General features: G+C 58.4%; 38 protein-coding genes and 1 tRNA gene (1 of these 39 running past the window's edge). 18 read left to right on the plus strand and 21 right to left on the minus strand.

Translation table 11 applies throughout. From position 1 onward, the window contains the following. The 3 genes from gshB to HEQ60_RS08365 all read left to right on the plus strand — a co-directional run. On the plus strand, positions 1-836 hold the 3' portion of the coding sequence (gene gshB / locus HEQ60_RS08355) for a glutathione synthase (RefSeq protein ID WP_168071267.1). It extends 115 nt beyond the left edge of the window; the window shows 836 of its 951 coding nt (coding positions 116-951); its start codon lies off the left edge, out of view; it ends in the stop codon at positions 834-836. Between the two features lie 66 nt (positions 837-902). Beyond that, positions 903-1,586: a LysE family translocator gene (locus tag HEQ60_RS08360; RefSeq protein WP_245183854.1), complete on the plus strand. Its 684-nt coding sequence runs from the start codon at positions 903-905 to the stop codon at positions 1,584-1,586. A gap of 141 nt (positions 1,587-1,727) precedes the next feature. Beyond that, positions 1,728-1,988, plus strand: a complete 261-nt coding sequence (locus tag HEQ60_RS08365) for an usg protein (RefSeq protein WP_167805532.1) — start codon at positions 1,728-1,730, stop codon at positions 1,986-1,988. Positions 1,989-1,994: 6 nt separating this feature from the next. On the opposite strand, the gene HEQ60_RS08370 is transcribed toward HEQ60_RS08365, so the two are convergent. The 15 genes from HEQ60_RS08370 to lepA all read right to left on the minus strand — a co-directional run bounded on the left by HEQ60_RS08370 (position 1,995) and on the right by lepA (position 22,347). Then, positions 1,995-3,023, minus strand: coding sequence for an NAD(P)/FAD-dependent oxidoreductase (locus tag HEQ60_RS08370; RefSeq protein WP_168071268.1), 1,029 nt, complete (start codon positions 3,021-3,023; stop codon positions 1,995-1,997). Between the two features lie 67 nt (positions 3,024-3,090). Next, positions 3,091-6,591, minus strand: coding sequence for a double-strand break repair helicase AddA (addA, locus tag HEQ60_RS08375; RefSeq protein ID WP_168071269.1), 3,501 nt, complete (start codon positions 6,589-6,591; stop codon positions 3,091-3,093). Then, positions 6,588-9,581, minus strand: coding sequence for a double-strand break repair protein AddB (addB, locus tag HEQ60_RS08380; protein WP_209315480.1), 2,994 nt, complete (start codon positions 9,579-9,581; stop codon positions 6,588-6,590). Before addB ends, addA begins: the two co-directional genes overlap by 4 nt. Before the next feature lie 12 nt (positions 9,582-9,593). Next, positions 9,594-10,364, minus strand: a complete 771-nt coding sequence (locus HEQ60_RS08385; RefSeq protein WP_168071270.1) for a nucleotidyltransferase family protein — start codon at positions 10,362-10,364, stop codon at positions 9,594-9,596. Beyond that, positions 10,361-11,386 carry an aminoglycoside phosphotransferase family protein gene (locus HEQ60_RS08390; protein WP_168071271.1) on the minus strand — a complete coding sequence of 342 codons (1,026 nt, stop codon included), beginning with the start codon at positions 11,384-11,386 and terminating at the stop codon, positions 10,361-10,363. The genes HEQ60_RS08385 and HEQ60_RS08390 overlap by 4 nt, the downstream gene beginning before the upstream one ends. Continuing rightward, the gene (gene tsaE / locus HEQ60_RS08395) at positions 11,383-11,856 is read right to left on the minus strand and encodes a tRNA (adenosine(37)-N6)-threonylcarbamoyltransferase complex ATPase subunit type 1 TsaE (protein ID WP_168071294.1); all 474 of its coding nucleotides are present in this window, start codon (positions 11,854-11,856) and stop codon (positions 11,383-11,385) included. Before tsaE ends, HEQ60_RS08390 begins: the two co-directional genes overlap by 4 nt. A gap of 78 nt (positions 11,857-11,934) precedes the next feature. Beyond that, complete coding sequence (trmB, locus tag HEQ60_RS08400) at positions 11,935-12,687, minus strand: tRNA (guanine(46)-N(7))-methyltransferase TrmB (protein WP_245183855.1); 753 nt, start codon at positions 12,685-12,687, stop codon at positions 11,935-11,937. Between the two features lie 13 nt (positions 12,688-12,700). Beyond that, a complete protein-coding gene (gene metK / locus HEQ60_RS08405) occupies positions 12,701-13,870 on the minus strand; it encodes a methionine adenosyltransferase (protein WP_168071272.1) in 1,170 nt (389 codons plus the stop codon). Positions 13,871-14,100: 230 nt separating this feature from the next. Continuing rightward, positions 14,101-14,628 (minus strand): helix-turn-helix domain-containing protein, encoded by a 528-nt coding sequence (locus HEQ60_RS08410; protein ID WP_245183856.1) that lies wholly within the window; start codon positions 14,626-14,628, stop codon positions 14,101-14,103. Between the two features lie 343 nt (positions 14,629-14,971). After that, complete coding sequence (gene lnt, locus HEQ60_RS08415; RefSeq protein ID WP_168071273.1) at positions 14,972-16,579, minus strand: apolipoprotein N-acyltransferase; 1,608 nt, start codon at positions 16,577-16,579, stop codon at positions 14,972-14,974. Between the two features lie 6 nt (positions 16,580-16,585). Continuing rightward, on the minus strand, positions 16,586-17,485 hold the full coding sequence (locus HEQ60_RS08420; protein ID WP_066133849.1) for a hemolysin family protein: 900 nt from the start codon (positions 17,483-17,485) through the stop codon (positions 16,586-16,588). Continuing rightward, a complete protein-coding gene (gene ybeY, locus HEQ60_RS08425; RefSeq protein WP_245183857.1) occupies positions 17,482-18,039 on the minus strand; it encodes an rRNA maturation RNase YbeY in 558 nt (185 codons plus the stop codon). Before ybeY ends, HEQ60_RS08420 begins: the two co-directional genes overlap by 4 nt. Beyond that, on the minus strand, positions 18,020-19,063 hold the full coding sequence (locus HEQ60_RS08430) for a PhoH family protein (protein ID WP_168071274.1): 1,044 nt from the start codon (positions 19,061-19,063) through the stop codon (positions 18,020-18,022). The genes ybeY and HEQ60_RS08430 overlap by 20 nt, the downstream gene beginning before the upstream one ends. Before the next feature lie 8 nt (positions 19,064-19,071). After that, on the minus strand, positions 19,072-20,511 hold the full coding sequence (gene miaB / locus HEQ60_RS08435; RefSeq protein ID WP_168071275.1) for a tRNA (N6-isopentenyl adenosine(37)-C2)-methylthiotransferase MiaB: 1,440 nt from the start codon (positions 20,509-20,511) through the stop codon (positions 19,072-19,074). Between the two features lie 30 nt (positions 20,512-20,541). After that, positions 20,542-22,347 (minus strand): translation elongation factor 4, encoded by a 1,806-nt coding sequence (gene lepA / locus HEQ60_RS08440; RefSeq protein ID WP_168071298.1) that lies wholly within the window; start codon positions 22,345-22,347, stop codon positions 20,542-20,544. Between the two features lie 160 nt (positions 22,348-22,507). On the opposite strand from lepA, the gene ddpX reads away from it, so the two are divergent. From ddpX to rimI, 3 genes are read left to right on the plus strand one after another with little or no spacing between them, the layout of a single operon-like run. Beyond that, positions 22,508-23,080 carry a D-alanyl-D-alanine dipeptidase gene (ddpX, locus tag HEQ60_RS08445; protein WP_168071276.1) on the plus strand — a complete coding sequence of 191 codons (573 nt, stop codon included), beginning with the start codon at positions 22,508-22,510 and terminating at the stop codon, positions 23,078-23,080. Next, positions 23,061-23,777, plus strand: a complete 717-nt coding sequence (gene tsaB, locus HEQ60_RS08450; RefSeq protein ID WP_168071277.1) for a tRNA (adenosine(37)-N6)-threonylcarbamoyltransferase complex dimerization subunit type 1 TsaB — start codon at positions 23,061-23,063, stop codon at positions 23,775-23,777. The genes ddpX and tsaB overlap by 20 nt, the downstream gene beginning before the upstream one ends. Next, positions 23,774-24,298: a ribosomal protein S18-alanine N-acetyltransferase gene (rimI, locus tag HEQ60_RS08455; RefSeq protein ID WP_209315481.1), complete on the plus strand. Its 525-nt coding sequence runs from the start codon at positions 23,774-23,776 to the stop codon at positions 24,296-24,298. Before tsaB ends, rimI begins: the two co-directional genes overlap by 4 nt. On the opposite strand, the gene mutS is transcribed toward rimI, so the two are convergent. Beyond that, entirely contained in the window at positions 24,222-26,852 is a 2,631-nt protein-coding gene (gene mutS / locus HEQ60_RS08460; protein WP_168071300.1) for a DNA mismatch repair protein MutS, read from the minus strand. The genes rimI and mutS overlap by 77 nt on opposite strands. A gap of 182 nt (positions 26,853-27,034) precedes the next feature. On the opposite strand from mutS, the gene HEQ60_RS08465 reads away from it, so the two are divergent. The 4 genes from HEQ60_RS08465 to phoU all read left to right on the plus strand — a co-directional run bounded on the left by HEQ60_RS08465 (position 27,035) and on the right by phoU (position 32,353). Further along, positions 27,035-27,685 carry a hypothetical protein gene (locus HEQ60_RS08465; protein WP_322099320.1) on the plus strand — a complete coding sequence of 217 codons (651 nt, stop codon included), beginning with the start codon at positions 27,035-27,037 and terminating at the stop codon, positions 27,683-27,685. A gap of 31 nt (positions 27,686-27,716) precedes the next feature. Then, positions 27,717-30,002: an NADP-dependent malic enzyme gene (locus HEQ60_RS08470; protein WP_168071278.1), complete on the plus strand. Its 2,286-nt coding sequence runs from the start codon at positions 27,717-27,719 to the stop codon at positions 30,000-30,002. A 7-nt stretch (positions 30,003-30,009) separates the two neighbouring features. After that, the gene (locus tag HEQ60_RS10900) at positions 30,010-31,563 is read left to right on the plus strand and encodes a sensor histidine kinase (RefSeq protein WP_168071279.1); all 1,554 of its coding nucleotides are present in this window, start codon (positions 30,010-30,012) and stop codon (positions 31,561-31,563) included. Positions 31,564-31,648: 85 nt separating this feature from the next. Continuing rightward, positions 31,649-32,353 carry a phosphate signaling complex protein PhoU gene (gene phoU, locus HEQ60_RS08480; protein ID WP_168022851.1) on the plus strand — a complete coding sequence of 235 codons (705 nt, stop codon included), beginning with the start codon at positions 31,649-31,651 and terminating at the stop codon, positions 32,351-32,353. A gap of 86 nt (positions 32,354-32,439) precedes the next feature. On the opposite strand, the gene ppa is transcribed toward phoU, so the two are convergent. The 5 genes from ppa to HEQ60_RS08505 all read right to left on the minus strand — a co-directional run bounded on the left by ppa (position 32,440) and on the right by HEQ60_RS08505 (position 36,306). Then, on the minus strand, positions 32,440-32,973 hold the full coding sequence (gene ppa / locus HEQ60_RS08485) for an inorganic diphosphatase (protein WP_168020593.1): 534 nt from the start codon (positions 32,971-32,973) through the stop codon (positions 32,440-32,442). A gap of 140 nt (positions 32,974-33,113) precedes the next feature. Then, positions 33,114-33,839: an ABC transporter permease gene (locus HEQ60_RS08490; RefSeq protein WP_168071280.1), complete on the minus strand. Its 726-nt coding sequence runs from the start codon at positions 33,837-33,839 to the stop codon at positions 33,114-33,116. A 12-nt stretch (positions 33,840-33,851) separates the two neighbouring features. Continuing rightward, the gene (locus HEQ60_RS08495; RefSeq protein ID WP_168071281.1) at positions 33,852-34,523 is read right to left on the minus strand and encodes an ABC transporter permease; all 672 of its coding nucleotides are present in this window, start codon (positions 34,521-34,523) and stop codon (positions 33,852-33,854) included. Between the two features lie 66 nt (positions 34,524-34,589). After that, complete coding sequence (locus tag HEQ60_RS08500; protein WP_322099321.1) at positions 34,590-35,339, minus strand: transporter substrate-binding domain-containing protein; 750 nt, start codon at positions 35,337-35,339, stop codon at positions 34,590-34,592. Between the two features lie 55 nt (positions 35,340-35,394). Then, the gene (locus tag HEQ60_RS08505) at positions 35,395-36,306 is read right to left on the minus strand and encodes an ABC transporter ATP-binding protein (RefSeq protein ID WP_168071282.1); all 912 of its coding nucleotides are present in this window, start codon (positions 36,304-36,306) and stop codon (positions 35,395-35,397) included. Between the two features lie 327 nt (positions 36,307-36,633). Between HEQ60_RS08505 and HEQ60_RS08510 the strand changes: the two genes are divergently transcribed. From HEQ60_RS08510 to HEQ60_RS08545, 8 genes are all read left to right on the plus strand, one after another. Further along, positions 36,634-37,698 (plus strand): threonine aldolase family protein, encoded by a 1,065-nt coding sequence (locus tag HEQ60_RS08510; protein WP_209315482.1) that lies wholly within the window; start codon positions 36,634-36,636, stop codon positions 37,696-37,698. Between the two features lie 90 nt (positions 37,699-37,788). Next, positions 37,789-40,422 carry an alanine--tRNA ligase gene (gene alaS, locus HEQ60_RS08515; protein WP_168071283.1) on the plus strand — a complete coding sequence of 878 codons (2,634 nt, stop codon included), beginning with the start codon at positions 37,789-37,791 and terminating at the stop codon, positions 40,420-40,422. Positions 40,423-40,614: 192 nt separating this feature from the next. Beyond that, positions 40,615-40,956, plus strand: coding sequence for a phasin family protein (locus tag HEQ60_RS08520; protein ID WP_168020600.1), 342 nt, complete (start codon positions 40,615-40,617; stop codon positions 40,954-40,956). Positions 40,957-41,146: 190 nt separating this feature from the next. Continuing rightward, positions 41,147-41,231, plus strand: a tRNA-Leu gene (locus HEQ60_RS08525). Between the two features lie 213 nt (positions 41,232-41,444). After that, complete coding sequence (locus tag HEQ60_RS08530) at positions 41,445-43,151, plus strand: peptidase domain-containing ABC transporter (protein ID WP_168071284.1); 1,707 nt, start codon at positions 41,445-41,447, stop codon at positions 43,149-43,151. Next, complete coding sequence (locus tag HEQ60_RS08535) at positions 43,148-45,430, plus strand: peptidase domain-containing ABC transporter (RefSeq protein ID WP_168071285.1); 2,283 nt, start codon at positions 43,148-43,150, stop codon at positions 45,428-45,430. Before HEQ60_RS08530 ends, HEQ60_RS08535 begins: the two co-directional genes overlap by 4 nt. Continuing rightward, the gene (locus tag HEQ60_RS08540; RefSeq protein ID WP_168071286.1) at positions 45,420-46,775 is read left to right on the plus strand and encodes an HlyD family type I secretion periplasmic adaptor subunit; all 1,356 of its coding nucleotides are present in this window, start codon (positions 45,420-45,422) and stop codon (positions 46,773-46,775) included. Before HEQ60_RS08535 ends, HEQ60_RS08540 begins: the two co-directional genes overlap by 11 nt. Positions 46,776-46,885: 110 nt before the next feature. Next, on the plus strand, positions 46,886-47,701 hold an 816-nt coding region (locus HEQ60_RS08545; protein ID WP_168071287.1), incomplete at its 3' end, for a hypothetical protein.

A 47,701-nucleotide genomic window follows, 5' to 3' on the forward strand; every position in this document is an offset into this window, starting at 1 on the left:
ATCAGCCGCGTGATCTCAGCTTCCGTGATGGGGTGGTTACGGCCCGCGCCCGTGCCTTGACCGTGCGCCGCGAGCGGGGGAACCACTTTACCCTGGGGCCTGCCGAGACCCTGGACCTGTCTGCTGTGGATGTGGTTCTGCTGCGTCAGGATCCACCGTTTGACATGAGTTACATTACCAACACTCACTTACTGGAGAAAATTCATCCCCGCACCTTGGTCGTCAATGATCCGGTAGAGGTGCGCAATGCCCCGGAGAAACTGTTCCTGACCCGTTTCCCGGGGCTGATGCCGCCGACCCTTGTTTCTGCTGATCCAGATGCTATCCGGGCCTTCCGGGCCGAGCACCGGGACATTATTCTCAAGCCGCTGTATGGCAATGGCGGTGCAGGTGTCTTTCATCTGAAGCCTGATGACGAAAATCTGGGATCACTTCTGGACATGTTCTTCCAGCAATCCCGCGAGCCTTTGATGATCCAGCGCTACCTGCCCGAGGTACGAAAGGGCGACAAGCGTATTATTTTGGTGGATGGAAAGCCTGTTGGTGCCTTGAACCGTATCCCGGCTGATGGTGATGCCCGGTCCAACATGCATGCGGGAGGCAAGCCTGTTCCGGCTGAACTGACCCCGCGTGAAGAGTACATTTGTGCAACCATTGGACCAGAATTGAAATCACGGGGCCTGATTCTGGCCGGTATTGATGTGATCGGAGATTGGCTGACAGAGATCAACGTGACCAGCCCGACCGGTATCCAGGAGATTCGGCGTTTTGACGGGACAGATATCGCCTCTCTTGTCTGGGATGCCATTGAATCGCGCCGGATCCGGCCTGCTTGAGGTTCTGGCTGGTATTTCTTTTGACAACGTTCTGATTTTGCCTGTTTCCTGCAGGATGGGGCTGCTATGGTCCCGTTTCTTTTCGATTTGGGCAACAGCCCGTGTCTTTTACAGGAAGAATGGCGATCCCTGATGCTGTTTCTGGAAGGTATGATTGTTGGTTTCCTGATCGCAGCTCCGGTTGGACCCGTGGGGATCCTGTGCATCCGTCTGGCTTTGAATGACGGTCGCGCTGCCGCTTTTGTGGCTGGTCTCGGGGCTGCTGTGGCTGATACCTTCTATGGTGCCGTTGCTGGTTTCGGCTTGTCACTGGTTTCCGGCTTCCTGATGGAATACCGAGAGCCATTGTCTCTCGTCGGGGGGTCTGTTCTTCTGGCTCTGGGCATCAGGACATGGCGTCAGCCACCGCCGGAGTTGCGGGCTGAGTCCGGACTTCACCCCGGTCTCTGGCGTGACTTTACAGCCACATTGTTGCTGACCCTGACAAATCCAGCCACAATTCTGGCTTTTATGGCTGTTTTTGCCTCTCTTGGTTCGGTTCGGGCCGGTGAGAGCCCCGCCCGGGCCTTTACCCTTGTTGCAGGGGTTTTTGCCGGTTCTACCTTGTGGTGGTTTACGCTTTCGGCGCTGGCCGGGGCCGTTCGCCACCGCTTCAGTCCTGTATGGCTGACGCGGCTTAACCTTTGTGCCGGCGGGCTTTTGTTCCTGTCCGGTGTGGCAGCCCTGCTCAGTCTTTTCTATCTTGGCTAGTCCTTGCTGCCTGTCTTTTGGCAGCCAAGCTGGCTGAGTGCTGACAGATCAGACCATTGACTTTGCCGTTCTATCCGGAACAATGAATCCTGCGGCAGCGCGGGCCGCATGTGTGTCTTCCCACAGTACGGGAGGTTCTTCATGTCCCTGCGTCTTCAGCTTCAGGACTACCGGCTGACCACGGCGTTCATTTTGTATCACCTGCCAGACCATCCCTCTGTCCTGCAGGAGTTTGTCTGGCAGTTCTACGATGTTGCACCCCGCTACCCCGAACTCCACCGTTTCCTTCATTTTTGGGAGCGGGAGATCGAGGGGCGCCTCCATTCTGTCCGGGTTGCCGGCTGCGAGCTCATTACCCCGGGAGAATGGCGCGGCGTTGATGCGGAGTTGCGGCTGAACTGACCGCCCTCAGCTTCCTGCCAGTGCGGGGATTCCGCCGGATGTGGAATGCTGGAAGTGCAGTGCCTCACCGGGGAAGACCAGCGGATAAGCTGCATGCGCGGCTTGCGCGGCCTCGGCAAATCCGGTCAGGATCAGCTTCAGCTTGTGCGGATAACTGCAGACGTCGCCGACGGCGAAAATCCCCTCGATATTTGTTGCTGCTGTGGTCGGATCAATACGAACTGTATTGCGGTCCATGCCCAAGCCCCACTGAGCAATCGGGCCCAGCTCGGTTGCTAGGCCAAAGAACGGCAGCAACGCATCGGCTTCTAGGCTTCGGGTCTGTCCATCCATATCAACAACATCAACACGGTTGAGAACGCCGTTCTCTCCATGCAGGGCAGATAGTTGGCAGGGTACAACCAGATCAATGGCTCCGGTCTCTGCCAAAGCTTGCAGTCTGGCGGCGCTTTCCGGGGCGCAGCGGAATTTGGGCCGTCTGTGGACAACGTGGACGCGGGCGGCAATCTCTGACAGCGAGATAGCCCAGTCCACGGCAGAATCTCCTCCGCCGGCGATAACCACGCGCTTGTTCCGGAAGTGTTCCCGTTTAGCTACAAAGTAGAAAACGGAATGCCCCTCGTACTGCTCAATCCCTTCCAGGGGCGGACGATTGGGGCCAAAGGCCCCGGCACCGGCGGCTATAATCACCACGGCAGCACTGATCCGTGTCCCTTTGCTTGTGGTCGCCAGCCAGCGCCCGTTTTCCCCACGGGTCAGGCCGGTGACCTGTTGCCCCAGATGAAAGACAGGATTGAAGGGCGCGGCCTGCTGTTGCAGGTGATCAACAAGATCCCCGGCCATGACAGACGGGAAACCCGGGATGTCATAGATAGGCTTTTCCGGGTACAGCGCAGTGCACTGCCCGCCCACGGTATCCAGAACGTCCACAACATGACAGCGAATGCGGACCATACCGCACTGGAAGACGGTGAACAGACCAACAGGTCCGGCTCCTACGATCAGGGCATCTGTATGGTGTATGGTTTCGGTCATGAACAAGCCTGTCCTGGTGACATGCGGGAAAACGGGGGCGACAGAGTGAACTGTTCGTGCCCGGCAATCAAGTTGTTTGGTTCATTGCCGGGTCGGCTGGCAGGGCTGCATCCAGAAGATCGCAGGGCAGGGGCATAAGCCATGGGCCCTCTGTCCACAACAGCGCGCACTGTATGTCACGCTCTGGCCAGATCCTGCGCAGGACAGCCCGGTAGGCAGCCATCTGGAACAGATAGGCCTCCGGTACGTCATGAACATGCTGTGGCGGATGGTGGCCGGATTTGAAATCTACCGCTGTCACAGCATCGTTCTCGACCAGGAGGCGGTCAATTACCCCGGATATGCTGGTTTTCCCGATGACACCCGAAACAGGAACCTCGGCTAGGGACCCCGGGCCAAAGAGGGGGATAAACGAGGGTGTGTTCAGGACGGTCATGACCTGTTGCAGGATAATATCCTGCTCAGCCGGATCCAGGCCCCAGACCGGACGGGACAGGAAGGTTCTGGCCGCGTGTTCCCTGACAGCCTGTTCCCGTTCCGGCAGGTATTGCAGGAGGGTATGGATGATCTTGCCCCGCTGTCGACGGTTTTCGTCTTGTGGTCCATGCATCAGGGGAGAGGTGGCCGGTGGATCGGTAACCGGTGGCCGGGATGGCATCAGGGGGCGTGAGGGAACCGGCTCTGCAGCAGGCAGGATGCGCAGCAGGGACGGAACTTTGGAAACCGTGGCCGGGGCTTCGGCCCTGTGTTCCCGTGTTCGTGGGGGAACAACCTGTGGGCAGGACAACCGCAGCACGGTTGGTGTCTCAAGGGTTCCATCCGCTTCCAGGAACAGGTCCCGGACTGTTTCGGCCAGCGGTGCCAAGGCACCCTGTATCAGGTTGTACCAACTGTCTTCGGGGGATTCGCGTCGGGTGTCCCAGCCGCAGATGTAAAGCCTGTCCTCAGCCCGTGTCATGGCCACGTAAAGCAGGCGACGGTATTCCCGGGCGGCAGCTGTTCGTTCCGTTGTAACCAGGGCCTCGGTCACAGGTTCGCGGAAGGCTGCGGATGGTGGCCAGAACATGGCAGGGTGTTCGTCGTTGCTTGACTCGTCCCACAGAAGAGCCGGTACCCGGGTCGGTACTTGACGGGTATCCGGCAGAAAAACAACGGGGGCCTGTAAGCCTTTGGAGCCGTGTACGGTCATAATACGTACCGCACCCGGGCCATTGCTGTCATTTTCCTCCAGGTCGCGGCGGATATCCTGGGAACCGGTTTCCAGCCAGTGCAGGAAGGCTTGCAGATTAGGAGGGTGGCCGCGGTCATAGGTCAGGGCAAGGTTCAGGAATTCGTCGATCGGGTCGGCGGCATCGGGTCCCAACCGCGCCAAAAGTCTGCTGCGACCGCCCAAAGGTCCCACAATGTGGCTGAACAGTTCGAAAGGCGGCAGAAAGTCCGCTTTCTCCATCAATCCACGCAGGGTTGCCCAGGCCGAGGCAAAGGCCGGATCCCGGTCACGGTGTTCGCGCAGGGATCGCCACAGGCTGACACCGCGTTGGCGCCCGTGGGAAACCGTGAACAACTGCTCTTCTGTCAGGCCCAGAATGGGGCCTTTCAGTACACAGGCCAGGGTCAGGTCATCTTCGGGCAACAGCAGGCTGTATCCCAGTGCAATCAGGTCCATGACCGCCATCTGTTCGGTCAGGACCATTCGGTCGACGCCCGCCACCGGGACATCCAGATCTTTCAGGCAACGGACCAGATCATCAACAAAGCCGCTGCGCCGCCGCACCAGAACCAGGATATCACCGGGGCGAACCGATCGTCCCTGGCTCTCCAGTCTGTCGCTGCCGTTGGTCATACGCTGGATACGCCGTGCCAGCAACCGGGCCAACCGGGATGGTGCGCTCTCGCCCCGGATGCGTTCGACGGGCGGTTTCCATGGGGGAGGTTCTTCCAGGGCTGTTGCAGGGACAGGTGGCCAAAGCTCCACCAATCCTCCCTGTCCGGTCCGGAACGGATGGTGGCTGACTGGTTCCCCGGCTGCAGCAACACCATCGACCGCATGGCCTTGCCGGAAGACAGCATCAACAGCCTGAAGAATGGCTGCTGTGGACCGGAAGGAAACATCCAGGGTTATATCCTCGAACGGATAACCGGATTGCGGGACCATGTGGGCAAAAAGGGCGCGGCTGCGGTCGAACTCATCCGGGTCCGCCCCTTGGAAAGAGTAGATGGACTGCTTGCGGTCCCCCACCGCGAAAAGGGTGCGGGTCCCCTGTGGGCGGTTCCGCCCATGTCCGTCGAAGAAGTCAGATACCAGAGCCTTGATGACAGCCCATTGGTCCGGGTTGGTGTCTTGCGCTTCATCGATCAGGACATGGTCCAGGCCACCGTCAAGCTTGTAGAGAACCCAGGCGGCCGTATCGGTGTGCTGTAGAAGCCGGCGTGTCGTGAGAATCAGGTCATCAAAGTCCATCTTCCCCGCCCGCTCCTTGCGGATCTGGTACTCTGCCGTCATGGATCGGGCCAGTGTCAGCAAGGCCAGAGTCGCCCTGAACGTGACAGCGGCTTTCAGGCGGGTGTTGGTGCGGACAATCCGCTCTGTTTCGGCATCCAGTGTTTCCAGGATGTCAGGGTTGTTCTCCCGCACGGCTTTTGAGGGGAAACGGGACCGTGACCGTGGTTCTCCATCCGCCGTCAGGAAGGCACGGCCATAGTCCGACCACGTTGCGCAACGTTCCGGGGTGTCGGCAGCAAGCCAGCCGGTTATCCGCTCTGCTGCCTCAAGGTCGGTCTTTCCCCCCTGTGCCAAGGCCATGGCAAGGTTCTTCAGCTGCGCAACAGATATGTAGTCATCCCGGGCGGCCTGCTCCAGGATACGGTCCGGCGTGTCGTTGATATCCAGGCCCAGGCGCTGGGCAAGACGGAAGGAAACGGGCTCCAGCCCCTGTACCAGAAGTCGCGACAGCCGCCCCCGGTGGGTTGCGATATCGGCCATCAGGGCATTGAACGCATCTTCATGAACATGGCTGGTCACAAGAGCCAAGGCAGAGTGAAGGTCCGATGTTTCGTCTTGTCGGGCTGCCAGAAGAATGTGTTCCCGGGCTTCAAGCATCAGTGTGGCGGCATCACGGTCTTCCATGACGGCAAAGTGGGGTGCGATCCCTGCCTCCAGGGGGAAGCGCCGCAGAAGCGCCTGGCAGAAGGCATGGATCGTCTGGATTTTCATGCCTCCCGGCACATCCAGCATCCGGGCAAACAGGCGCCGCGCCGTGTCGCAGGTTTTCTGATCCGGCGCATTTCCTAGAAGGGCTGTCAGGGCGTGTTCGAGATGCTCGTCTGTTGCAATGGCCCATTCAGAAAGGGTTCGGGCCAGACGTGTGGACATTTCCGCAGCGGCGGCCCGGGTGAAGGTCAGGCACAGAATACGCTCCGGTGCACTGCCCGACAGCATCAGGTTCAGGACCCGGTCTGTCAGCACCTTTGTCTTTCCGGTTCCGGCGTTTGCCCCTACCCATGCCGAGACAGCCGGGTTGGCTGCTTTTTTCTGTGCCTCGCCGGCACGGACCCCCATGGTTTTCATGCCCCATCTCCATCGGCATCGCCGGCAGCAGCCCACTCCCTGACCCGAGCCAGGTGCAGCCAGTCTGACCAGGCCGGCGCTTTTCCGGGGTGGGGGCGTGCCTCGTAGGGCGTATCGGGTTGGGAGAAGGCGTCGATCAACCCTCTCAACCCTTCCAGAGCTTGTTTGGCCAGGGTATCCGGTGACAGCCCATGGCCACAGGCGTTTCGTTCTTCTCCTCCGTTGGCAGATCCCTTCAGGTGCCAATACAAGAGGGATGTGATCGTCCGTCCGGCAGGAATGCCGGGGAAACCGCCGTGATGTGCAATCAAGGCCTCCAGTGGCAGTTGGGGTGAGAAACCGGCTGCCACTTCACGGGCAGAGGGCGGGGCCCCGGTCTTGTAGTCCACGATGACCAGGCTGCCATCCTCCAACAGGTCAATCCGGTCAGCCTTGGCGGTCAGAACGAAGTCGCCCAGATCCAGGCTTCCGGATATCTCCACGAATGTTTCCCGTATCATATTCCGCCGCCCTTGCTCCTGGATGGCAAACCAGCGGGCCAGCCGCTCAAACCGGGGCCACCAGAAGGCCTGGACGGATGGCCGGGCGATGGTATCGGCAAATACCTTCTGCCCACTGGCCAGCAGTTCGGCTTCCGGATCAGCAGGCAGCATGTGCGGGAACCGTCGTATGAAATCTTCCAGTGCCCTGTGCACCAAAGTTCCGTAGTCAGCCGGGCCAGGTTGGGCATCCAGAGGATCAAGGGGGCGCAGCCCCAGAATATGGCTGGCATAGATGGCATAGGGATCGCGCATCCATGTTTCGATCCGGGTTGCGGACAGGGCACGTGGCCTTGATTCGACCGGAGGGCGGGGGGCCGGGCGTCGTACAGGTATCATCTGTTCAGGGCGGTCAAACAGTTCGGCCCATTTCAGCCATGGATGCTCCGGTTCCGGAAGGGCAAGGCCGATAGCGGACAGGACCGTTTCAAGACGCAAGAGCCAGCGTGAAGGAACAGTTGGTGTGCCTTCTACCTTCAGCGAGCGGGTCAGGACGACATGGGGGGAGCCAAGCACCGTTACCAGGTCATGCGCGGTATGCCCGACCTTTTGCTCCGGCAGGGGAAGTCCGAACGCTGTCCGCATCGGGCGGCTCATCCATGGATCGGCACCGGGACGGGGGGGCCAGACCTCTTCATTCAGGCTTCCCACAATCATGATGTCCGCCTGATGCAGGCGGGCTTCCATGGGGCCAAGAATATCCAGGCGGGGGTGACTGCCAAAACGGGTGCGTACGGTACGGCCGCGCATCAGGGCATCCAGCAGGCCAGGATAGGCCTGCGGACGGATCTGCCCCAGCACAGCAGCGTGCTCTGCCAGATCAGCGGCAAAGGATGCGGCGGCCATACCGGCATCGGCATCCCACAGCCACAGGGGGCCGGGTCTGTCCGGTGTTGTGGCCAGGGCTTCGGCCATCCGCATGTGCGATTCCAGCAGGATATGCAGTGGTACATCCTGTTCGGCCATCAGGGCGATAAAATCCGCACAGCAGCGCTCCAGTGCATCCAGGAGAGCAGACAGGCTTTCATCCATGGCCCCGGATGCCAGAGCCGCAGCCCGCAGGCCCGCAATCCCCGGGGCCGGCCGGACACCGCGCAGAACGCCCAGCTCCAGACGCCTGACGCTATCCCGGAACACGGCGGCATCCAGTCCGGCACTACACAGCGGGTGCTTCAGAAGGGCGAGCAGAGGGACAGGGGCAAAGCGCTGGGCGACCATGTCGGCCCCCAGACGGAGGAACGCTCCCGGGGGGGTGACGGCCAAGGGGCGACCGGCTGAGTCATCAACCGTAATGCCCCAGCGGGTTAGATCTGCTGCTACCCGTCGGGCAAGGTCCCTGTCCGGTGTCACCAAGGCACAGGTACGCTCCGGTATCGACAGGGTATGGCGCATCAACAGGGCAATTGCAAAAGCCTCTTCCCGCGGGGAAGGGCAGTCAAGGCGGGTTATGCCTTGTACGGTCTCTTCTGCGAGGGGTTTGATATGCCGCCACGTGTGGGTTGTCGAGGCCGGGCGCATCACTTCGCTGCACAGGCGTTCCCGGTCGGGGTGTGCCGTGCGTATGCTCTCTACGCAGGGCCAGTCATGCACAGCATCACGGGTTTTCCCAAGCCGGTCCAGCAGGCGCTTGAGCGCATGTTGGGGATGGCTTTCGTCGATGGCTTCCCAGCTGTCTGCATCCAGGTTGCGGTCCAGTCCGGGGAGAACAACGCGTCCCTGTGGCAGCGTCGTTATGGTGGCAAGGAGGCTGGCCACGGCCGGTATGGATCCGGTAATGCCTGCAGCAAGGATCGGACCGGACGGTGGCGTTGTCTGCCAGGCGCGGGCGCGGGCCAACAAAAGGCGGTTCCGGTGTTCCGCAGGGTCCAGGCAGCCCATGCTCTCCAGGATGACGGGCCAATGCCGTGTCAGAATGCTCAGGAAATCGAGCGTAATTTGCCAGTGTCGGGCATAGTCTTCCGGCACCAGTTTTTCCAGGGCATCAAAGCCCAGTCCCTCGGTCTGGACCTGGTCAAGGAGTTGCGCCAGTTCGGATGCCAACAGGGCAGCCCGGTCCGGGGTGCAAGCCTGGCCGGTTGCCGGTGCCGCCAGGATCAAACGGGTCAGCAGCAGCTGGCGATGCAGGGGAGAAATGGGGGGGCGAATGTCCATTGTGCTGTCATCTGTTGCAGACGTATCGGACAGCAGGGGCAACAGTGTGATCTCATCCGGGTCGGCAACCGGCAGCAGGCGGGGGAGGAGAAGGGCCTTGCCGTTCGACTGGCGCAGAAAGGCCTCGCGCAGGGTTCGCACAGCCCTGCGTGTGGGAAGCAGAAGGGTGTAGGCAGCCAGCTGCATGGGGTCGCTGCCCGTTTCCTCCAGCAACCCGCGAGCCAGGGTATCTGCGAACGGAAACCGTGCGGGGATATTGAGAAGGGATTCCCGCACGGTCACGCCAGTATTCTGGTGCATGGGAGGCAGCAGTCAGCGCACGACCGCTGCGGCATTATCCGTCGTTGCCGTTGCGGGGTGTTCCAGGTGTTGCAGGATCTGTTCCGTTCTTCCAATGGCTTCGGGCGTTCCGACGTGGAACCAGGGGCCATCATGAACAAGACCGTGCAGGCGGTTTGTTGCCAGTAGCTTGTCAAACACCATGTTCAGCGAGAACGGGCCGGATGGCGTATCCATGAAAGCGGCGGGGCCGATCATCATGATGCCGGTATAGACCAGTGGTGCTTCGGTTTCATGGTCCTGAATACGGTGCAGGACACCATGTTCGTTGCGAAAGAAATCACCTCGCCCTTCGTATCCGATGGCCTGGGGTTTGTTTTGCAGCAGAAGCAGGGCATCCATCCGGGCCGGATCCCAGTACCGGGCCAGACGGGGCAGCGTCGCCTCGCTTCCATTCAGCCAGACAATGTCGGCATTCAGGATCAGGAACGGTGCATTTCCCAAGAGGGGGAGGGCATTGCGTACCCCACCACCACTGTCCAGAAGCTGATTGCTTTCGTCAGACAGAAAGATGTTCGGTGCCCCCGTTCGTGTGGCCAGGTGTGCCCTCATCTGATCCGGATGGTGATGGATGTTGACAACAGCTCCGGCAACACCAGCATCTGCCAAGTGATCCAGTGTGCGGTCCAGCATCGTTTTGCCCAGAACACGGATCAATGGCTTCGGGGTATGATTGGTCAGGGGACGCATCCGTGTGCCCGTACCGGCTGCCAGAACCATAGCCATGCGGGGAAGAATGCTCATGCCGGTATCCTTTGCCTTGTCTCATGGGGAACATGGCAATTCAGCCATGCGTTCAGGGGGCCAAGCAGCGGGTTCTGGCAGGCTTGTTCCATCAAGCGCCAGACCCGTGGCAGATGTGGCAGGTAGACAGGCTTTCCGTCCCGTTTCCACAGCCGGACAAACAGCCCGATCACCTTTGCATGGCGCTGGGCGGCCATGACAGACCACGATGCCTGGAAAGCTTCCCGGTCCAGCCCGGGATTGCAGTCCAGATAGTAGTCCTGCATGGTCTGAACCAGACCCGGGTCGATATCGCGCCGGGCATCTTCCATCAAGCTCATCAGGTCGTAGGTCAGGGGGCCACGCACGGCTCCCTGGAAGTCCAGAAGTCCGCACGCTTTCAGGCCCTGTCGGCCGGGGAGCAGCATCAGATTTTCGGCATGGTAGTCACGCAGGACAATGCGTTCAGGTACGGCACGGGCTATGGAAAACAAGGTGCTCCACAGAGCATCATATTCGGCTCGTGCATCGTCTGGAACGGGGGTTGCACAATGCAGGCAGAACCAGTCGGGCAGATATCCAACCTCAGTCAACAGGAACGCATCATCGTAGGCGGGCAGGAAATCCGGTGCCGGTGCCTGGTGCAGAGCGGTTTGCACATCCATTGCCAGGGAATACAAGTCGCTTTCCCGCGAGCCGGATCCCAGCAGACGGGCATAGAGATCATCACCGAAATCCTCCAGCAGCAGGAAGCCTTGCTCGGCATCTTCAGCCCGTATGGACGGGGTTGATAACCCCAGGCCAGCCAGGTGGCGCCCGATCCTGACAAACGGACGTACATCCTCCGTGGGGGGCGGGGCGTCCATCAACACACACGTTTCCCCGGTTCCTGTGTCCCGAAGGCGATAGTACGTTCTGAACGAGGCATCCCCGGCCAGAAGGGAGCATGTGGCATTCCCCCATCCATGGGCCTTGCGGAATGCATGCATGGCTGTAAGGCGGTTCGGATCGGGACGGCGGGGGATAAGAACCTGATGTGTCATGTGCTCAACCCTGCCAGGCGAGGGGCCCACATCACCGGACCCGAGAAGTGTGCATGGCGCTGCCCACCATCGCCAATAGACAGGGCAAGGCGCAGCGCATGCCGTGGAAGCCAGTGGCCAAGCTTGTCGGGCCATTCGATCACACTGATTCCTCCCGCAAACGCATCTTCTATCCCCAGCTCCAGGGCATCATCGGCTTGCTCCAGCCGGTACAGGTCAAAGTGCCAATAGCTTGCCTGTGGGGCATTATAAACCTGAAGAAGGGTAAAGGTAGGGCTTGGAACGTCTTCATCCGGGGAGTCGAGGGCAGCCCGGATCAGGGCCCGGCTGAGCGCTGTTTTCCCGGCCCCGAGATCGCCTTCCAGAGCCAGGACATCGCCGGGGCGGAGAATAGCGGCCAAGGCATGGCCCAGACGTACGGTGGATGCCTCGTCGGACAGGGTCAGGGATGGGAGTACAGCATCAGTCATCCCGGGGTTATACCCCATACAGTTGTCCTGCAACAGGGGGGAGAATGCGGGCAGTACCAGCACAGGCTGTGTCCGGGGTTATCCCCTTGGGATACGGTGGAATGTAAAGTAGTGGGGCATGCGCCCTTCACGGTGGGCCTTGGCTTCATAACGACTTTCTACAGCATCAGTCCAGCGGTCACGCCAATCCGCCGGTCTTTTTGGATTCCAGCGGAAAAGGGGGTGGGCCGGGGCTACCGCAAGGGTGTGTCGTACGTAGGTTGGATCATCGGATGCAACCCGCAAAACAGCGTTGTCCTTCATGACCCGGGCCAGGAGATCCAGATTCCACGGGTTGATGAAGCGTCGTTCCCGGTGCCGGGTTTTGGGCCAGGGATCGGGGAACAGAAGAAAGACACGGTCCAGGCAGGCATCTGGCAGAGTATCCAGCCATGGGCGGACGTCATCCCCATAAATCCGGATGTTGCCCAGATTACGGGACTGGATATGCGACAGAAGTTTGCCGATTCCGTTCACAAAGGGCTCGGCACCGATGAACCCGACATCCGGCCTGGATTCAGCTTGGGCAGCAAGGTGCTCGCCGCCCCCAAACCCGATTTCGAGCCAGACCTCCTTGACCGGATGCCGGAACAGGGTTTGCAGGGTCGTCTGCTCCCCTGTTCCGGGCCGGGTGATTTCCAGCTCCGGGAAAAGCGTGTCCATCAGCCCCCGTTGGACAGAGCGCAGGGTTTTGCCATGACGGCGACCATAAAAGCGACGGCGCTTGCAATCACGCATGTGCTTTTTGTTTTCGGTATCCCCGGGGTGCATAATGGTAACGCTTTTCTGCATCAGATCTGGATTCTCAGGCGCCGAACTCAGCCTTCAGGGTATCGGCGAGATCGGTTTTCTCCCACGAGAAGCCACCATCAGCTTCCGGTGTCCGGCCAAAGTGGCCATAGGCCGCAGTCCGGGCATAGATCGGACGGTTCAGGCCCAGATGCTCGCGGATTCCGCGCGGGCTCAGATTCATCATGTCCGGCAGGACTTTGGCAATCTTTGCCTCGTCAACCTTGGCTGTTCCAAAGGTGTTGACGTAAAGGGACAGGGGCTTTGACACCCCGATGGCATAGGAAACCTGGATCAGGCATTTTTCCGCCAATCCGGCAGCAACAACGTTCTTTGCCAGATAGCGTGTGGCATAGGCTGCCGAGCGATCCACTTTTGTCGGGTCCTTGCCAGAGAAGGCTCCGCCGCCGTGGGGTGCGGCCCCGCCGTAGGTATCAACGATAATCTTGCGACCGGTCAGACCGCAGTCCCCGTCGGGGCCACCGATGACAAAACGCCCGGTCGGGTTGACATAGAACTCGCTTTCCGGGCACATCCAGCCATCCGGCAGGACCGATACGACATGGCGACGGACCAGCTCGCGGATTTCTTCGGAAGACGCGTTGAAGTGGTGCTGGGTCGATACAACAACGGATGTGGCGCCCACGGGCCTTCCGTCAACATACCGCAGCGTAACCTGCGACTTTGAGTCCGGGCCCAGCAGGGTGTTGCCGCCATGACGTTCTTCGGCCAAGGACTTCAGGATCCGGTGGGAAAACTGGATCGGGGCGGGCATAAGTTCTGGCGTTTCGGTGCAGGCATAGCCGAACATGATCCCCTGGTCGCCTGCGCCTTCGTCCTTGTTGCCCGCAGCATCCACGCCTTGGGCAATATCGGAAGACTGGCTGTGGATATGCGAAATAATCTCGCAATCCTTCCAGTGGAAGCCATGCTGCTCGTAGCCAATATCTTTTATGGCTTCGCGGGCGGCTTTACGGAAATGCTCATGGGTCAGGTGATCCGGCCCACGCACTTCCCCGGCCAGGACAACGAAATTCGTGGTGGCAAGGGTTTCCACGGCAACCCGTGCATAGGGATCCGAGGTCAGAAACAAATCGACAATGCTGTCCGAAATACGGTCGCAAACCTTGTCCGGGTGTCCTTCAGACACAGACTCACTGGTGAAAAGATATTCGTTCCGGGCCACGGGCCTTACTCCACTCAAGGGGTTACACCACATACTCCCCACTGCACCCCATTCCTGACGGAACAGCTCGCAAAAGGGTGACCGCACAAGCACGGTCCGGCAATCCGGCACCTTATGGCCAGATCATTCCTGTTGGGCAGGAAGTATCGGAAAGGCACCTGATATGCAAGCAACCTGTGTTGACACACGTGCCTTGTGCGGGTTTCCCTTGTGTTCAGGCGGTACCCTGCTCAGTCATCGTCTGTTTCTATTTTGTCTTCCTCTTCCGACAGCAGGGTAGAGTTTGACAGGGCAGACAGGGTTCGTGTCAGTTCGTAAATACGCCGCCGTACGGGTGCTTCGTTGATACGGCCGTAGGCACGGACCAGTTCAAGAGTTTCCCGGCTTTGCATGGGGGCCGGTGATGCGTTCTCTTCAGGATACGGTCCGTCTTCCTCTGCTTTCTTGATTGTATTGACGTAGCGTGGGGACTGACTGGCCGTATCATTGGCCATGTCCTCGAAAAAGTGACTGACCGGGACCCCCAGGACCCGGCTCAGATCCCACAGGCGCGACGCACTGATGCGGTTGGCGCCGCGTTCGTATTTCTGGACCTGCTGGAATGTCAGCCCAAGCTCTTCAGCCAGAGTACTCTGACTCATGCCAAGCATGGTCCGGCAAAAACGGACGCGGGCACCCACGTGAACGTCAACCGGGTTGGGTTGGCCGGACGGCATGCGCCCCCGGGCAGCCCGCAATGATTTGTTGGAAGTGTGCATGATGTATACTCTTTTGTGTCTCTCACTGATGTTTGGTGACAGTGGCCCCAGGATCCGGATCCCGACCGGATCATGTACGTGTCTTTGCATTATGTTTTGCTTTCTGGACCGTGTACTCTGAGGCCATGCATTCCCCGGGTTGATAGCGGCAAGGCAATTCAAGGACTGTCATTCCGCAGGATCAAGCGTAGAAAGTTTGTCACCATTTTGCTGGTATAGGTTGCGTATCTTGCCGCGTCAATCACTTGTATACGTCACAATAGCTGTCATTTCAGCCTGTTGGCCACGTGATGCTCCGAAGGTGATCTCGCCCTACGGTGCTATTTTCTGCTTTGGGCTGTGCTCAGGGGGAGATGTGCTGGTCACTGAAACGTGTGCGCAGGGCAAGTGCTGCAAACAGTAAAAGAGTTGCGATCCACAAGGGAATCCTGTGGTGCCAGCGCCCATAAACGGTTTCTGGCAGGGCATGAGGAAGGTTACTGTCTACAAAGCCGGCTGTCTCAAGGCCGAGGGATTTGACGACCCGACCCCACGGATCAATAACAGCCGATATTCCGGTGTTGGCAGCCCGAACGACGGGAAGTCCTTCTTCCACGGCCCGTCCAATGGCTGTTGCCAAGTGCTGATAGGGTCCTGTGGATACGCCGTACCATCCATCATTCGTCAGATTGAGAATCCACTCCGGTCGCTTGTCCTGTTCTGTAACCGCACCGGGGAAGATGATCTCATAGCAGATCAAGGGTGATACAGGCGGCAGCCCTGGCAGTGACAGGGTCCGTGGCCCTGCCCCGGCAGAATAGTCCATGTGTCCCGGGGTAACCTTGTCGATTGGAAGGATGGAGCGCAGGGGCACATATTCCCCGAATGGAACCAGGTGCGCCTTGTCAAAGTGTTCTTGCAGGGATCCGCTGGCATCAACGGCAATCATGGAATTCCAGATCCGGGCAGGTTTCTGTCCCGGAGGGGTCCGCCGTATCGCGCCGGTTACAAGAAGCGGCGTGTGGGCACCGTTGTGTGCGGCTTGTTTCGGGACGGCAGACAGGGCAGAGCGGAGTTCAGTATCGGTTACGCCATCTATAGCCCATGGGAGGGCTGTCTCGCCCCAGATAACGTGTGTTGGTGCCGGATCATCTGGATCTGGCGGTACCATGGACAGCGTCATGTACTGCCCAAGGTTTGCCATGCGCGTTCCCTCCTGCCATTTCAGGGTTTGTGGTATGGCGGGTTGAACAAGGCGCAAGCGAACCCCGGAAACGGACGGTGCGGGTTCCTCCGGTATGCGTGCTGTTCCGGCTCCGACCATAACGGCAAAAAGGATCCCTACGATACCCACGGTGTATCGGCCACCGGGATAGAGCAGCATGACGGGCAGCGAGGCCATGACAACGGTGACCAGTGAAAGGCCGGTGATGCCAATCCAAGCCGCAGTTTGCAGGACGGGGAGAGTGTCAGTCCACACACTGCCCAGAGGATTCCAAGGGAAACCTGTCAGCAGCCAGCCGCGCAGAAGCTCCATGACAGTCCACAGGGATGCCAGACCCAGAATGCAGGACAGCCCTTTCAGGCGCAGGGCATGGACGAGGGCTGTTGCTGCGCCTATGTAGGTTGCCATAAGTGCGGAGAGGCCGCCAACAGCAAGGGGGACCATCCAGCCAAACCGTACCGGATCCAGAAGCAGGGCATGGGAGATCCAGTAAAGCCCGGCGCAGAAATGCCCGAAGCCAAAACTCCATCCCATGAGAAAGGCATGTCTGCGGCTATGTGCATGCTCCAGAACCTGTATCAGGACCGGGAACGAGACAAACAGCACCGGAAGAAAGAAAACAGGTGGCAAGGCCAGGGCCGACGCAAGGCCTGCCGCAAAAACAAGCACCAGCTGCCGCATTACGGAAAGACGAGCTGGGTAGAGGGCTATTCTGGCAAGATGTTCCCGGAAAGATTCAGGTGCCAAGAGTGATCATGCCTCTTCCGCAGGGATCGGGGCGGGCAGATTCCGAATTCGCAGGCGACGAATACGGCGCGGGTCTGCATCGAGAACTTCGAATTCCAGACCACTCTCGTGGGCAATCAGTTCCCCGCGCAGCGGAATGCGCCCGGCCAGACGGAAGACAAGCCCTCCCAAGGTATCGGTATCTTCCCTGTCATCTTCAGAAAACAGATGACCGAAGCGTTCCTCGAACATTTCAAGCGTGACACGGGCATCGGCGGTCAGACTCCCGTCCCCGGCCAGCATCATTTCCGGCTCACTGCCGTTGTCGTGTTCATCCTCGATCTCGCCGACAATCTGCTCCACCAGATCCTCGATTGTCACCAGGCCGTCGATTCCGCCGTATTCATCAACCACCATTGCCATGTGGGTCCGCTTCAGGCGCATGTCCACCAGAAGGTCCAGAACCCGTGTTGCCGGCGATATGCACATAACCTTGCGGACCAGGTGACGTAACTCCGGTTCCTGCCCACGTGCAACGACAGGCAGGATATCCTTGATATGGATCATGCCGACAACATCATCGAGTGTTTCCCTGTATACCGGAATGCGGGAATGTCCCCATCGCCCGGCAAGGTCTGCAACTTCCCGCAGGGGAGTATCCACTTCGATGGCGGTAATATCAGCTCTGGGCACCATGATGTCATAGGCTGTGACATCGCGCAGGTGCAGAATGTTTCCAAGGAGGAGGCGTTCATGACCGTTGATGGAATCGGCATCATCATCTTCGATCAGCTCCTCGAGAGCTTCTCTTACGGCCTCGTCCTTGCGCTTGGCACCGGGAAGGAGCCGCCTTAACAGGCGGATCAGGGAGCCGGCTTCATCTGCCCCGTTCTCACGGGGCTTCCTACTGGAAGAATCGTCGTTCATCTTTCGTCTACTGGGCCTGTTGGTCCATCTCTCCACGGATCCTGCAGGCCAAGGCCGGTCAGGATCTCTGTCTCCAGGCTTTCCATTTCTTCTGCTTCGTCATCCTGTATATGGTCATACCCCAGAAGATGCAGCATGCCGTGGACAAGAAGATGGCAGAAATGGTCTTCCGTGGTCTTGCTCTGCTCTTCAGCCTCGCGGGCTGTGGTCTCAAAGGCAAGAATTATATCACCCAAGGGTTCGGGCATGTCGGGCGGAACGGGCATTCCGGTATCGCGTACGGCGAATGACAGCACGTTTGTTGCCTTGTCCTGGCCACGGTAATCACGATTCAGGGCCTGTATGGTCCTGTCATCTGCAAGGACGACAGATACCTCGAACGTCCCGGTTTCTCCGCTTCCTTCCAAGGTTGCCCTGATGCTGCGATCCACACATCTGGCCAGCTCCGGGACAAGGTCATCCCAGCGCGGGTCCTGCAGGTCAAGGTGTATCGTCACATCGGTGCCGCATATATCCCGAGCCGGGGTCATGGTTTCAGTTTCCGGCTGTATCATGGCTGTTGCTTTCCTGGTCCCGGCGTTCGTAGGCGTGCACAATGCGGCTGACCAGCTCGTGGCGCAGGACATCGTTCCTGTCAAAACGCAGGAATCCGATTCCCTGGACGCCGTTCAGGATATCGCAGGCTTCCTTCAGGCCCGACTGCGTCCCGCGGGGCAGGTCAATCTGGCTCAGGTCGCCGGTAATGACCATGCGTGAGTTCTCGCCCAGGCGGGTCAGGAACATTTTCATCTGGGTTGGTGTGGTGTTCTGGGCTTCGTCCAGGATGACGAAGGCATCGGACAATGTGCGCCCCCGCATGAAGGCCAGCGGTGCAACCTCGATCTCCCGGCTTTCCATCGCCTTCGCGATTTGTTCCCCGGGCAGCATGTCGTGCAAGGCGTCGTACAGGGGGCGCAGATAGGGATCGACCTTTTCCCGCATGTCACCGGGCAGGAACCCCAGCCGTTCCCCGGCTTCCACTGCCGGGCGGGACAGGACGATACGGTTCACCCGTCCCTGTATTTTCATGGCAACTGCCATGGCAACGGCCATGTACGTTTTGCCTGTACCGGCAGGCCCCAGCCCGAAGACCATCTCGTGGCGGTGCATGAGGCGGACGTATTCCGCCTGATTGGGGCTGCGTGGAACGATCGGGCGCTTGCGGGTACGGATGGTCAGGTCTTCCACGCCCTCGGCACCAATGACAGCAGCGGGATCAACCGGCAGCATGCGTACGGCAGCATCCACTTCAGCAAAGCCGATTGAGTGGCCACGACGGGCCTCTTCGTACAGCGATTCCAGGACAGCACGGGCTGATACAACAGCCTTGTCAGGCCCCTCCAGCGTCAAGGTGTTGCCCACGGGAGACACAGACACGCCAAGGTTTCCCTCCAGACGCTCAAGATTGACGTTATGCGCTCCGTACACCAGTGGCAGCAGGGTGTTCTCGGCAAAAGTCAGGCTGATGCGAATCGGGAACCTCCTTTGTTTTCCGGACCCTGTACGGGGATGCCCTGTCTTGGGAAACGAACCGTGCATTGCCAATTCTATACCGGACAGGTGCGATCTGTCGTCAAGGGATCGTGACCGGTTCTCCCGACAGGAACGGCAGCCATGCTTGTTGCGCTGCATGAAGTTATTCGCACATGCACAATATCGCCGACAGTTCCGGCTGAAGCCGGAACATGAACGGGCTGCATGAACGGGCTGCGTCCGACCAATTGTCCGGGCTGACGCCCCGGACGATCCAGAAGGACAGCCATTGTTTTGCCAATACAGGACTGGTTGAAAGCGTTTTGCTGGCGCATCAACTCTTCCTGAAGAATGGCCAATCGCTCGTTCTTCACAGGTTCTGGTACCTGGGATTCCATGGCAGAAGCCGGTGTGCCTGGGCGGGGGGAGTACTTGAACGAATAGGCCTGGATAAAGCTGATATCGCGTACCAAGGCCATGGTATCGGCAAAGTCGGCATCGCTTTCATGCGGGAAGCCGACAATAAAGTCCGAGGACAGGACCAGATCAGGTACCGCTGTTCGCAGGCGATCAACCTTGGCACGGTATTCGGCCCCCGTGTGGCCCCGATTCATGGCCCGCAGGATTTTGTCAGACCCGGACTGGACCGGCAGGTGCAGGAAGGGCATCAGCTGGGGGACGTCGGCGTGGGCGGCGATCAGCTCATCGTCGAGATCCCTCGGATGGCTGGTGGTATAGCGGATCCGGTCCAGCCCGTCGATGTCGGCCAGGGCACGGATCAACCGCCCCAGACCCCACGTGCCGGAGCCCTGTGTGGCATTGCCATGGTAGGCGTTGACGTTCTGTCCCAGCAGCGTCAGCTCCCGCGCGCCATCAGAGACCAGCTTGCGGGCTTCGGCCAGGATATCGGATGCCGGGCGTGAATACTCGGCACCACGGGTGTAGGGAACGACACAGAACGTGCAGAACTTGTCACAGCCTTCCTGTACGGACAAGAAGGCCGAGGGGCCCTGCGCCGTAGGCATTGGCAAGTGGTCGAACTTTGGCTCGGCCGGGAATTCAGTGTCGAGGATACCAAAGCCCCGGAGCCGCCGCTCGTTTGTGGTGTATCGGCGGTCATCCTGTGCGGCGGCCCGTTCAGCCCGGGCGACCATTTCCGGCAGACGGTGATAGGTCTGCGGTCCCAGCACAATGTCTACCCATGGCGAACGGTCCATGATCACCTTGCCTTCGGCCTGGGCGACACAGCCGGCAACGGCAATGATCAGGTCGCGTCCCTGTTCCCGGTTTTCTTCCTGCTGTTCACGCAGCCGCCCAAGTTCGGAGAAAACCTTTTCCGATGCCTTCTCGCGGATGTGGCAGGTGTTCAGAACCACCATATCCGCTTGGGCCTGGTCTTCCGTCGGTTCATACCCAAGGGGCGCCAGAACATCGGTCATACGGGCTGAGTCGTAGACATTCATCTGGCACCCATAGGTGCGTATAAACAGCTTTTTCTTGCGTAGCGCCGTCATGGTTCCTGCCGGTATTCCCGGTGTTTCTGCCTATCTTTGTTCGCCCATGCGCAGGGCCTCGATAAAGGCATTCTGCGGAATTTCCACCTTGCCGAACTGGCGCATCCGTTTCTTGCCTTCCTTCTGCTTTTCCAGCAGCTTCTTCTTGCGGCTGATATCGCCGCCATAGCACTTGGCCGTTACATCCTTGCGCATGGCACTGATGGTTTCGCGGGCAATTACCCGCCCGCCGATGGCTGCCTGGATCGGGATTTTGAACAAGTGCTTGGGAATCAGGTCTTTCAGGCGTTCACAGATTTGCCGCCCACGGTATTCAGCCTGGCTGCGGTGCGCCATGAAGGCCAAGGCATCCACCGGTTCGTTGTTGACCAGAATGCCGACCTTGACCAGGTCGCCCTCGATATACTCATCCACTTCGTAGTCGAAGCTGGCGTATCCCTTGGAAATGGATTTCAGCCGGTCGTAGAAGTCAAAGACAATCTCGTTCAGGGGCAGGCGGTAAACGGCCATGGCCCGGTTCCCGACATAGGTCAGGTCAAGCTGCACGCCCCGGCGTTCGCTGCACAGGCTGAGGACGGATCCCAGATAGTCATCCGGAACCATGATCGTTGCCTTGACCCAGGGTTCCTCTACCCGGTCAATCTTGACCGGATCCGGAAAGTCGGCCGGATTGTGGAGTTCTTTCAGCGATCCGTCTGTCAGGTGCATTCGGTACACGACGGATGGTGCCGTGGTGATCAGGTCCAGATCAAACTCACGATCCAGACGTTCCTGAATAATTTCCATGTGCAGAAGGCCAAGGAAACCACACCGGAATCCGAATCCAAGTGCAGCCGAGTTTTCCGGCTGATAGTCAAAGCTGGAATCATTCAGCCTCAACTTTGAAAGACTGTCGCGCAGGTGTTCGTACTGGGAGCTGTCTACCGGGAACAGGCCGCACCATACCACCGGAATGGATGGCTTGAATCCGGGCAGGGGAGATGTAGCCGGTTTGGCATCATCGGTGATGGTATCACCGACCTGTGTGTCGGCCACCGTCTTGATTCCGGCCATGATAAACCCAACCTGTCCGGCGCTCAGTTCCGGCAGTTCGGTCATCTTGGGGGTGAAGACACCGCAGCGGTCCACCTGATAGGCAGCACCAGTTTGCATCATGCGGATTTTCATGCCTTTTTTCAGGCGTCCTTCCTTGATGCGTACAAGAATGACAACCCCGAGATACGGATCGTACCAGCTGTCGACCAGAAGAGCCTGCAACAAGGTATCCGCATTCCCTTGCGGGGCGGGCAGGCGGGTCACAACCGCTTCCAGAACGGCCGGAATATTCAGGCCTGTCTTGGCTGAAATTTCCACAGCATCGTCGGCAGGGATCCCGATCACATCCTCGATCTGGGTGCGGACCCGTTCCGGTTCTGCTGCCGGCAGGTCAATCTTGTTCAGGACCGGCACAATTTCGTGATTGGCATCAATGGCCTGATAGACATTGGCCAGTGTCTGGGCCTCTACTCCCTGTGAAGCATCGACAACCAGCAGCGATCCTTCGCAGGCTGCCAGAGACCGGCTGACTTCGTAGGCGAAGTCCACGTGGCCCGGGGTATCCATCAGGTTCAGCTCATAGGTCTGCCCGTTCTGGGCCTTGTAGGTCAGGCGGACGGTCTGGGCTTTGATGGTGATGCCGCGCTCACGCTCGATATCCATGGAATCAAGGACCTGTTCCTTCATTTCGCGGTCGGTTAGTCCGCCGCAAAGCTGGATCAGGCGATCGGCAAGGGTGGATTTGCCGTGGTCGATGTGCGCAATGATGGAGAAATTGCGAATATGGCTTAGGTCGGTCATGGCCGTCGTCGAAGTGAATCCTTTGGGCGCGACCATAGGGCCAAAGTGTGCTGCGGGCAATCCTTCAGAACATGTGGGCCTGTTTCTGTGCTTCCGTAACCCGTAAAACGGACGTATGGTGGCGGGCTTGGCAGCCTTTTCATAGAGACATGGTCCGGCTATGCTTGTCGAAATCTCATCAGGTTCCGGCCTTGTGCTGGATATCGCCTATGCCACGGGCAATAATTTTACCGGTGCGCCTGTTTATGCGCGGGCGGCCTGTTTCCTTGTGCCAGAGGCCGCGCAGGCTTTGGACCGTGCGGCTGCCCTGGCCATGGGACAGGGGCTGCGACTTTGTGTTTTTGATGCGTTCCGTCCGACGGAAGCCCAGAAAATCCTGTGGGATTTTTTCCCGAACCCTGAATTTGTGGCCAATCCGGCCGTTGGTTCCACCCATAGTCGCGGGGTAGCGGTGGACCTGACCCTGCTTGATGCCGCGACCGGGGTGCCACTGGACATGGGAACCCCGTTTGATGATTTCACCCCGGACTCCCACCATGGGGTTACAACCCTGCCTGCAACGGTCCAGCGTAACCGGTTGACCTTGCTTGGCCTTATGCGTCTGGCCGGGTTCGAGCACCTGGAGACGGAGTGGTGGCATTACAATCTTCCTTCCCCCGAGCGTTGGCCGCTTCTTGATGACATGGCCTTTCAAACACGGATGATGCCGCACCATGCGTATTCTTGCCCTTGATACCTCTGTTGCCGCATGTTCGGCCTGCCTGTGGGAAGACGGGCGTGTTCTGTCCGGGGACAGTATGCCGATGATGCATGGTCATGCCGAAGCCCTGATACCGCTGCTGGCCCGTCTGCGGGACGAGGTCGGTCTTGACTGGGACAGTCTGGACCGTATCGGTGTTACGGTCGGGCCGGGGTCTTTTACCGGCCTGCGTGTCGGGCTGGCGACAGCACGGGCCTTGCGTCTTGCGACGGGTGTTCCGGTAGCCGGGGTCACAGCGACCCGTGCTTGGGCTGCATCCCTTCCGGATGCGGTACGGGCGACGGTCGGTTCCATTCTGGTTGCTATCGATACCCGGCGTGGGGATATGTATGCCGAGCTGTTCCGGGCTTCCGACCTGGTGTCTCTTGCCGGGCCGGAGGTTGTGGCGGCTTCCGATCTCGGGTCCTTTATACAGCGGGCGGGTGTGGGATCGTCGGTTCCACTGGTGTGCGGGGATGCCTCAGGGCTTGTTGATCCCTTGGTGCAGGCTGGAACTCTTCTTGCTGGACCTGCTGTCCCCTGGCCCGATCCGGCTGTCGTGGCTGCTTTGGCGGCAGGGGCGGTGCTGCAGGATGGGGACGATGTGCCCTCCGCGCTGTATGTCCGTCCGCCTGATGCCGCCATACCGGCCAATGGCGGGCAGCTCCGTCCCGGTGCTCCGGCTCCATGATGGATGGGGCTATTTCCCTGCTTCCCCTGACGCCGGTCTATGCGGATGTCCTTGCCGCCGTGCATGCCCGTGCTTTTGCCCGCCCGTGGCTGGCCGTGGATTTTCGGCAGATGCTGGAGACCAGTATTGTTTTTGGTCATCTGGCTGTAACGGGAGAGCAGCCGGCGGGTTTTGCCTTGTTCCGGGCTATGGCGGAGGAAGCCGAAGTTCTGACCTTGGCTGTTGATCCGGGATTTCGCCGTCGTGGCATTGCTGCTGCTCTTTTGAAGGCCTGCCAGGCTGAGGCCGGCGTACGCGGGGCGCAAAAAATATTCCTGGAGGTGGCGGAGAGCAACACCGCAGCCAGAAACCTTTACCAGGCTTTGCGCTATGAAACGATCGGCTGCCGTTCAGGGTATTATCTCCTTGAAGACGGCAGCCGGGAAAACGCGGTGGTGATGGGGCTCAGGCTTGTGCCAGGAGAGTCCGCAGGTGATAGAGTTCTTCCAGGGCCTGACGCGGGGTCAGGTTATCCGGGTTGAGAGTCTCCAGGGCGTTCAGGGCGGGTGATATTGGTGCCGGTGCAGGCTCTGCGTCCTGTTCTCGGCGTCGGGCCGCAGAAAACAAGGGCAGGTCATCGGTCAGGCCTGCGGCCAGTCCTCCCTGATTTGTTTTCTCCAGAATGTCCAGAACCTCTCCGGCTCTCTGGATCACAGCAGCGGGCAGCCCGGCCAGACGGGCAACGTGAATGCCGTACGACCGGTCGGCGGCGCCTGCAGCAATTTCATGCAGGAAGACGATAGACCCCTTCCATTCCCTGACCTTCATCGAATGGCAGGACAGCTGGTCGAGGCGTTTGGTCAGGGCGGTCAGTTCGTGGTAATGGGTGGCAAACAGGGCACGGCACCGGTTGACGTCGTGCAGGTTCTCCACAGTGGCCCAGGCGATCGACAGGCCGTCGAAGGTGGCGGTTCCGCGCCCGATTTCATCCAGGATAACCAGGGAGCGTGGCGTGGCCTGGTTCAGGATGGCAGCCGTTTCCACCATTTCGACCATGAAGGTGGAGCGTCCGCGTGCAAGATCATCGGCTGCCCCCACCCGGCTGAAGAGGCGGTCCACCACGCCGATCCGGGCGTGTGAGGCGGGGACAAAGCTGCCGGTTTGTGCCAGCAGCACAATCAGGGCGTTCTGGCGCAGGAAGGTTGACTTACCCGCCATGTTCGGGCCGGTAATCAGCCACAGGCGCTGTCCGTCTGAAAGGCAGCAGTTGTTTGCCACAAAAGAGGCATCCCCGGCCTTCTCCAGCGCGGTTTCCACGACCGGATGGCGCCCGCCCTGAATGTCAAGGCTGGTATCATCCAGCATCACGGGGCGTGTGTAGCGACGTTCAACAGCCAGTTCTCCCAGACCGGACACAACGTCCAGTGTTGCCAGGGCCGCCCCGGCTGCGGCAATGTCGGTGGCGCGGGCCAGGGTTTCCTCGGCCAAGGTCCGGAACAGGTCGCATTCCATGGCCAGTGCTTTCTCGCCGGCACCGCGGATCCGGTCTTCCAGGTCCGAAAGCTCTACCGTGGTAAAGCGGACGGCATTGGACATGGTCTGGCGGTGGATGAACGGCCCCTCGCGGTCCATCATTGTTTCGGCCCGCTTGGCGGGTACCTCGATAAAGTAGCCGAGCACGTTGTTGTGCTTGATCTTCAGGCTGTCAATTCCGGTGGAATGAACATAGGTGTTTTGCAGGGCAGCAATCAGGCGCCGGCTTTCGTCGCGCAGCCCCCTCAGTTCGTCCAGGACAGGGTTCCAGCCCGGGGCAATAAAGCCACCGTCGCGGACCAGAAGCGGCAGATCAGCCCCCAGTGCCCGGTTCAGGGTGTCGGCAAGGGTATCATGTGTTCCCAGATTGATGCACAGGATGTCCAGAAGGCTGTCTTTTGGTGGTGATACCTGACTGCGCAACAGAACCCGGATGCCCGGGATCTGTGCCAGAGCATCGCGGATGTTGGCCAAATCGCGTGGCCCACCCCGGCCAAGGGACAGGCGGGACAGGGCGCGTTCCACATCCGGACAGTGGCGCAGCGACTCACGCAATGTGGTGCGCAGGGTGTCGTGTCCGCTGAAGGCTTCCACGGCATCAAGGCGATCATTGATGGCACGGATGTCTGTCAGGGGGGCAGACAGCCACGAGGCCAGAAGCCTGGCCCCGGGACCGGTAACGGTTCTGTCAACCGTGGCGAGAAGGCTTCCCCGCCTTTCTCCGCCCATGGTCTGGGTCAGTTCCAGATTGCGACGGGTCGCCGCGTCAATCCCCATCACCGCGTTCTCGGCCAGGCGCCGGAGCGGCGAGAGGCGCGGCAGACGGCCTTTCTGGGTTAGTTCGATATAGTCCACAAGGGCCCCGGCCGCAGCAATTTCGCCGCGACCGAAGCTTCCCAGTCCATCCAGGCCGCGCAGACCGAACAGGGCTTCCAGGCGCTTCTGCCCGTTGGCACTGTCAAAGCGTGACCCGGGAAGGGGGGACAGGACGTTGCGCCATTCCGCCAGGACCGGCGCTGTATCATCGCGTGTGGTCAGGCGGTCGGGGACCAGAATTTCACCCGGAGACAGGCGTGCCAGTGCCATGCCCAGCGTTCCCGGCCCGACCGGCTGGGTCTGGAAATCACCGGTGGAGACATCGACCCAGGCCAGCCCCAGGGTACCGCTACTTTCCGCAACGGCTGCCAGATAGTTGTGACTACGGGCATCAAGCAGGGAATCCTCGGTCAGGGTGCCGGGGGTGATGATGCGTACAGCCTCGCGCCGGACCAGGCTTTTTGCCCCGCGCTTGCGGGCTTCGGCCGGATCTTCTGTCTGTTCACAGACCGCCACCCGGAAGCCCTTGCGGATCAGCTTGGCCAGATAGGCCTCATGGCTGTGGACCGGCACCCCGCACATCGGGATCGGTTGTCCCAGATGCTGGCCGCGTGCGGTCAGGGCAATGTCCAGGGCCTCGGCGGCCTGTTCGGCATCGCGGAAGAACAGCTCGTAGAAATCGCCCATCCTGTAGAACAGCAGGCAGTCTTCGTGTTCGGCCTTGATCGACAGGTACTGCCGCATCATCGGAGTTGTTGTTTCCGGTATGGATGCAGCCGTTGTATCGGCGGGTGTGGTTCCGGAAAGGGAGCAGGGGGGCAAAAGATCGGCGTCGGTCACGGAACAACCCTGGAAACTGTGTTTGGCGGGAAAACTGCCGGTGACCATAACGGCATTCCCGATGTCTTGCCAGTACCGGACTGCAGAATGTGCATACAAAGCCCGTGAAGGGGAAACTCTGTGTACGCCGTATCACTGTTGCAAAATACGCTGGGCATCCTGTCGGTTGGCGGGCACTATGGCTGTGTCGTCCTTTGCCCCGTTCTGTCCAGCAAGGATCATTGGTCTTGGTTTCGCGCCCATCGGACACGGTCACTCCTGTACGCGAGCTGGTTGGCATCCTGCCAACGCCCGATGCGCTGGAGACATGCATTCGTTCACTGCTGAAAGTCGGATTTGTGCGCACGGATCTCTCTGTTCTTGCCGGGCACGATGCTGTTGGGGCCATGGGGCGGGGTGAACAGTCCTGGCAGGCCCGGCTTCTGCCGCTGTTGGCCGAAACCCGCTACGAAGTTCCTGTTGTTGCAGGTACATTGATTGCTTTGGCGGGAAGTCCGGGTGTGGCCTTGGTTGGTATTCTGGCGGCGGCGGGTGTTGGTCTGGCAGCTCTCAAGGAAGCATTTGAGGAATATGATGCCCTTCCCGATGCAGACGATTATGCCTGTGCTGTAGCCAATGGCGAGCTTTTGCTGTGGGTTTTGCTGACCGATCCGGGGGACGAGGAAAAAGCGCGTCTGGTTTTGATGGAACACGGGGCCCGTGCCCTTGCTATTCATGAACAGGTGCCTGCCATGGATTAGGCGGGCAGGAACAAGGGGCAGGACGGGGGTCATGGGGGAAAAAGGCGACAAGTCATTCCGTGCGACGCTGGAGCAGGATGCCCTGGCAATGCATGCATCGGGCCGTCCGGGCAAGATCGAGATTGTTCCAACCAAGCCGCTGACTACCCAGCGCGACTTGTCCTTGGCCTACAGTCCGGGCGTTGCTGCGCCCTGCCGCGAGATTGCCCGGGATCCATCGCTGGCTTACGATTATACGACAAAGGGCAACCTGGTTGCGGTTATTTCCAATGGTACCGCCGTTCTTGGGCTGGGTGATATCGGTGCCCTGGCCGGGAAGCCGGTGATGGAAGGCAAGGCGGTTCTGTTCAAGAAATTTGCCGATGTGGACTCCATCGATCTTGAGGTCGATACGCATGATGTGAACGAGTTTATCAACTGCGTTCGCTTTCTGGGCCCCAGTTTCGGCGGTATCAATCTTGAGGATATCAAGGCACCGGAGTGTTTCATCATCGAGCAGCAACTGCGCGAGATCATGGATATCCCGGTTTTTCATGATGACCAGCATGGTACGGCAATTATTGCGGCGGCCGGCCTGATCAATGCCTGCAAGTTGACTGGCCGCCAGCTGAACGAGGTACGGATTGTTGTCAACGGAGCCGGTGCTGCCGGGATTGCCTGTGTCGAACTGATCAAGGCTATCGGCGTGCGTCACGAGCATGTCACCCTGTGTGATACCAAAGGTGTCGTGTACGTGGGACGGACCGAAGGCATGAACCAGTGGAAATCCGCCCATGCCATCCAGACGCCGGCCCGCACGCTGGCCGAGGCCATGGAAGGTGCAGACGTTTTCCTAGGGGTATCGGTCAAGGGGGTTGTCACGCCGGCCATGCTGGAATCCATGGCGGCACGCCCGATTGTTTTCGCTATGGCCAACCCGGATCCGGAGGTTACACCGGAAGAGGTGTATGCTGTGCGGACTGATGCGATTGTTGCAACCGGGCGATCGGATTACCCGAATCAGATCAACAATGTGCTCGGTTTCCCCTATATTTTCCGTGGTGCTCTGGATGTGCGGGCCCGTACCATCAACGAGGAGATGAAGATTGCCTGCGCCAAGGCTTTGGCCGCCATGGCGCGCGAGGACGTTCCCGATGAGGTGGCAGCAGCCTATTCCGGTCGGCGGCTTCAGTTCGGGCCTGAATATCTGATCCCGGTACCGTTTGATCCACGGCTTGTATCGACCATTCCCCCCGTGGTGGCAAAGGCAGCCATGGACAGTGGCGTTGCCCGTCGTCCGATCGAGGATATGGACGCATACCGGAGTGCCCTTGCTGCACGTCTCAACCCGATGGTCGGGTCCATGCAGGCGATTTTTGCCGAGGTAGCGGCCCGGTCATGCCGGGTTGTTTTTGCCGAAGGTGAAGAGGAAAAAGCGATCCGCGCTGCACTGGCATTCCGGAATGCAGGCTATGGACATCCGGTTCTGGTTGGCCGCAAGGACCGGATAGCCTCCAGTGTTCGTGGTCTGGGGCTGGATGCAGACGCCCTGGAGGGGGTGGAGATCCATAATGCGGCCCTGTCGGAGCGAAACCATTACTACGCGGACCATGTGTACAGCCGGATGCAGCGGCGCGGGCTGTTGTGGCGGGATTGCCTGCGCCTGGTCAACCAGGATCGCAATGTGTTCGGGGCCTGCATGGTTTGCCTGGGGGATGCTGATGCGATGGTCACTGGCCTGACCCGTACCCATGGCAGTGTTCTCAAGGGACTTCTGAAAGTTGTGGATCCCAAGCCGGGGTGCCGCATTTTCGGGATGACAATCATGCTGTCGCGTGGCCGGACGGTGTTTATTGCTGATACGACTATTCACGAAACACCAACGGCGGAGGAGCTGGCCGATATTGCCGTCGGTGCGGCGGCCCGGGTGCGGCAGATGGGGCATGAGCCAAGGGTGGCCTTGGTCAGTTATTCTACGTTCGGCAGCCCGATGGGGCCGGATACGGCTCGTGTTCGTGATGCCGTCCGTCTTCTGGATGCACGGGATGTCGACTTTGAGTACGACGGTGACCTTGGGGCCAACGTGGCCCTGGACAGCGAGCTGATGAAAGTATACCCGTTCTGCCGTCTGTCAGGGCCGGCGAATATTCTTGTCATGCCCGGACAGCATTCAGCCAACGTTGCCTACAAGCTGATGGACAAAATGGGGGGAGCGACGGTCATCGGTCCGATGATGATTGGCCTGGATGCGCCGGTACAGATTGTGCACTTGGACGCCAACGTCTCTGATCTGGTGACGATGGCAGTTCTGGCCGTTCACGATTCCCTGCGCCGTTGAGCGGAAAGTGTCACCAAAATTTCTCTTTTCCGGACAATCCGATCCGGATCATTCTGTTGGATCCCGTATTCTGGCAGGTACCGTTGCTGTTTCATGTTTACAGTCTGCCCCGGATCAAGGATTGACTATGCCCGAAGCCCACAGGTCTGTTTCGTTGTCCCGTTGTGTGCGTGTTGCCTTGATTGGCAGTGTTCCCCCGGTGGGTGTGCTGATTGGCCTTGTGACGTTGGGCCGCCTGCCGGTCGGTGATGCCTTGTTGTCCTGGTTCTGCATCGTGGTTGGCCTGACAGTTCTGGTACGGCCCTTTCTGGCTGATCTGGCTGCGGTTGCTGCGTGTTTGCGTGATGATAGACTGGGAGAGGGGAGCCACCACCTGCCGGATCTCCGGTTTTCTGAAACCGGCCGTGATATTGTTCAGGCTGCGGCGACGCTCAGGAGCGAGATACGCCAACGGCTGAAGCAATCCGAGCACATGGCCAATCTGCACGGTTCCTTGATTACCAACATGCCACAGCCCTTGATTCTGGTTGGTCAGGACCAAATTGTCCTGACCGCCAGTCCGGCTGCAGGAACTTTGTTTGCCCGGGATGTTGTCAACCGCCCTCTGGCATCAGTCCTGCGTGACCCGCCGGTCCTTGAGGCTGTTGCCGGAACTCTGCAATCCGGTGTTCCCCGTTCCTTGAACCTTGTGGTGCCTTCTGGTCCGGTTGAGCGATACTTTGATCTGAAAATTGAACCTGTTCCGGCCCTGGAGGGGGACCGACAGGCTGTCTTGTTGTTTCATGATGTTACCGTTCTGGTTCGTGCCGAGAAAATGCGGGCTGATTTTGTTGCCAATGCCAGTCACGAGCTGCGTACGCCGTTGACGGGGGTTATCGGGTTCCTCGAAACCTTGAATGGCCCGGCCCGCGATGACCCTGATGCACGGGAACGGTTTCTTGGTATCATGTACCAGCAGGCCCTGCGCATGAAGCGACTGATTGATGACTTGATGTCCCTGTCACAGGTTGAGCTACATGAGCACGCCCACCCGACAGAAGCCGTAAACTTGGCTCTTGTTGCCTCTGATGCGGTTGCAGTCCTTGAACCTCAGGCCGAGGAGCGTGGCATATCCTTGGTGCTGGATGTTCCGGGCAGTCTGCCCCCAGTTCCCGGGGATGCTGATGAATTGTCTCAGGTCGTGCAGAACCTGTTGACCAATGCCATCCGTTACGGACAGGACAAGAGGCCGGTAACGGTCGAGATAAGGGTCGGAGGCAAGCCGCCCCCGTCCATGCCCCGTAACGGGCGTGATCATTGTCTGTCGCTGACGGTCCGGGATCATGGCGTTGGCATTCCGCGTGAGCATATTCCCCGCCTGACCGAGCGTTTCTACCGCGTTGATCCCGTTCGTTCCCGTCAGCTGGGGGGAACCGGGCTGGGACTGGCCATCGTGAAGCATATTGTCAACCGCCACCGTGGTACGCTGCATATCGACAGCACTCCGGGGCAGGGCAGCGCCTTCAGTGTATGGCTCCCCTACATGGAGCAACATTGTCACCAGACAGGGAAAACGGGCTGACATCCGTTGCTCCGGCGTCGCTTTTGGTCAATGATGCGCCCCCGCCCCGGAGTGGGCCGTTTTTGTTGTTGAGGAGGTATAGGCTGTGCCCGGTAATCCGCATACGGTCCGGTCGTTTGACCATGACATCAATCGCCTGAACCAGACCATTGCCCATATGGGGGGATTGGCGGAAGCACAGCTGGTATCAGCCCTTCAGGCCATGGAGCAGGGCGATACGGATCTGGCGGCGCGTGTGATCGGGGCTGATGGCCAAGTTGACGGTGACGAGGACAGCATCAATGAACAGGTTGTACGCCTGCTGGCCCTGCGTCAGCCGGTTGCCGATGATCTCCGCCTGATCATGTCGTCGCTCAAGGTTGCCTCGGCCCTGGAGCGGATTGCCGACCATGCGACCTCGACCGCTCATCGTGTTGAGGTGTTGCGTCAGTCACCGCATATCCCGGCCATTCGGTCAGTCCTGCGCTTGGGATGGCTGGTGCGCGACCTTCTCAAGGAATCCCTGGATGCCTTCCTTGCCCAGGATACAGACCGTGCCCACAAGGTGCGTGACAGCGACCGGGAGGTTGATGACCTGTACTCATCCCTGTTCCGCGAGCTTCTGACCTATATGATGGAAGACCCGCGCAATATCACACCGTGCACGCACCTGATGTTTATTGCCAAGAACCTGGAGCGTGTTGGTGACCATGCAACCAATCTGGCCGAGATTACCTGTTTTATTGTGACGGGCCAGCAGGTGACCGGGCAGCGCCCCAAGGCGGACCAGAGCTCTTCGATGAGTTTGTAAGGGTCTGTTCCAAGACTGTAAAAAGCAACACGGCGGCCGATAAAGGGCCGCCATGTCTCTTTTTGCTTTGTCTGAGCGGGCTAGCCTTACCCTTTTTGCTTGGCCCGTTCGATTGCTTCGGCAATGGCCCGGCCGGCAGCCTCGGCATCGCCCCAGCCCTTGACCTTTGCCCATTTTCCTTCTTCCAGATCTTTGTAATGCACGAAAAAGTGCTCGATCTGCCGGATCAGGGTTGAGCGCAGGTCTGTATAGTTCTGCACGTTGTCGTGATAGGGATGCAGTTTCGAATGCGGCACAGCCAGGATTTTCTCATCCCCGCCGGACTCATCTTCCATGTACAGGACCCCGACAGGGCGTGAGCGCAGCACGGACCCGACAGCCACAGGCATGTTGCTCACCACCATGACATCAATCGGGTCATTGTCATCGGAAAGGGTATGCGGGATAAAGCCGTAATTGCACGGATAGTGCATGGCTGTGTGCAGGAAGCGGTCAACGTACATGGCTCCGCTTTCCTTGTCGACCTCGTATTTGACCGGGTCGCTGCGCAGGGGAATCTCAATAATAACATTGACATCATGCGGAGGGTTGTTTCCGACAGGGATCTTCTTGATATCCATCTGATATGGCCTCGGTTGTCCGGTTGCTGCAGCAGGAAAGCCTGCGTGGCGAACCTGGATGAGAACGGGTGAATCCTAATGGCAGTATGGCCGGGATGCACCAGGGAATTGGTCTCTGTTTCCCGTTGGTTTTGTACGTGTCAGACAGGACCTGTATCTTCGGCCCGAATAGGAAGGCGGGGCGGCGTAATCGACAGGTGCCGTTCAACCATCTTCAGCGCAAGTGTCAGGCCGTAGATCATCACCAGATAAATCAGCCCGGCTGCGAGCAAAACTTCCAACGGTTTGTAGGTTCGTGCGATAATAATGTTTGCACTTCCTGTCAGCTCGGCAAGCGTGATGGCGGATGCCAGCGCAGACCCCTTGATCAGGAAGATGATCTCGTTTCCATAGGCAGGCAGACACATCCGGCAGGCCCTTGGCAGGACAATACGCCAGATGACCTGTCGACGCGTCATGCCCACGGCATGGGCTGCCTCAACCTCGCCAGCTGGCACGGCAACGATACTTCCGCGCAGGATTTCTGCAGAGTAGGCCGCTGTATTCAGCGTGAAGGCGATCAGGGCGCACCAGTATGAATCCCGCAACAGGGGCCACAGCAAACTGTCACGAACAGCTTCAAACTGGCTGAGCCCGTAGTAGATCAGGAAGATCTGGATCAGCAGCGGGGTCCCGCGGAAGAAAAAGATGTAGGACCACGGAAGCGCCTGTATCCACCATGGCCCCCCGATGCTGCGCAACACACCTACCGGTACGGCAATGAAAAAGCCGATGATGACTGAAAGCGTTACCAGCTCTGCTGTCAGAACCGCGCCGTCAAGCAGGTGCGGCAGGCTTGAGATCATCAGGTCAAGGCTGAAGTCCATGGTTTCCAAGCCTCAGGCAGGATGGCGGATGCCGTGGTATGTCCTTTTTTCGAGGACATGCAGTACGGCGGTTGTGACAGCTGTTAGCAGCAGGTACAGGACAGCGGCTGCAGAAAACATGGTAAAGGAATCCCGTGTTGCGGTACGGGCCATGTCTGCCTTGTACATAAGGTCGTGCACACCGATGACCGAGACCAGGGCGCTATCCTTCAGCAGAACGAGGAACAGGTTCCCCAGTCCGGGAAGGGCCAGCCTCCAGACCTGCGGCAGGATAATGCGGCGAAACACAAGAAAGCGCCCCAATCCTATGGCCGTACCGGCTTCGATCTGCCCCTTGGGGATTGATTGAAGGGCGCCACGGAAAACTTCGGTGGCATAGGCACCAAAGGTTGTGGCCAGGGCCAGGCATCCGGCCGCAAAAGGTTTCAGTTCCAGGGGCCACCCCGGAATCAGGCCCAGAAGCCAGGAACCACCATAGTAGACCAGCAGGACGACCAGCAATTCCGGTAGTCCGCGCAGAACGATTGTATAAAGCTCCGCCAGTCCCCGCAGGGGCGCAGGGCCATAGACCTTGGCCGTTCCGCCGGCCATGCCCAACACAATACCAATGCACACAGAAACCACAGAGACCTGCACGGTCACGAGAAGACCTTCCAGGAGTTGTGGGCCAAAGCCGTACAGCAAGATACAATCCTCTACGGTTGGCGACCTTTTCTCCTGCCATCAGGAGATGGGCTGCCGTGGTGATATTTAGTAAATGTCAAACGGGAAGTAACGTGCGTTGATCTTTGCGTAGGTTCCATTCTCGCGAATGGTCTTGAGGGCGCTGTTCAGGCGTTCACGAAGGGCGTCCCCCTTGCGCACGGCAATGCCAACCTTGTCACCATCGTAAAGGACCGGACCCTTGAACTCGAATTTCTCTCCCATTTTCGATTGCAGCCAGTCATAGGTGACATAAACATCGGCAATGATGCCATCAAGGCGTCCGGTTGCCATATCGGAAAAGACTTCTTCTTGGCCGGCATAGAGCTTCAGGTCTACGCCCTTGTAGTTCTGTTCAAACCAGATTGCCGCAAATGTCGCGCGTTGGGCACCAATGGTCTTCCCGCGCAGGCCTGCCTTGGAGATATCCAGCGGTTTGTTCTTCGGGCCACTGAACTGTAGCTTGTTCGAGTAGTAAGGACTTGTGAAATCAACCGCTTTCTTGCGTTCTTCAGTAATCGACATCGAGGCAACGACTGCATCGTACTTTCGTGCCATAAGGCCGGGGATAATGCCGTCCCAGTTCTGGGTGACAATCTCGCACTCCGCCTTCATGGTTTTGCACAGGGCCTTGGCAATATCGACATCAAAGCCGACCAGCTCTCCCTTGCCGTTGACACTGCTGAACGGGGGGTAGGTTCCCTCGGTTACAATGCGGATCTTTTCGGCAGCAACAGCGCCGGATGCAGACGCAAAAGCAAGAACCGCCGCCATGATACAGCTGACAATTTTTTCCACGAGAGCACCCTCCTTGCGTTTTCGGGGTTGTGATTGACTGTTTTTATGATGCCGCTCAGGACAGGTGGCTGGAAAGGAACTGACGCAGCCGGGGTGATGATGGGTTGACCATAACCTGGGACGGATGTCCCTCCTCTTCTATCCGCCCTTGGTGCAGGAAGACAATCCGGTTCGAAACATCACGGGCAAAGCTCATTTCGTGTGTGACAACCAGCATTGTCCGGCCTTCCTCGGCCAGTCCACGCATGACACCAAGCACCTCTGCCACCAGCTCGGGGTCCAGTGCGCTGGTTGGTTCGTCGAAAAGGATAACCTGCGGATCCATCGCCATGGCCCTGGCTATGGCCGCCCGTTGCTGCTGCCCACCGGAAAGATGGGACGGGTGTACGTGACGCTTGTCTGCAATACCCACCTTGGCCAGAAGAGCTTCAGCCTTTTCATTTGCCTCCCGCCGGGAGAGGCCGAGAACCTGAACGGGGCCTTCAGACACATTTTCCAGAATGGTCATGTGTGGCCACAGGTTGAAGTTCTGGAAGACAAAGCCCAAGCGACGGCGCAGTGCGGTTACCTGTCGTTCGCTGGCAACAGCCATGCCCCCGTTACGGTTGGGGCGCATGCGGATTTCCTCTTCCCCAATGCGGATCGCGCCTGAATCCGGCACTTCCAGCAGGTTCAGGCATCGCAGGAATGTACTTTTCCCGGATCCTGAGGAGCCAATGACAGAGATGACATCACCTTCAAGGGCTGTAAGGGAAACGCCCTTCAGGACTTCCAGTCCATGGTAGCTCTTGTGGATATTGTCGGCAACCAGGGCAACAGCCTTGTCGTCAACGGGGATCGCTTCACTTTGCACCGTATCCTCGATAGCGGGAGCCGGAGCGCAATGATCTTGCTTGTGCCCCGGAATTGCAGAAGAGGCCTTGTTCTGTGCCAGTTTGCAGATCTTGTCAAGAATGTTTGTTTTCATTTGATTCGCAAGATCATTGAATTGCGGCCTGTTTTATTCATCCTGCCCCGCCTTTCAGGCTCCATTGCATAGTTTATTGCGTTGTTTCTCTCTCTATGATGCTCATTATATCGCATCCTTCTACATATATTTATCTTTCAGTCATCATTCTGGGATTTTCTTGTTGTCTCTATGCATCATATTTGTAGTTATTTTCGTCATAATGACAAAAGTTTACATCATTATGTTAATTCATATCCGTTTGCGCCTCCGTGATCCTTGTTGCCTGGAAGCGCGGCAGTCCTGTACGTTCCCCACGGATTTAAGGGTGTGGTCGGGTGCTTGGGCATGAAAAACATAAATTTGACGTCTGATAATGTTGATGGCTGTTCGCCGGAGATCCTGCAGGCCTTGACGGCGGCATCGGTTGGCAGTGCGGCGGGCTATGGCGCGGATGACTGGACAGCCCGGGCCCAAGATTCCTTCCGTGAAGTGTTCGAGAAGCCTGATCTGGTCATGTGGCCGGTTATAACGGGAACCGCTGCTAACAGTTTGGCTCTGTCTGCCCTGTGTCCGCCTTGGGGGAGTATTATCTGTCAGCAGGACAGCCATGTAATGGGTGATGAGGCTGCTGCACCGACAGTTCTGGGTGGTGGGGTCCAGATGATTCCTGTTCCGGGAGAGCAAGCCAAACTGTCACCCGAAGGCGTGGAGGCGGCCTTTTCCCGTTCCTCTTCCCATGGGATTCATCGTGCCAGAGCTGCGGCTGTAACCCTGACGCAGGCTACCGAATTTGGAACGGTTTACAGTCTTGATGAGATCGAGGCGGTATGTTCTGTTGCCGCGCGTCTGGGTCTGGCTGTGCACATGGACGGCGCACGTTTTGCCAATGCTGTTATGGCCACGGGTGTTTCTCCGGCGGATATGACCTGGAGGGCCGGGGTCGATGCCTTGTCGTTCGGGGCAACCAAGAACGGGGCATGGGCCGCAGAGGCTGTTTTGTTCTTTGATCCCCGGCATGCGGATACTTTCGGGCATCTTCTGAAGCGGACCGGCCACCTTCTCAGCAAGAGCCGCTTTGTCGGTGCTCAGCTGGAGGCAATGCTGGATGATGGGCTCTGGCTGCGCAATGCATACAATGCCAACGCCATGGCCGCGCGCCTTGCTGCTGGTCTCGGTGATCTCCCGGGTGTGGAACTTGTCATGCCGGTTCAGGTTAACGAGGTCTTTGTGCGCCTGGCTTCTGGGATGGCCGATGCGCTCTCTGCATCCGGTATTGGCTTCTGTCCGTGGGCGGACCTTGGGCCTGATGTTGTCCGTATGGTTTGTTCCTTTGCCACCAGCGTCGAGGATGTAGACAGTGTCGTGGAAATGCTGCAGGCCCTTTCCGGGTCTCTGCCCGGTGTTGGTTGACTTCGTCTTTACAGCGTCTCCACGTCGTCCTAGAACTGGCCATCCAGGATTATGAACGTCCGCTGTGCCCCAGTCTGAAGAAGTACCCCCATGAAGACAACCAATGATATTCGCGCCACTTTTCTTGACTATTTTGGTCGTCATGGCCATCAGGTCGTTGAGTCAAGCCCGCTGGTCCCCCGCAATGATCCGACGCTGATGTTCACCAATGCGGGGATGGTGCAGTTCAAGAATGTCTTTACCGGCCAGGAAACACGCCCATGGACGCGGGCGGCCAGCTCGCAGAAGTGTGTCCGGGCAGGGGGTAAGCACAACGATCTCGACAATGTGGGGTATACAGCCCGTCATCACACCTTCTTTGAAATGCTGGGGAATTTCTCTTTCGGTGATTATTTCAAGGAAGAGGCCATCCATCATGCCTGGACGCTGGTGACCCGTGAGTTTGGTCTGCCTGCTGACCGGCTTCTGGTGACGGTGCATACTTCGGACGAGGATGCCGCCGGGTTGTGGCGTCGCATATCAGCCCTGCCGGACAGCCGTATCATTCGCATTCCGACGATGGATAATTTCTGGATGATGGGTGAGACGGGTCCGTGTGGTCCGTGTTCGGAAATCTTCTTTGACCATGGTCCGGGTATCGCCGGTGGCCCTCCTGGCAGCGCCGATCAGGATGGCGATCGTTTTATCGAAATCTGGAACCTCGTTTTCATGCAATTCGAACAGGTTGATGCCGAAACGCGGATCAATCTGCCTCGACCGTCCATTGATACGGGGATGGGTCTGGAACGCTTTGCCGCCATTCTTCAGGGCAAGCACGACAATTATGATATTGATCTGATGCGTGGCCTGATCGAAGCCGTGGCCGATGTCGCCAATACGGATCCGGATGGTCCGCACAAGGTAAGCCACCGTGTGATCGCCGATCACCTGCGTGCAGCATGCTTCCTGATTGCCGATGGTGTCCTGCCATCCAACGAGGGGCGGGGTTATGTCCTGCGCCGGATTATGCGCCGGGCCATGCGTCATGCCCATATCATGGGATGCCGGGAACCGGTCATGTACCGTCTTGTGCCCGCCTTGCTGCGGGCCATGGGCCTGGCATTCCACGAGCTGGAGCGTGCCCATGCCCTGATTGTCGAGACCCTGCGTCTGGAAGAAACCCGTTTCCGCCAGATGCTGGAGCGTGGCCTGCGTCTGCTGGATGCGGAGAAAGAGCGTCTGCCCTCTGGTGGGACCTTGCCCGGTGGTGTTGCCTTTACCCTGTACGATACTTATGGCTTCCCGCTGGACCTGACCCAGGACGCCCTGCGTGGCGAGGGGTATACCGTTGATCTGGACGGCTTCCATACAGCCATGGACCAAGCGCGTGAGAAGGCGCGCAAGTCCTGGGCTGGTTCGGGTGAGGCGGCAACCGATGCTGTCTGGTTCGAACTGCGTGAGAGCGTCGGGGCAACCGAGTTTCTGGGGTATGCCACGGATGAATCTGAGGGCAAGATCCTGGCCTTGCTTGTTGATGGCAAGCGTGTGGACCGTGCCGAGGCGGGGCAAACTGTTTCTGTTGTTGTGAATCAAAGCCCATTCTACGGCGAATCCGGTGGCCAGGTTGGTGACCATGGAGTCATCGCTCTTGTCGAGGGTGCTGGGCGCGTATCCGTAACCGATACCCAGAAGAAGCTGGGTGATCTGATTGTACATACCGGCGTTGTGGACGAAGGAGCGCTTGCGGTTGGTGGTGCCGTATTCCTGAAAGTGGATACGGAAACCCGCCTGGCCATCCGGGCCAATCATTCGGCCACGCACCTGCTGCACACAGCCTTGCGCCGGCGGCTTGGGGAACATGTTACCCAGAAGGGGTCTTTGGTTGATGCTGATCGTCTGCGCTTTGACATTGCGCATCCCCGTGCGGTGACCGCTGCGGAGATTGCCGTTGTCGAGGCTGACGTCAACGCGGCAATCCGGGCCAATGTCGAGGTTGTCACCCGTCTGATGGATCCTGATTCCGCGATCAAGGCTGGTGCTATGGCCTTGTTTGGCGAGAAGTACGGTGATGAGGTGCGCGTTGTCAGCATGGAGGATGTGTCAACGGAGCTGTGCGGTGGCACGCACGTTAACCGTACCGGCGATATTGGCTTATTGCGGATCGTGTCCGAGAGTGCGGTTGGGGCCGGTGTGCGCCGGATCGAGGCGGTTACCGGTCGGGGGGCTCTGGACTGGATTTCTGTCCGCGAGGGCCTGCTATCCAAGGCGGCTGAGGCGCTGAAGGCTGCTCCTGCAGAGGTTCCGGATCGTGTTGCCGCGCTGGTAGAGGAACGTCGCCGGCTTGAACGTGAGCTGGAAGACCTGCGTCGGAAGGCTGCTCTTGGGGGTGGAGCAGGTGGGCAAGGGGTTGAGCCAGTGACGGTTGATGGTATCTCTTTCGTGTCACGGCTGTTGGATGATGTGCCTGGCAAGGACCTCAAGGGGATTGCCGATGACCTTATGCGCCAGATTGGATCGGGAGTTGTTGCCTTGGCTTCGTCCTTTGAAGGAAAGGCGAGTCTGGTTGTGGCTGTCTCCCCCGATCTGGCCAGTCGTTTCAATGCCGTAGATCTGGTTCGGGCTGGTTCGTCTGTTGTTGGCGGCAAGGGTGGCGGTGGTCGTCCCGACATGGCCCAGGCGGGGGGACCGGATGGTGCTGCTTCCGGGGCAGCGCTGGACGCGATCCGGTCCAGTCTTGCTGGCTGAGCAGGCGGAAAAATGGTGGGCGGAAGCGGGGTAACTTGCCTCCTGCTGCAACGCACAATTTCCGGTCTTGACTTTTAGGGGAAGGGAGGGCACATTTATCTCATGCTGCAGTGCAGTGTGAACTGTCTTCCTCTATAAGGCTTGGTCCTGTTTGTTTTGGGCTATGCCTGCGAATGCCCCCGGGAGGGTCCGATGTTCAGGTCATTTGACGACGTTGTAAGTTTCAACAAGGCCAACGTTGATGCTTTTGTCCAGTCCGGGAACCGTCTGGCTGCCGGAGTGGAGGAGATTGCCAAGGAAGTTTTCGGTTATACCGGGAAGACACTGGAGGTTGCTGTCCAAGGTAGCAAGGCCTTGGCTTCCTGCAAGAATCCGGATGATATGGCGCGTGTCCAGCAGCAGTTGGCGCGGGAGAGCTGGGACAAGGCTGTGGCCCAGTCTTCAAAATTGTCTGAGATGGGCGCTATTGTGGCCCGTTCGGCGCTTGAGCCGATCCAGGCGCGTTACAAGAATGCCGTTGAGACTATGGTCTGACCATATTATCCCTGAGTTCTGTCCTTGATGCCCGGCCGGGGTTTCTCCGGCCGGCTTTTTGTTTTCCGGCCTACATTGTTTTCTGTTGGACATGCTCTGTGTTGTCCCTATGGAATCGGTAGTTCCCTTCTGGTGCAATAAGATACTTGAGCCTTTCCCCGGGAGCGTCTAGGGTAGGGTCCATTTTTCCGGGGACGTGGTGAAATGGTAAACACTGACGACTTAAAATCGTCCGACCTACGGTCTTGCGGGTTCAAGTCCCGCCGTCCCCACCATTGTCCTTGTGTTTGATAATAAAGGATAATGTAGGATCCTGAAGAGTCGGAAAGATCACTTTTGGTGGGGAAAAGAAAAGTTTTGAATTCTTTTGGTTGAATTTTTTGTACGTTCAGGGCACGTTTATTTTCGGTTGTTTATACGTCGCCGAAGATTGTGTTGACTCAGGTATGGCAGGAGTGTCGGGGGAGTCCGGCAGAGGACAGACAATTATGGCAGGTCAGGCACCCGCTTTCCATCGCGCGTCGGATCCGGCCCATCTTGTGTCCGGGCAGCGCCACCTTGTCGAATTGTTCGTTTCTTCCTTCTTTATTAATGTGGTTGCCTTGGCATTGCCGCTGTCAATGCTGCAGATCTATGATCGTATTTTGCCTAATCATAATATGGCAACCCTTGATCTTCTGGCATTGGGTGTTATCAGCGCCTTGATCCTTGAAATGCTGTTGCGCACCTTGAGAGAGGGATTGGCTGGTCTTGTGTCGGCCCGCTTCGAGCATCGTGGTCATTACGAAAGTTTGCGCAGGCTTTTGTCCCTGCCCATGTCCCGTTTCGAGAAAGACGGGGGGGGAACTCATCTGGAGCGTCTGTCATCTGTGGACAAGCTGCGGGATTTCCATGGCGGACGGATGTTGTTGGCCTTGGCGGACTTGCCTTTTATCGCAATATTCCTGCTGGTCATTCTCTTTCTGGGCGGATGGCTTGTTTTTGTTCCCATCCTGATGACGGCTGTGTTTGTCATGGTGTCCCTGCACCAGGGGGACAAGCTGCGGTCTGCTACCGAAGAAACAGGTGAGCAGTATGAGCGCCGTTTCAATTTCATGTTGGAGACCCTGTCAGGCATCCAGACGGTCAAGGCTCTATCTGCCGAGGCGCAGATGCTCAGGCGTTTTGAGCGTCTCCTGGAGAATGCCATAAGTGGGCGCCACATCCTGGCTATTCGTCAGGGAGCTGTCCAGATGATGGGGGCTATCTTTACCCAGGCTTTGACAGTGGGGACGGTTGCCTTTGGGGCCATGCTGGTTGTGGATCACCAGATGACGGTCGGGAGTTTGGGGGCCTGTACCATGTTGGCCGGGCGCATTGCTCCCCCTGTGCAAGCAGCTTTGTCTGTCTGGCTCCGTCGTCAGAGTAATACGATGGCAGAGCAGAGGGTTGCCGAAACGTTTGCCATTGCCCTGGATGAGGACAAAGATCCCTTGGTCATTGACAAGGGGGTTCTGACGCTGGACAACGTTTGTTATGGGCGGAGGCCTGATGGATCGTGGCTTCTTGATTCTGTGTCCCTTACCTTACGTCCGGGGGATTCCATCAGTATTCGTGGCGCCAATGGCAGTGGCAAGTCCCTGTTATTATGGTTGATGACGGGTCACCTTGTTCCTGAACAGGGGCGCGTTCTGGTTGATGGGCAGGATCTTACCCATGTGCGTCGGGATGATCTGTGGCAGGCGACTGGTTTTCTTGGCGAGCATGGCGAACTTGTTGCCGGTACTTTTCTGGAGAATCTGACTCTTTTCGATCATGAAAGGGAGCGTACAGCCCTTGCTGTGGCTGAAGAGCTTGGCTTGAATGAATTTGCCGCATCCTTGGCCCAGGGGTTTGATGCTCCGCTGGGTGGCCGTATCGGCAGTGCCTTACCCCGTGGGGTTATCCAGAGAATATCGATTGCAAGGATATTGGCTCTCGATCCTGCTGTTATCCTTTTCGATGATGCGAATACGCTTCTGGATGGGGCATCGGACCAGCTGTTAATGCAGGCCATGCAGCGTCGGATGAAGGATCGCGCTTTTGTCATTGTGAGTCACAGGCCATCGACATTGAAAATAGCCCAGTGTCATTATGAACTGGTTGCTGGTCGTCTGGTTCCATTGCCGGGTCCGGATGGTGTGATCCGCGCGGTTCCTCCGGAACAGGGGGCGTGAACGTGGTCATATCCGACGGTGGTATTGCCGATGGCTACAGCATGAACAAGGGGATAGGAGTCAGGGTGTCGCCAGAAGAGACTGGCCCTGATGCTACAGGTACGGGGCCGGTACGCTACCGTTCCCGTCCGCTGGAGCTTCCCGACGAGTCATTGCTGACCCGCAATGACCTGGGGCTTTGTCTGCCTGTTCTTCTGCGTGCGTTGGGTTGGGACGGAGATACTCGCCATTTGGTTGAGTCCTTGCCTTACTTCGGAGGTCCCCTGGATTTGACCGGCCTGCGCCGGACCATGGTTGATCTTGGTTTCTCCAGTGTTCTGAGGCGTGGGGTTGTTTCATCCATCCCGGACCGGGAACTGCCCTGTCTTTTTCTTCCTGACGATGCGGATGCCTGTGTTGTTCTGTCCCGGGAACACGATGGCCTGCATGTTTTCATGCCTGGTTATGGCGTTCAGGTTATTGATGACGTGAACCTTGGCGTTGCCCTTGTCTTCCAGGCCATTGAAGATCCTGATGCCCGGGCTGCTTCCTTGCGGGAAGGATCGTGGCTGGGTGGCATCCTGATGCGGTTTCGTCCCCATTTGTGGATTGCCCTTGCCCTGACGGCCGTTATCACGTTGCTGGCGATTACATCCCCGCTGTATGTGATGGCGATCTACGATAGATATATATCGTCTGGGTCGCTTTCTACCCTTGGATCTCTTGTCTTGGTCATGATTGTTGCCCTGACAGGTGAGCTTGGTGCCCGATCCTTGCGTACAAGGTTGCTGGCCCGAGTCGGCGCGCGAATCGATATTCTGGTCGGGCGGGCTGTTTTCGAGCGCCTTTTGTACCTTCCACCAAGTGTTACAGAAGGGGCCAGCGTTGGTGCACAAGTGTCCAGGGTCAAGGACTTCGACACGGTACGTGAGTTTTTGACCGGACAGAGCGCCCAGTCTGTCCTTGACGTTCCCTTCTCGCTTCTGGTAATCGCCAGTATGTACATTCTGGCCGGTTGGCTTGGTCTTGTTCCGACGATTGGCGCGCTTGTACTTATTGCTATGGGTTTTCTGGCTAGAGAGCCTTTGCGCCGTCAGGTGGCCGAAGCTGCGCGTGCGACTTCAAACAGGCAGGAGCTTGCCATTGAGGCGGTTCGCCTCCATCGTCTGTTGCGTACGACAGGTGCGTTCTCTGTATGGTTGAACCGCTACCGCATTCGTTCCGCGCGGGCAGCGCAGGCTAATTTCGGGACCAACCAGACGGTTGCCTTCCTGGCTGTTGCCGCCCAGGGTGTTGTCATGCTGTGTGGCGTTGCCACGTTGTGGTTTGGCGCTGTGGCTGTGCTTGCCGGTGTGATGTCCACAGGGGGTCTTATTGCCTCGATGATCCTGTTGTGGCGCGCTTTGGCGCCGTTCCAGGCCGGGTTTATGGTGCTGGCTCGTTCCGAGCAGGTGCATTCCAGCATCCGCCAGATCGACCGGCTGATGGAGATGATACCCGAGCGTCCGCCTCATGCCTTGGTTCGGCCGGTGCGTGAACTGGGTGGTAGCATACAGGTCAGTCGCTTCAGTCTGCGCTACAGCCAAGATACTGAGCCGGCCCTTCTTGGCGTCAGCTTTGAGGTGAAACCTGGTGAGGTGGTCGCCGTTGTTGGGCGTAATGGTGCTGGCAAGTCGACCCTGATCAAGGCGTTGGCCGGCGTTCTCAAGGGCCAGACCGGCATGGTCAAGGTTGATGGTATGGATATCCGTCGCTTTGATCCGCTGGAGTACAGAAGGGTTATTGCCTGGTGTCCGGAAGAACCAGAGATCTTTCGGGGTACGGTGATCCAGAACATCCAGCTGGCTGATCCGTCGGCCTCCTTGGCTGATATTCAGGAGGTAGCCGGTCTGGTTGGCTTGGCTGATGACCTGAGGGAGCTGCCCGATGGTCTTGAAACGCGGTTTGGTGACCAGAAAGTTGCCTCTCCCAGTGTGCGGACCCGTATAGCCCTTGCCAGGGTTCTGATGCGCAAGGATGCGCCGATCGTTCTTCTGGATGAACCGGCAGGTGGATTGGATGCTGCCGGTGATGAGGCCTTGATGAATGTGATCCGCCGCTTGCAGGGCAGGGTTACGGTTATTGTGGTGACGCACCGTCCCAGCCATGTCCGTCTTGCAGACAAGCTTCTGGAGCTGCGTGATGGTCAGGTTGTGCGTTTTGTGGATGTTGAATCGCTGACACCCTCCCGACCGGCTCCCCCAGCGGGGCAGGTAGAAAAGAGTGATGGAAAAGGACAGAAGCCTGATAATGGCCCCTGATAAGGTAGTACAAACAGCAATAGCGCATCCGGTTGTTGAACGTGGCCGCCGTCGGCAGCGTCCTCAGGCCCATGTTGTGCACCTGGAAGAAGATATCAGCGACCATCGTCGCGGGCTGCTGTTTATCGTTGCTGCCATTGTCTTTGCATTTACTGTTTGGGCCTCTACACAGCCGGTTGCCGAGACGGCAGTGACATCCGGTCAGGTCGTGCCTGTCGATCCTGTTCTGAAGATCCAGCATTTCGAAGGCGGGATTGTCCGTGAGGTTCTGGTGCAGGAAGGCGATCACGTATCCATGGGTCAGCTGTTGTTGCGTCTTGATCCTGCGGCCTTTGAGGCAGAGCAGGGTCAGCTGTTGACACGTCGTGCCTTCCTGGAGTTCCAGCTTGGGCGGTTGCGTGCCTTCGCAGCAGGAGAGGATGTGGACTTGTCATCTCTGTCCGGTGGCAACTTTGCTTCTATCGGGGAAGATCAGCAGGCCATTCTTGCGGCGCAGATTCGTTCCCTGAAGGACAGAAGATCTGTTCTGCAAAGCCGGCTGGGGCAGCGCAAAGCGGAAGAGGCGGGCTTAGTTCAGCAGCTTCGGTCCAGCGCCAAGGAAGTTTCAGCCCTCTCGCAGGAACGGGATGTTTATCGCCGTCTTTTCCAGCAGGGGATTGGTTCCAAGATCAGCATGTTGCGCGCAGAGAGGGAGCTTGCCGGCCGGCAAGCAGAGCAGTCTCGGATGCAGGGGCAGCTGGAAAGCGTTCGCGGCAGTATTGCCGAAGTGACGCAGCAGTTGATGGAGCTTGAAAGCAGCGGTCATGAAGAGACGGTAAACCGTATCGGTGCCGTGGCCGCAGAGCTTGCAGAAGTTGAGGAGGCCTTGGGGCGGGCTCGTGACAAGGTGAATCGGCTGACGGTTACGGCTCCGTCTGATGGTGTGATCAAGGGGCTTGCCGTCAGGCATGCCGGTGAGGTCGTGACGCCCGGGCAATTATTGGCCGAAATTGTACCCGGTGCGGGGGAGATGGTTGTCGAATCCCGTATAGCAACAAAAGACATTGGTGCGGTTGAGGTGGGTCAGACCGTGCGGGTCAAGGTAACGGCCTTTGATTACGCCCGTTACGGAAGCATTGATGGAACCTTGGAATTAATATCGGCCACAACATTTTTTGATGAACAGGGACAACCTTATTACAAGGCTCGTATCCGTTTGTCCCAGAACTGGATCGGAAAGATCCATAACAGGCTTTTGCCTGGCATGGTTGTGCAGGCTGATATCTTGACCGGCGAAAAAACGCTGATTGAGTATCTCCTGAAACCAATCTACGTAGCGGCAACCCAAGCCTTCACAGAGCGCTGAGAAAGACGGTTCTGTACGGGTTTCCAAAACACGTATACACATAAGGTTTGCTGCAACCGTTGCACGGGGCAGCAGCTTTGGCATCAATCTGCTGTTTTGAAGAGGTTCGTATGACAGACAAGAACTCTACGGTGGTTCTGCCTGAAGAGGTAGAGAACATTACTCCGGGCGTGTCTTCTGTGTCTGGGCAGGCTGACCTCTTTGATGCTGTTTTGTCTGGTGATGTTGCAGATCTCAGACCGCGTGTCGCGGGTGATGACGAAACGGATGATCCATTGGATGCCATTGCGCGTGAAGCCAATGATGACAGCCAAGAACAGAATCGTTCGGAACGTAATCTGACAAGCCATGCAACGACCCATACCGGCAGTCGTCGCGGTACGGATGTGAACGGTTATATCGCTGATAACGAAGAAACGCGGTTTACCTCTTCAGCGCTGGAAGAGCGCCGGCGGGCCTACGATATTCAGGAGACCGGGGGTGAAGTTGTTACGCAAGCACAGTCTGTATCTGTATCTGTGGATCGATCGGAAGTCTCGGTGGAGCGTCAGGAGCAACACTCCGAGCTTGTGGAGACTGAGGACGAAGATAACAAGGACGCTGACGGCGCGGATGAATCTGTTTCTGTCGAAGATCAAGAAATAACCGCTTGGCGTGGTGACCGTCGGCGTCGGGATTCGGATGAGGAATATACTCAGCCTGACGGCGAAGAGAGTGATGCGCTTGCTGAAGAGACTCTGGAGCCAGAGATCTTGGATGCCGTTGTTCTGCCGACTGAGGAGCAGAATACGGATGTTGTGCCTGTTTCGGATGCGCCGGCGCTGACGGTTGGGTCCGGTCCTGTGACGACGAAAGAGGACGAGGCGGTTTCCCTTGGGATCCAGTCTGTTTCCCTTGTTGACACGTCCGAGACACTTTCGGTGAGT

Origin of the sequence: Haematospirillum sp. H1815 (assembly GCF_012102705.1) — a bacterium.
In the GTDB taxonomy this organism is placed as follows: Bacteria; Pseudomonadota; Alphaproteobacteria; order Rhodospirillales; family Rhodospirillaceae; genus Haematospirillum.

Excerpts from the sequence above, each read along its gene's own strand:
- HEQ60_RS08360 (WP_245183854.1), top strand. The coding sequence starts at position 903 with ATGGTCCCGTTTCTTTTCGATTTGGGCAACAGCCCGTGTCTTTTACAG.
- HEQ60_RS08365 (WP_167805532.1), top strand. The coding sequence starts at position 1,728 with ATGTCCCTGCGTCTTCAGCTTCAGGACTACCGGCTGACCACGGCGTTC.
- HEQ60_RS08370 (WP_168071268.1), bottom strand. The coding sequence starts at position 3,023 with ATGACCGAAACCATACACCATACAGATGCCCTGATCGTAGGAGCCGGA.
- addA (WP_168071269.1), bottom strand. The coding sequence starts at position 6,591 with ATGAAAACCATGGGGGTCCGTGCCGGCGAGGCACAGAAAAAAGCAGCC.
- addB (WP_209315480.1), bottom strand. The coding sequence starts at position 9,581 with ATGCACCAGAATACTGGCGTGACCGTGCGGGAATCCCTTCTCAATATC.
- HEQ60_RS08385 (WP_168071270.1), bottom strand. The coding sequence starts at position 10,364 with ATGAGCATTCTTCCCCGCATGGCTATGGTTCTGGCAGCCGGTACGGGC.
- HEQ60_RS08390 (WP_168071271.1), bottom strand. The coding sequence starts at position 11,386 with ATGACACATCAGGTTCTTATCCCCCGCCGTCCCGATCCGAACCGCCTT.
- tsaE (WP_168071294.1), bottom strand. The coding sequence starts at position 11,856 with ATGACTGATGCTGTACTCCCATCCCTGACCCTGTCCGACGAGGCATCC.
- trmB (WP_245183855.1), bottom strand. The coding sequence starts at position 12,687 with ATGCAGAAAAGCGTTACCATTATGCACCCCGGGGATACCGAAAACAAA.
- HEQ60_RS08410 (WP_245183856.1), bottom strand. The coding sequence starts at position 14,628 with ATGCACACTTCCAACAAATCATTGCGGGCTGCCCGGGGGCGCATGCCG.
- HEQ60_RS08420 (WP_066133849.1), bottom strand. The coding sequence starts at position 17,485 with ATGAACGACGATTCTTCCAGTAGGAAGCCCCGTGAGAACGGGGCAGAT.
- ybeY (WP_245183857.1), bottom strand. The coding sequence starts at position 18,039 with ATGATACAGCCGGAAACTGAAACCATGACCCCGGCTCGGGATATATGC.
- HEQ60_RS08430 (WP_168071274.1), bottom strand. The coding sequence starts at position 19,063 with ATGCACGGTTCGTTTCCCAAGACAGGGCATCCCCGTACAGGGTCCGGA.
- miaB (WP_168071275.1), bottom strand. The coding sequence starts at position 20,511 with ATGACGGCGCTACGCAAGAAAAAGCTGTTTATACGCACCTATGGGTGC.
- lepA (WP_168071298.1), bottom strand. The coding sequence starts at position 22,347 with ATGACCGACCTAAGCCATATTCGCAATTTCTCCATCATTGCGCACATC.
- ddpX (WP_168071276.1), top strand. The coding sequence starts at position 22,508 with ATGCTTGTCGAAATCTCATCAGGTTCCGGCCTTGTGCTGGATATCGCC.
- tsaB (WP_168071277.1), top strand. The coding sequence starts at position 23,061 with ATGCGTATTCTTGCCCTTGATACCTCTGTTGCCGCATGTTCGGCCTGC.
- rimI (WP_209315481.1), top strand. The coding sequence starts at position 23,774 with ATGATGGATGGGGCTATTTCCCTGCTTCCCCTGACGCCGGTCTATGCG.
- mutS (WP_168071300.1), bottom strand. The coding sequence starts at position 26,852 with ATGATGCGGCAGTACCTGTCGATCAAGGCCGAACACGAAGACTGCCTG.
- HEQ60_RS08470 (WP_168071278.1), top strand. The coding sequence starts at position 27,717 with ATGGGGGAAAAAGGCGACAAGTCATTCCGTGCGACGCTGGAGCAGGAT.
- ppa (WP_168020593.1), bottom strand. The coding sequence starts at position 32,973 with ATGGATATCAAGAAGATCCCTGTCGGAAACAACCCTCCGCATGATGTC.
- HEQ60_RS08490 (WP_168071280.1), bottom strand. The coding sequence starts at position 33,839 with ATGGACTTCAGCCTTGACCTGATGATCTCAAGCCTGCCGCACCTGCTT.
- HEQ60_RS08505 (WP_168071282.1), bottom strand. The coding sequence starts at position 36,306 with ATGAAAACAAACATTCTTGACAAGATCTGCAAACTGGCACAGAACAAG.
- HEQ60_RS08510 (WP_209315482.1), top strand. The coding sequence starts at position 36,634 with ATGAAAAACATAAATTTGACGTCTGATAATGTTGATGGCTGTTCGCCG.
- alaS (WP_168071283.1), top strand. The coding sequence starts at position 37,789 with ATGAAGACAACCAATGATATTCGCGCCACTTTTCTTGACTATTTTGGT.
- HEQ60_RS08520 (WP_168020600.1), top strand. The coding sequence starts at position 40,615 with ATGTTCAGGTCATTTGACGACGTTGTAAGTTTCAACAAGGCCAACGTT.
- HEQ60_RS08530 (WP_168071284.1), top strand. The coding sequence starts at position 41,445 with ATGGCAGGTCAGGCACCCGCTTTCCATCGCGCGTCGGATCCGGCCCAT.
- HEQ60_RS08540 (WP_168071286.1), top strand. The coding sequence starts at position 45,420 with ATGGCCCCTGATAAGGTAGTACAAACAGCAATAGCGCATCCGGTTGTT.